This is a genomic window from Methylobacterium sp. E-005 (genome assembly GCF_022829725.1).
GTDB lineage: Bacteria > Pseudomonadota > Alphaproteobacteria > Rhizobiales > Beijerinckiaceae > Methylobacterium.
In genome coordinates, this window is sequence record NZ_JAKSYG010000226.1 from 1 (window position 1) to 57,138 (window position 57,138).

The window sequence follows — 57,138 nt, forward strand, 5'->3', positions numbered from 1 at the left end:
GCAGATCACCAAACTCAAGCTGGTGAAGCGCCAGATGTATGGCCGCGGCAAGATTGACTTGTTGCAAGCTCGCCTGATCGGCTTCACCTCCGGATGATCAGCGAAAGTACGCCAGAGCCAAAGTTGCACGCCGAAACACAGCCCAGTGGGTGACCTCGCCCGGCGGCTCCGCGCAGGTCAACGCAAGGACATCGGGCTCCGTCTTGGTCGAATGGGGCAGCGTGCCGGGCGGACCCGTCTTTTCGCAGACCTTCGACGCCCGCCCGTCGGGCGACGTCCTGGGCACTCACGCGCTCGGCCGAGAGTAGGACGATGCGGGCGCACCGAATGTGCTTGAGAGGGCGATTGCGGTCGTTGGCGATCGCACCCAGCCGTGCCGCGTCGCTCGCAGCTGCAAACACATAGACCGTCGGCGCCATGGCTCAGGCTCGCGCGTTTTGTCGAATGCGCGAATCCGCTATTTGCGCCACTGCCCTACGTAGATACGCTCCTCAAGGTCGCTGGTGGCGCACTTAAGCTCCGAGTTAGCCAATCGTCGCATCGTAAATACAGCTCGGATCAAATTCCGGCGTCATAAGTTCGCCTGCAAAGAATTGCCCGAACGCTTGCGCCTCTTCTGTAGCTACGAGCGGAAACGGGAGCAAAGCAGCGGCGCGCTCCAGACCAAGTATGCCACAGTCGAGCCTTCGCCGCCGCGACCCTAGCGGACATAGATCCGCGCAATGTTTCTCCAAGTCATCTTTTGATACATCCCAGACATGAACGGTATAGCCTCTATTTTTTGATCCATAATCGAATCAAAACAAAGACAGTAGGTGCCTTTCGGGAACGAGTAATCCAAAGCAGCGGCTATGGGTTTTGGCAATGCTTATTGTGACTCTCGGTTATGCCGTGTAGACCATTAATTTCGACAAGGTTTCAAACGTTGAAGTGTCCGATGATAGCTTGTCGGATTTACAAGATTTATAGAGGCCGGCGAACTATAACAATATATTACAAAAATTTTGAATCGACACACCAGCAGCTCGTGATCTCGAAGACGGCAATGGATGAATACGGGATCAACTATTGATCGAGTTGGAATGCATCCGATGCTGAAGGGTTTTGTTCGAGTCCAGTTTAAAACATTAAGGCGCGCTCGGGATCAACTCTTCCTCGCAAGAGATCGGCAAATCCACACATATTGCCGAACAAGCGCCCCCGGCGATCGATGAAGGGTTCCGGCACAACCGAGCGAATGAGGTTTTTTGCAACGTTGCGACAGATCTGAGCAACTGCCTCGCGACTCGTCATAGTTCCCTTTCGAAACATATAAAAAGGATTGACGACCTGCGAATAGCCAAGTCTTCGACCTGCGACCCGACCCTTCTTTACCCCCATATGCACGCCATAGGCGTCCATAGATTTAACCAACCGGCCTCCCTTGGAACCCAGGGCCGCACCAAAATCCCGGTCCTCCAGCCAGCCGTATAGGACTAAGCGCTCATCAAAGCGCAGACTACCAATGGCTGAACGTCTGAAGGCCATATTGCATCCATAGGGACTGAATGGCTCGGCGATCTGACCTGATTTCGGCACTTGGTAAGTCTTTACTAAATGATCAGCTTCCTCGAATTTTAACCCGGGCCCTAATATGCCGTCTGCAAGTACGGCGCCAGTGATACAAACAATGTTCGGTTCTTTTTCAAATAGTTTTGCTACCACATCTAGCCAGTTCGACCCAGGAACAAAATCGTCATCAAAAAACACGACAATGTCGATATCTGTGGGAAGGCAATCAAGAGCAGCGTTACGTTGATTGGGAAGGCCAGTGCCACCTATTATGACGTTGATCTTCGAATTTTCGGCGTATTCCCCGATATCTTCCGCTTTTGTACACGAAACATACACGCAGTCAGGCGCTCTTGTTTGTCCATTTATAATGCGATTCAGGGTGCCGGCGACAATATCCGGTCGTCCTAATGTCGCGATTACCACAGCTACGCGTGCGTTGGCGCCAGAAGCCGAGCGGGATGTTGTGTCCATGACCATAGTGCGGGTGTTGCCTTACTCGTCAGACGTCAAGAAAGGTGGGAATCTCAGCTCGTAGGTTCTTGTAACTGAGCGATCAAACGCGTGAGGCCCTGATTTAGGAAAGTGGCAAAGTGGACTTATCGGCCTTGCCCGTGCACCGATCCGTTCGACAGGTTGATAACCTCATGCAGGTGGACAGGCTCCCCCCTAGGCCTCTGCGACCTCGGTGGTGTTGCGCGCACGACCATACCGGCGTCTGCTACGCGGTACAGGATGGCCCTGAACATCGAGGCCAACACATCCACAAGCTTGGCGCATCGCTTCGGCATGCCGGAGCTCGAGGCCGGCCACCGGTACGTACCCTTCCCGTTGCATTGGATTATCGAAGGGACGGAACTCCGATCCTCAGCCATGCTTTCAACCCCATTATTGAGACGGCCTCGATTCCGATACCGGACATTTGTATCGACGCTTGCCGCGGCATCCGTCGGAACTTTCGGTTCCCACGAGAATCCGGAATGCGTTCCGGGCCGAATTTGAAGTTTCTTCGTCCTGCAACACCGAAGCGATGAGTCTATCGATTGTCGTCTAAGAACCGGCGGATGCCAAATTCCCCCGCGTGGTCCCTTGTCCGATCCGGATACAGCGCCAGTGCACTGACTCGGACGGATCGTTCACGGGCTCGGCTGACGGCGGCGAGGATGTCGGTGGCGGGTTTGGCACAGATGACGAGTCTGGCGCGCCGGCTCTGCTCGGTGGTGGAGCATTTGATGGCGGCCTGCACATCGACGACGCCAGTGAAGGAGCCGCGTTGCACCCGACGACAGTCAGCGCTGAGAAGGAGCCCTCAACGGCGTTGAGCCTCGAGGCCGAGGTCAGGTGGAGTGTGGCGGTCCCGCGCGGGTGGCGAGCCAGCCAGGCGCGCACCTTCGGATGCCTGTGAGTGGCGATGTTGTCGAAGATCTTGGGGATCGCCTAGTCAGGCGGGCCCGCAGCTTCGACAGCGTCGAGGAATCGAACGGACTTGCCGATCCGGTGGCGCCGCACGCGGCGGCCGAGCACGGGACCTGCCAGGACATCAAGGGCGGCAAACGGCGTCGTCGTGCCGTGACGGGTATAGTTGCGGGCCTGGGCGGCGGGATGGCTGGGGGCGAGTGAACGGTCGAAGCGGGTTCACTCCAGGGCCTGGATCTGGCTCTTCTCATCAATGGGCGGCACCACTGTGTGGGCGGCTGGGATCATAGTGAGGCCGACGACATCTTCGACCTTGGCGACGTAGGCGGGGTCACGCGAGCGCTTGAACGGGCCCAGCCGATGCGTTTAGGGGCGGCGCGCCACAGATCCGCGGCAGGGCGCGCAACGAAATTCCGACAACGCAGGCCACGGCTTGGCCGGTCCAGAGGGCGACCTCGCCCGGCGGCTCCGCGGGGGGCAATGCCAGGACCTGGGGCCCCGTCTCGGTCGAATGGGGCGGCGTGCCGGGCGGACCCGTCTTGTCGCAGACCTTCGATGCCCGCATCGGCGACACGCTCGGTCCAGCCGAGGCTCACGTGTTGCGATCCTCGATCTGACCACGACGATCCCTTCGCGGGCGAACCCTCGCCCGACATTGCGCACGCCGTAGACCTGGGTGTTCGTCTCGTACAGGCGCTGGATCGGCCTTGATTGGAAGCACCCTGCCTATCGGCTCGACCTCGCAGAAAGCACGATGGACATCGATGAAGGTGATCGTGCCCGGAACCGCTGGTCCAGCTCCTCAAACGAGCCTCGGCGAGCTCACCCCAATCGTGTTTCCAACTTGGTCCAAACAGGACCAGAACCAGAACGAGCACGGGTTCCAAACGAGGATGTGTAGGGGGCAAGGCCGGACGGGACTGTGGCTTGCTCCAGCAGAGCAAAGGTTTAGCGGCGGCTCCACCCCCGCGGGTTCGTTGCAGCCTGAGGGTGGTTGGGGAATGGGCGACGTGCCGTCGGTACAGCACGCTCGCGCCGGAGCGATCGCCAGACAAGCTGACGTCAGTACGCATCGTCCTCCGCCTGAAGAAAATGGTACAGGACAGCCTGTCGAAAGCCATGGACGTCCTTTTGGCAACGATCCGCGGAGGTGTCGATACCCGCCGCCAGCCTTCCTTCGTCTCGTGTTTAGACGATATATGCTCTTACTATGCTTGAGAACTCAAAGCGTTCCGCTGCGCCGCGCAAAACCCAAGACCAGCAAGTCTAAGCCCGTAAGACCGAAGCATGCCCATCCTGATAAAGTTCGATAATGATTCCGCGGGCGCTCGATTTGCGGTGATTGTCTATCGGAACCTCATTGCCACAACTGCCGGCGAAGTAAAATCTAGTCGGTGATTTGATTTTTTATAAATCACGACGGACGAATAAAATTCATCAACGAATAATAGTCGTTTCGGAACGTGTTCCTCATGAGCAAAAAGAGACTAAACAAGTAAACAAGACCTCCGAGAGAAATCTCTGTCGCGAAAGTTAGCCAACCTTCGCCGCCCAAACTGTCCAACGCATATACGAAAATGCCGGCCAGTGAAGAGGATAGTAAGATCAATGCAAAGGTGTTCAGAAGATCGTTCTTCGCGGCGCCAAGACCGTCGGGGACAGCTACCGTCAACGCTACAGCTTGGATGACATATGATGCTGCCAAAAGCCAAGCTATCGTAAGTGAGTCGAGCAAGATACCACAGAAAATCGAAATAACTCGGAAGATATTGATGAGAACGTTGATCAAGGTGTTTCTGGCAACGATGCCGTTTTTCAATAGAACCTGCCCGCTTAGCCAGGAGGCTCCGGCAATTGCATACGGCACTATCAGGATACGAACAAAAGCTGCCGCGTGATTCCACTGGTCGCCGAGGATAAGAGGTAGAATTTTGGGTGCTAATATTGATAAGATAACCGCGAAGGGTATTAGAATAGTCAAAATGACGCGCGATAAGAAAAGATGCATTCTACCGACATCTGACTGCTGATGGCGGACCGCGTGTGCATAGAAGGCACTCAAGATTGGGTTCGTGACTGACTCACACGAAAATCGAACAAGCTGTAAGGCTAATGTATAAGAGCCAAGTAGTTCGGGACCGAAAAATCGACCAAAGAAGGAATTTTCAACAATTCGACCAACAGTATCGCTGATGCGCATCATGAGCAACCAGCCGCCTATGGAAACATGCTCCGCGAGACTCGAAAATTCAAATTCGAAATAAGGCCGGGATCGCGCTGCCAAATTCAACATGATGGCGCGAATCGCGAGCGACGAGACAAATTGGGCCGCCAAACTCCAGGCGCCCCCGCCGTGAAACGCAACGAATAGGCCAGTTGCGGCTCCCGTGATCAGACCACATAAGTCGGCCGCACAATGGTAAATTAAGTTGCCGCGCCTGATCAATCTAGCATCTGCCACGACTGTAAAAGCAAGTAAGGGAAGTGCGGCCGATAAAAATGCCATCAACCCGATCAGAACGCTTTCGCCAGAAATCCATGCCAACACAAAGCCAGAGGCACAAACAAGCACGCCCATCAGCGAGCAGGTCGCCAACAGCGTCCAAAACGCCGTCGACCACAGTATGCGGTTGTCCTCGCTTTCCCGGGCGAGAGATACGCCCAAGCCACCATCGGCCAACATCATGAAAAGACTCACGGTTGGCAGAGCCAGCGCATAAACTCCGTAGTCCGACGGCGTTAGTATTCTTGCTAGTATAGGTAGCGAGACGAGTTGGAACAGCACCCGGATTATATTGACGACAGTCCCCGCTCCGACATTGGCCGCGAATTGTCTGCTCTGACCCATTTTTGACATTGCACCGGAATTCGATGAAACCTCTGCGGGAGACTCATCAATATCTTCGCCCGCCGCCGACCTTTGAAAATTTATTTCATTGGCTGCGGATGCATTCATTTCCGCGGTCGCGATTATTAAACCGTGTCGGGTGCTGAATGTGTTCTCGATTTCGTGAATAGCAGCATTCAGTTTCGCACTTTCGTCGTCACGCCGATGGCGTTCGTGATCCATATCAGCCCAATCGAGCTGTTCCTGGACGACAGCGCGTGCGGACCTATAAATTTCATCACGATCAGCAGAGGTCGCGATATCGCATTTCGCGATCGTACTGGAAATTATTCTAAAGTATTCATTGACGGTGGCCATTTCGTATTGCGAAGCCGCTTTCAGTCAGTGGGAACGTTGCCTGTAAGCCCGGACATATTGGACCGACATCTCGGCAGGGGAAATCATCTTGTCGATAGGCCAGCCGCCACCAAGCGCAAAATTGACCAAAATATACATCGGCTGACGAAACTCATCAGGCGTGGGGATGTTTAAGTACTCCCGTCGATCGAGATAAAATTTTGTCCGTGTTTCATCTATCAAGACGCCGTAAGTGTGATAGGTGTCAGTCAAAGATTTTGGGGGGACATCTACGACATAGCCCTCGTGTTTCGGCGCCTCTTTTTTCCAGAGATGGATCACAGTATGAAATCCGGCGTTGAACTGGCCGTAATATTCCAGCACATCGATCTCTGTTGATCCATTTGATTTGTCGGAACCGACCAACCAAAATGCTGGCCACGCCCCCTCTCCCTCGGGCAATTTTGCGCGAAGCTCGAAATAACCGTATTTTTGTGTGAAGCCTTGTTGTCCGGGGCCGTCCCGATCGACAGAGCATATCAATCCGGATGTCCATTGTCCGGCCGTCGATTTTCGAGCAATTATCTTAAGGCCCTTTTCGGAGAATTCAAAAGGTCCGTCGGGGCCGGGATCCATGAATCGCGCCTCACCGAAGTCACCATTCCATGGGGTGTGGGCTAACCATTTGGCATTGCTATTATAATTAGAAAATGGAGGCCGTGCTACCACACTCGGTTTCGTAAAATTATCTTCGAATGTGAGTTCCATATTTTTCAGCTCGAGGCTTTCCCCGTCTGCAAGCAGGTGTGCTTGCTCTTCACATACGCCTGGAACAACGGAAGCGCCGACGAAGATGAGAGAGATAAGAAAAATCTTCGATATCGCCTGCGACGCAATCTGAGCTAACATCAAATCCGGCCCTCATTTACTGATCTGCGGTTGATGCTCGAGACGACGCGGGCGGCGTCGTGTTTTTCCGTACGACGACTTGCAAAACATCACCCGGATCCAGTCGCGTCATCAGATTTGCATTGACGCGTTCGCCCGAGTGGGCTCGAACGACAATGTATTCCACGGCGCCTTCGTCATCGGATGTTAGATCTGCCTCGCTGAAAGACTTCGCTTCATCGGTCAGGCTAGTTGCAGTAGCAAGTTTTTGCTGATTTTCATCTAACCGGGATCGGACAGTCGAGATCTCGGATAAGGCATCGGTCTTGAATTTCGTGGTTAATGAAACAATGTCGCGGTCAGCCTGAGAAAGATCTTGTTGGGCTTTCAATGTAGCCAACTGTATATCAAGACGACCCCCTTCCAGAGTAGCGACGCTTTGTTCTGCGGAAATCTGCCGCTGCGCAATGACCATACCTTTTGATGCGAGCTCGTTGACGTTCGCTAAGTCTTTGCGGGTCAGTGACAATTGACGCATAATATTATTGTCTTTAGACTCGAGCGAGGTTAGCTGAGACTGAAGGACCTTCTTGGCTTGATTTATCGTCGCCAGTTGCGCGTCGAGTGCCTCGCGCCGACCGACGAATAGTGACGTCTCTTGCTGCATTGCCAGCTTGACCGCGGGGGAAGTCGCTTGTTGAGTTATCTCTTGCGGATAGGTGATAGAATTTTGTCCGCTGATTTCTGCATTGAGCCGTGCTTGACGTACCAATAGAGCGATTCGCTCTGCTTTGAGAACGCGAGCGTCGCCACTGCCTGAAATTACATCCCTTTCGACCCTGGAGTTGTCTCGGGCACGCCGCATTCCCTCGGCTATACTAATCGCTTGCATCACGGTCAGGGACGGTACGTATTCATATTTTCCAGGGTGCTGGACAGCTCCAGTGACATAGAATGGGCGATACTTGATGATTTGCACTGACGCTGTAGGCGTGGTGGATAAGCCGACCTTATTTTTAAGCTGTGTGCCCACTGCAGTTGCGAGTTCGCCGGTGGTAAGACCCGCAACGGGCACCTCGCCGATGAGTGGCAACGACAGACGCCCATCGGCTCCCACTATAAACTCGCCTGTCAAGGCAACCCATTGATAAGGATCGCCATTTCGTACATCCCAAACTTTGAGAGCAATCCGATCCTCCGGGCCGACTGTGTAGCGTGCTTGTGAATAAGCGTTGGTGGATAGAACGCCCATAACTATCATCTGGAAAAAAAACAATTTGACTGCATGGTATTTCAAAGTGTATTTTCCGTGTTCTGGTAAAGAAGATGCCATAACGCGTCCTTCTATCGTGCTTGTCCCACGGTGAGATATTCGAGTGATATACGCATGTATTAAGCCAACGGTTCTTCCTTCAAATCGCAAGACACTCTGTGGTAAAATAAAAAGCGTGGTCGTGAGAGCAATCGAAAGTTACTCTGTTGCCGTTGAACGGCCGCCTCGTTTCTTGATTGATGGACGATTGATCATAATCCGTGGTTTATTTCAACAAATGATCTTTTCATGGCCGCGCGGCTTGGAGTTTGCACTGTGAAAATCCTGCATGTTTTGAAGCATTGTAACTTAAGCAATGGCCATGTGCATGTGGTTGTAGATTTAGCGTGTGCTCAGTCCTCAAAGGGGCACGACGTGGTTGTCGCTTCAGGAGGCGGCCCATACATTTCTCTTCTGGAAGGACACAAAATCAAACATGTAATGATCCCCCAATCCGTACGTGGTGCGCCCAGGGCAGTGTTCGATTTTCATAGCCTACTCAAAACGGAAAATCCAACCGTGGTTCATGCGCACATGATGGGCTCGGCTGCGATTGCATATATACCGACACGGCTAAGGAAAATCCCACTTGTAACAACCATGCATAATTCCTTTGATAACCATTCTTTCCTTATGCGGTTGGGGGACGTAGTCGTTGCTGTGTCCGAGGCAGAGCGTAAGCTTCTGTTGGCGCGGGGATATAGTGCTGATAAGTTGAGAATGGTCTATAACGGACCGGTTGACTCAGTCAGAAAGTACTTAAACCCGACAAATAGCGTCGTTATACCTGCCAAATCAATTATATCGGTCTGCGGGCTTCATCGGCGCAAAAGGGTGAACCTCATCATTGAGGCGTTTGCTCGTTTGGCTAATAATTATGATGATTGGTATTTGGTGATTGTTGGCGAAGGGCCCGACAAGCAGGAGTTGATAGCTTTGAGCAAGAGCCTTGGCCTTGAGACCCGCGTGATCTTTCAAGGGCATCATCCAAATCCACAGCAGCTTTTACAGCAAGCCGCGATATTCGTGAATTTCCCCGATGCGGAGCCGTTCGGTTTAGCGGTAGCTGAAGCCCGCGCAAGTGGCTGCGCAATAGTGGTGGCTGATATCGGGGGGATGCCTGAAGTCGTGGATTACGGTCGGGCGGGTACTGTTCTATCTGAAGTCGATCCAGAGTCGATCGCTCGTTCCTTGGATGGTTTGATGGCTCATCCGAATAGGCTCACCGAACTTCGTAGATCCGCTCAGACGGACCTCGATCGTTTTACTGCGGTGAGGATGGCGACTAATTACGACGCGGTTTATACGGAGGCTTTATCTCGCGTTGCTAGGCGATAATTACTCAATCTGCGATAAGGGGGTATTGATTTGGATATCACTGTTATCCACTCAATATCGATAATCTGTATCGTTTCTATTGTTGGAAACAGCACTGTAAAGTGAGTCCGTATCCGATCAGTTTTGAGATTATTCAGCTCGACTGCGACGGCACTGCCGGTCCGCTCGGAACCTTGCTCGGTGGTTCCGAGCGGGTCGGTGTCAGATGGTTGGATTTCGTCCCGGTCGATTTGGTGTTGTCCCTGGCGGGCGCGTCTTGCTGCGCAGAAGCCCTTTGATACATGCCTTGGCGTGGCACCGAATTCCGATCGACGGTGACGAGGACTCATAGGGTATTCGCAGTGCGGCACCTGTGATTCGCTTAGGCGAACCGGGCGGATTCGCCATGTCCGCTGCGATATCTCCCTGCGCCGATTTCGATTCCAGCGAACTTTGGTGGCTGACCCGCGTGAGCCGGGACGCCAGCCAGATCCGCGTGCTTCTGGCATTGGCTGCAGTCCCTTGTTGCGGCAGCTGCAGGGAGGCGCCAAGGCTCCCCGCTTAGAGCGTGCAGACGGTGCGCAACCGGATGCTGGCCGTCAACGCAGACGGTCCGACAGGGCTGAACGATCGCATGGCGTTGGCCAATCGGCCCAAGCTGGACGCAGCGCAATGACGGGCGCTGGCACAGCGTGGTGGACGGGCGCCTCAAGGATTTTTCCGCCTGGGTCTACGCCTGCTTTGTTGTCAGCATGGACGAAGGCACGCTCGGCCGCCTGGGGTCAGGCGGAGGGGTTTCTGCAAGCTGATGGTCCGCCCGGGCCACCACGGGCAGGATCCGGCAGCACTCGCCGCGTTCAAACAAACTTCCCTGCTAGAGCTTTGGCGGTTTGGGCTGAATCGGACGGCGGGTTCACGCGGTCCTGGCGCGGTCATTCACTGCCCGTTCCAGGTGAGGAGCGGAGCATGGGCCGACCCAAAAGCCAGGATCTGCGTGAGCCTGTCGTGAGCGCGGCAGGGGCGACCTCGCGTCGGCAAGCGGCCAGGCGCTTCGGGGCCGGGGCCGCGACGGCGGGCCGCTGGATGACGGCACTGGCTACGACCGGGATGGTGGCAGCCCGACCGTAAGGGCGGCGCGCCGCTCCAAGCTCGATCCGCACGAGGCGCTCCCGCGTGACCTGATCGCCGAGCAGGACGACATCACCCTGGAAGAGATGCGGGTCCGCCTGCGGGAGGAATGCGCTCTCCCGGTCGGGCTGGGGACGCTGTAGAGTGTCCTCGACGCGCGCGGCCTGATGTTTGAAAAAAAGCCGGCCCACGCGACCGAGCAGGATCGCCCGGACGTGAAGGCTGCCCGCGAAACGTGGTTTGAGGGCCGCCCGGCCTCGATCCCAGCCGCCTCGTGTTCCTCGAGGAGACTTGGACGGCCACCGACATGGCCCGCACCCGCGGGCGCTCACCGCGCGGGGAGCGGTTGCGCTCTCGCGTGCCGCACGGCCATTGGAAGACCACCCTGGTGGCGGGCCTGCGCCTGTCGGAGATTGCTGCGCCGTTCGTGCTGGACCGGCCGATCAACCACGACGTCTTTCAGACCTCCGTCGAGCCCGTGCTCGTGCCCACCTCACCCCAGGCGCCATCGTCGTGAAGGACAAAGTCGGCGGCCACAAAGGCCCGGGCGTGCGCGCGCTCACCGGAGCCGCCGGCGCGCGCGCCGGACTTCAACCCGATCGATCCTCCGACAGGCTCAGGATGAAGGGGGCTTTCTCCAAGCTCAAGGCGCTGCTGCGCAAGGCCGCCGAGCGCACCGTCGAAGGGCTATGGTCGGCCATCGGACAGCTCATCGACACTGTCACGCCAGCCAAATGCGCCAACGTCTTCGCCGCGGCAGAATACGATCCAGATAAAACAGGAAACGCTCTATCGAAAAAACGATCCGCGCAAGCCTGCCGTCCGGCACAGCGATCGAACTGTGGTCGCAGGACGCGGCTTGCATCGATAATAAGAGCAGTCTGCCGCGGCGCTGGTTACGACGTGGGACACGGCCTCCATGTCCAAGGATCGACGCCCGGCGTATGCTTCCATCTTCGGGCGATCTGTCCGAAAAAGGGAAGGGGCGGGCTTGATCCTACCACGCTGCGATGACGAGGCGATCAGCCTGCACGAGGCGGACATCAACCGCTCCATCGCGCCCCGCGTCCACGCCGTGCTGATATTGGGGCGTGCGGGCCGGCGTGGCGCCCATGACGTCATTGTGACAGACAACCTCACTCTGCCGCCCTGCGTCACCGAACTCAGATCGGTGGCGAACGTCTTGCAATTCAAATGCGACAACTGAATCGGCGATCGGATCTTCGTCTCCTATGACGACATCGTCGACTAGGACTGCTACGCCGAGAATCGTCTCATCAACCAACCTCGAAACTTCATATCCCTCGGCCTGCGCGCGTTGGCCTATCGATTATAACAACAGCCAATTGTTTTAATTGGCTGGTTGCAAAAAGTTATCGAGATCCAGCTTTTGAGCGCCCACAGCCGATCCATGGCGTTTTTTGCAAAGCGCCGATCTGCCAGGAGCGCCGGCTGATGCCTGCCATCCATTCCCCGGCCCACACACCCTCGGCCTCACGCGACGAGATTGCCCGCTCGCCCGAGACTTCCGGCAATTTGGCCGAGTGCTATGGCGTCTGCACCCGAACCATCCGCACGTGGCGCAAGCGCAGCCCCGATGCGTGTCAGGATCGCTGGGCTCGACCCCACAAGCTGCCTTAGGTGACCACCGATCAAGAGCCAGCGCGCAATCGTTGCATGTTCCGCCGTTTCATCGGCTTTCCGCGCGACGATCCCGCCTTTATCGCCAGCCACTTTCTGCTGCGTCCGAATTGCGACGCAGTCTACAGCATCTTTGAAACGGAACATTATAACCGCCTTTCGCTCTCGGGTTGGCGCGCAAACGGCACGGCAGATTCAAGGATGATGAGTTCGTCTTCATCAACGGTGACGTGGAGCATCTGCGCGCGCTGCTGGATCTCGATCGTCTCTCACGCAAGTGCCACTTATACGTCGCCGCCGACCGGGTCTCACGCTCCGTACACCTGCCAGTGAAGGAACGAGGAAACCACCGCTTCAACAGTGAGCTTCCTCACGGATACCCTTGGTGTATTTCCATCTACAATTAGCCACACGCTAGCCGGCCGCGGGACTCGCTTCAGGTCCGATACGATTGAAGCTAGCTTCGACCGGTTACGAATCCGAGCGCTAGATTTTTAAAGCTGGACCTGAGAACTGGGGGAGTGCGCGCGATTACTGCACGTACATCATCGTTATTTGTTATCATCGCGACCTTATCGGTCCGCAGAGCCAACTGCGGGTCCACCACTTTCAGCCACTTGAACCCGGATTGTTCGCAGCTGTGCAAGGCCAAACGTTCGAGGGCATGGAGCAATGTACCATCTTTTGGAACTGGCTCTGTCGGGAAGTGGGTTATCTGTAGATTCAGGTCTCGGATAGATCTTAAAGCTTGTGGTCGAGCCCAGAACATGGAACCGGAAGGAAAATCGAGCCTCGCAAAACGATTGATCTTGAACGACATCTGCGCTGCTAGTTCTTTCATGATACTATAATTTTTCATGTATTTAATCCATGGCCGAGCTGGGATCCAGTGATTTGGAAAGACAAGACCAAGGTCTGAATTGTCTTGAAAAGCTCTGATTACACTGGAACAGATATCAACACTCCCAGATAAATTATGGAAGAGATAGCGCCTCCACGCATTGGCATCGATAAGACCATCGTCTTGTTTTGTATGCACAAACAAAGATAGATCGTAACTATCAAGTACGTCATCGAAGGCAATAAATTTTGAAGTCAAATCGCGCCCAATATTCAGTATTATTTTGATATTTACTGTGCCTTTATCCCAGTCATGAAAATGGCTATTTAGAAGACTTGCCTTTTCTATGGTGTCTGTACTCAAAAAAACGTCAACTCGACCAGGTATATTGTCAAAGATTGAACGGATTTCACTAAAGCTGCTACAGTGGAAGCAGTGTGCAATAGCGCAAAGACGCCATCCATCTCTAATATTTCTTGATTTTATGTCAGCAAACGGCACGCCCATTGTTAGCGTGGAAGCATAATTTGGGTGAAACCCCTTGAACACGTTTCTACGTCGAATCGACATGACTGGTCTTGTCAAGTAATGTTGGATGCTCATGTCGGTGATCCTTGTAAATTCGTACCTCGGATGTGCCTATAAATAAAATCAATAGGATTTTAAGAACAAGATCTATTGGCACATATAAATGAAAGCCCGGTTGTTAACATACAAAATCAACGGTTTCTGACATTACAAAGGAAAGTATTGTTATGGGTATTGTCAGTCGGTGGCTTAAATATCGGTGCGATATTAGCATCCGACCTTCACCTCAGGGTTCATTCACGATGCATTTCTTTCGCGCTCCGCCGCATCGAGCCAAGGGGATTAGACGAAGACGTAGGCCGTCATCGTCATCAGCCCATGTCGGTGGATCCCCCTCCAAGATCGGCTTTCGCAGTGGTGGTGATTGAGCTCCTTCTTCGACTGCCGGTGAGCCTGCGCGGTACAAGTACCTGCGTAAGACGCTCATCTAGGGCGGCCGAACCGCGATGCCGACGCTTCGGCAGAGTGATACGCGGCTCGGGCATTGACCGCGTGGGCTGCTGATGCGGGCGCATGCCAATACGGCGGTAATGGCCTTGGCAGCCAAGATGGCGCGTATCGTCCTGGCTTTGCTGAGCCACGGGCGCGTCTATGAGCCGTTGGCCGCAGCCGCGTGATCCGAGCTCGGCCCGCGCGATACGCGTCAGCCTTTCAATGTCTGCGGGCGATGAGAACGAGACGCTCGACCGTCGACCAGTGTTCTGAAAGCCGACCAGCAAAATCAACGTTCGACGCCAACCCCCTTATGAGTCCCCGGGCGCGCGATTCTCCAGCTTGGCCAACAGCTCGCCGGAAGCCCGGATATCTTTACGCGGACTGCTCAGATTAGCGAATCCCGAGGCACCTGCGGACGGGGCGGACCATACGTTTTGCCGCGATGGGGGTGCTGTCGCGCGAGGCCCATCTATAGTCGATGCCCTTCTGGTGTGAGAGCCGGCCGAGAGCCGCCTGTTGCAGGCGGTTTGACACTCAGATTTATTGCCAGTCGCGCAGGCGCCGCCAGCAGGTTATGCCCGACTCGCAGCCTGTTGCTTGAAGCGGCAAGTCCCAGGGGATGCCAAATCGTGCCCCGAACGGGCTGCCCGTCAGCGCAGCCCGTTCGGGCATGCGAAGGCGGTCGTCCTTCCGCGCGGGTCCAGGCGTATCTTCGGGCATGCACGGCCGATCACCGCCCTCTGTTCATCCGAGAGTCGGGACAGGTCTGCCATCGTTGCCTCCAAGCCGCAAATCGACGCCTGAAATCACAAAACGACAAAGTCTGCAATGGTTTGATTCAGGTCATACACTGAGGCAGACAGGGTTCTTCACATTGCGTTCGAAAGGTTCTGATGGGTGCCTCTATACGATCTCTGTCGCCGGCCGACTTCACCTAGATTGCTCAGCCGTCATTCCTGAAATGTTAAACCTGGATGAATAATGATGGCGCAAATCTCTGTGGTAATGGCGACCTATAATGGTGCCGCTCACGTGCGCCAGCAAGCCCTAAGCCTTTTGGCCCAGGCCCAGCTCCCGGCCGAGCTGGTGGTGGCCGACGACGGATCAACAGATGCCACGCTGGACGTCCTACGGGATACGCTCGCCGGTGCGCCCTTCCCAGTGCATCTGCATCAGAACGCGCTGAACAAGGGATATCGACGCAATTTTATCGAAGCGGCGTCGCTCGCGTCCGCGCCACTCGTGGCATTCTGTGATCAAGACGACGTATGGCGGCCCGACAAACTTGCGCGCATGACCCGGGCTTTCGACGATCCAGCTGTAAAATTAGCGTACCATAACGCAGCCGTTACAGATCGCGAGAGCCGCGCCACGGGGCGGCTTTATGGGTCGGACGGTGGCCGCAAAGTAAGTGAGTCGTCTCTCGCCGACCCGTGGTCTTTCTCGTTGGGCTTCACCCAGGTATTCCGGCGGGAGCTCATCGCCTTCACGCCGCTCCACGCGCTGAGCTGCGATTTCCTGTTTCCGCAGGAAAGGCTGGCCCATGATCAATGGTTTTTCTTCCTCGCTAGCTGCTTCGGTCGCATTGCTTTCATCGATGAGGACCTTGTTGCATACCGCCAGCACGAAGCTAATGTATTTGGCGCGATCGACCGCGGGCGGGCGCGGCGGCTGGCGGTATTCAAGGCAACGCTTGATCATAGCCGCGGCCAAGTGGCAGCGCGGGGAGCATCGCTGTCAGCCAAGGAGGCTATTCTCAAAGCGATAGCGAAGGATGAGACACAGGACGGCAGCTGCCGCGCTACGGCGACCGCCCTGGCTGGTCACTACGAGGAGTTCGCCGCACTGTATGCCGACCGGGTTGGCACCTACAGCCACGGCATTGGGAGTAGAACGGCATTCTGGTTGCATCTCCTGGCATCGCGTCGGCGACTTGGGACGCGCGGCCTCGCCTATCCCGCGCGGCATGCCGTCCGGGATCTCGTGTTCGGAGTGCTTCTTGCGTCACTCGCTTCGCCGACGAACGGGCATTGATGTGGGTCCGTACGCGAATTGTATGGTTGAGGGTGAGGTGTGCCTGATTTGACGGAGCGAGCAAGGCGTTCGGAATTGCAGCTTATCGTTGGAGACATTTCGCCGTGCGCAGCGCCTTGCGATCAGTCGGTCGAAACGGTAGGGATCTGAGCCCCTAGCGGGGGTGTCGGGGTGTGGCGCAGTCTGGTAGCGCACCTGGTTTGGGACCAGGGGGTCGTAGGTTCGAATCCTATCGCCCCGACCATTCGATCAGGAGCCTGTCGCGTCAGATGCCCAGTGCCCGCATCTTCCGTCCGTCCCGGGATGCCACGCAATCCGGCCTCGCCCGGACCAAGCAGTGGGTGCTGGAATTTGACCAGACCAGCCCGCGCGAGATCGATCCGCTCATGGGCTGGAATGGATCGTCTGACATGATGCAGCAGGTCCGGCTGGAATTCGACACGGAGGAGGAGGCGGTGGCCTACGCCAAGCGCGAGGGCATCGCCTACCGCGTCGAGCAGCCGGCGAAGCCTGCCGCCCGCAAGGGCTTGTCGTACTCGGATAACTTCAAGTTCAACCGGACTGCCCCCTGGACGCACTGAGGAGTCAGGCGTCCCGCCGCGCCCGCCATGCGGCGTAGGGCGAGTCCCCTGCGGGCCGGATTTGGTCGAGCCGCATCGGCTGCGCATCGAGGGGCTGGCAGAGTTCGGCGTAGATTGTCGCGCTGCCGGCTCCGTATTGCTCGGCCTCCTCTGCCGAGAACGCGAAATAGCCGCGCTTGAAGCCCGCAAGGCGCATCGCGGCGTGGCACATGGGGCAGGGGCGGCCACTCGCATACATCACACAGTCTGAGAGATCGCGGCTCCCGAGGATGCGGCTCGCTTCGCGCAAAGCCACCATCTCGGCATGAGCGCTCGGATCGTTCGTCGCGTGGACGGTGTTGGCTGCCCGTACGAGGACGGTGCCGTCGCGGACAATCACGGCCCCGTAGGGTGCGCCGCCCGTCGTGACGTTCTCGGCGGCGAGGGCAACGGCCTCGCCGATATAGCTCTCGTGCGTGGTCATGATCCCAATTCCCTGCCAACCGCGCTCCAACGCTGGGCGTGGCCAGGAGTTCAGAACGCATAGCGCACCGTGCAGTAGGGCAACGTCTCGGCAAGCAGGGCCTTGAATCGGGCGAGCCACTGGCCTTTCCAGCCAGACCGATAGCGCAGGTTCCGGCCCCCGCCCTCCGAGACTTTGACCTCCTGAATATCCGGCCGCCACAGGAGATCCTCGGCGCGGGGGTGCCAATCCAGGTTCACCGCGTGCAGATCCGCATTGTGGGTCAGCATGATGATCTCGCACTTGAGCTGCGCCTTGGCGGCGTCGGAGAGCGTTCCGTCGATCTCCCTGAAGAGCGCGCGCCACTCCGCTTCCCATCCCTCATGGAGGATGACCGGAGAGAAGTTCGCGTGAACCTCGTAGCCGGCCGCCACGAAATCGTTGATGGCGGCGATCCGCTCCGGCATCGGAGCGGTGCGCACGTCGACGACCCGGGCGATGGCCGCTGGCATGAGGGAGAAGCGGATCCGTGTCTTACCCTGGGGATCGTAGTTCAGCAGGGTGCTGTTCACGGTCTTGGTGGCGAAGGACGCCTTGGCGTTCGGCAAGGTGCGGAACAACGTGATCAGGCTCTCGACGCCGCTGCTGACGGCGGCATCCACCGAGAGGTCACCATTCTCCCCGATGTCATAGACCCAGAAGGCCGGGTCGATCAGGTCCGGCTCGGGCAGGGGACCCTGGCGTCCGGCATGACGGCTGATCGCCGTGCAGGCCTGCTCGATATTCACGAACAGGGAGATCGGGTTCGCAAAGCCCTTGCGGCGCGGCACGTAGCAATAGGCGCAGGCCATCGCGCAGCCGTTGGAGGTCGAGGGCGCGATGAAGTGGGCGCTCCGGCCATTCGGCCGCATCGACAGGCCTTTCTTCACCCCGAGCACCAGGGTCGAGCGCTTGATCCGCACCCAATCCTCGACGGATCCGGCATTCCCATGCAGATCGGGGATGTTCCAGTGCGAGGGAACGGTGATGCGTTCGGCATCGGGGAAATGCGCGAGGATTTCCCGGCCGAGCGGGTAGTCCGGCACCGTCGGTTCCTGGTAGATTTTCCGGATCTCGAGGAGATCGCGCGTGAGGGCCATGGCAGATCCAGGGCCCGGACGTGGCCCGAACCGGATATGGTGTCCCGACGGCCGGGGCGAAGTGGCTTGCGACCTGCCGCCCGAGCATCACGCCGGTCCGATCACCAGGATAACGATGCGCGATCGCGGGTGTGAGGCACGCTCCGGCGCTGAACTTGCTTCAGCGGTCCGCGCGCTTCAGCAAAGATCGTACAAATTCAGACCGTCGGTGGACGTCGACCATGCCGCAACCTTATCGTGCGAATCATGGTGAGCGACCAAGCGCACTGAATGGACAGGCGATGACCGTTCGGGATCAGGAGATGTCTGTTCCAATTGATCCGGGCCTCAATGAGCTTGCCGGTCCCGCCCGCGCGCTCGTTCGGCGGGACCAACTCGCGGCCATGCGGGGAAGCGTCCTGTCGGCCATGCCGGTCAACATGCTGCTCGGGCTGGCGAGCACGCTGGTGGCGTATCGCAGCGGGCACGGCGAGGTCGGCGCCGCTTGGTTCGCGGTCTCCACGCTTGCCAACTTTCTCCGCATCGGCCTGTGCCGCGCACCCTGTCTCGGTCTGGCCCTGACGCCGGACACGACGCCGGCCATGGCCGCCGCCGCGGCGCAGTCGATCGAGCGGCATCTGCGCGCCTGCATCGCGGCGGCGTTGCTGTCCGGCTTGGTCTGGGCCTGCCAGCCGCTGCTCTGTGAGGGCTACACCTCGGCGCAGGCCCTGTTCTACCTCGTGATCACCTGCGGCATCACCGCTGGCGCGGTGACGCATGGGACCGCCTACGCGCGGATCCCGCTGGCCTTCATCCTGCCGCCACTGCTCTCGGTTGTCGCCTGCCTCGCCGCGGTCGGCGATTTCGACCGGAACTGCCTTGTGGCCTGCGTGCTGCTGTACCTCCTGGCGCTGACGCACACGGCCTTCCGGAGCGAGGCCGGGTTCCGCGAGTCGAGCCGCTTGAAGAACGAGGCGACTGCGCTGGCACGGTCGCGCGCGGAGGCCCATGCGCGTGTCAGCGCCCTGGCCGACGAGATGCGCCGGCGCGCCACGCACGATGACCTGACTGGCATCCTCAATCGGGGCGGCTTCATCCAGCAGGCTGAAGAGCGCCTTCAGGCTGCCCCGATCAGTCTGCTGTTGCTCGATCTCGATGGCTTCAAGCTCGTCAACGACGTCTATGGCCATAAGGCCGGGGACCGGGTTCTGATCGAGGTCGCCCGGCGCATCAGCGCCGAACTGCCCGAGGATAGCTTGGCGGCCCGTCTGGGAGGCGACGAGTTCGCCGTGCTGTACGATCCCATCGCGGCCGGCGTTCCCCCCGAGCGACTCGCGGCGCGTCTCGTGGCAGCGGTCGCGCAGCCCCTCGACGGGTTCGACGCCGGTCGGATCGGAGTGAGCATCGGCGTCCATTCGGGCCGGGAACCGAGCCTGACGGAGATGCTGAGCTGCGCCGATGCGGCCCTGTATGCCGCAAAGGCGGCCGGCCGAAACTATTACCGCATGTTCGATACGGGCCTGCGCGAGCGGCTTCAGATCCGCCGCGACCTGGAGCGCGACCTCTCGACCGCCCTCGCCGAGGCCGCCCTGGAGGTCTGGTTCCAGCCGATCTACGCCATGGACGCGGAGACGCTGGTGGGTCTCGAGGCGCTGGTGCGCTGGCAGCATCCGCGGCTCGGCTGGATCGCGCCGCCCGATCTGGTCGCCACGGCGGCGACGGCAGGGCTGACCGAGTCGCTGCTCCGCTTCATCCTCGAACAGGTCTGCGCGATGATGCAGATCCTGCGCGGCCGGGGGCTCGAGACGGTCCGGGTCGCCATGAACGTCTCCCCCCAGGAAATGGCTCAGGTGCCGGTGGACGAGATCGTCATCGAGCGGCTGAAGAGCCTCGACCTCCCGCCCGCGATGCTGGAAATCGAGATCACCGAGGAGACGGCGCTCGATATCGGCGCTGTTCTGGGCAAGCTGCAGGCTCTCTCGCGCGCGGGCGTACGGGTGGCCCTCGATGATTTCGGTATCGGATACTCGTCGCTCTCGTCTCTGCGCCAACTCCGGGCGGATCGCATCAAGATTGATCGTAGCTTCGTCACGGGTCTCAACGCTTCCGACGACAAGCGCGGCCTCGTGCTCGCGGTCCTCGGACTCGGACGCATACTTGGGCTCGAGGTCGTGGCCGAAGGCGTCGAGTCGGATGAGGATCTGCGCACCCTTCAGGCGATGGGCTGTCCATTCCTCCAGGGCTACCATCTCGGCCGGCCGATGACGGTGCCTGTCCTCGAGACGACCCTCTTGTCCGGCCGTATTGCCGCGGCCTGACCAGCGGTACGGATCCCCGGGCCTCCTGCCCGCGATCCAGGGTCGGTCCGTTGACGCGGATGTGAGCGCCGCGACGCAACCCTTCGCCCGATCATGCATTGCACAGGGCCCGCGCCACCTCGACCGAACGACTTGGGATGATGGGGACCGGCACGCCTGCGACGCCCGGTCTCCGCAACCTGAGATGCGCGCGTGTATCGCATGTCCCGGCGGCCGCAGGTCGTGAAAGCCGAATTCCGGTAATGACCTCTTGAAAACCTCCGTTTTCCACCTGCGGTGTTTCGGCGGGGTTATTGCTTAACCAAACCTGTGCGGCATGGTGGCCGCTCAAATGATCATGGATATTGTCATGCGCGCAGCGCGCAAGCGCCACGCCGTCTGCCGGATCGCTGCCGTTTGGGCAGCCTGGGCGGCGCCCGCATGCGCCGAGATGCGCATCGAGGCGGCCAAGATCACAGGCGGCGACCTCTGGATCATCGGGTATGCCGACGACGCAAATTCCGAAATCACGCTCGATGGCCGGTTTCCGCAACGGACGGATAGCAACGGCTATTTCGAGTTCCGCGTCGTCTATCATCCGGCAACCTGCATCGCGATGCTCCAGACGCCGAAGCAATCCCGCAGCGTCGTCGTCAGCGGCTGCGGGCAGCAGGGGCCGCAGGCGCCCGGACTCGTCGGACCACCCGGGCCGCAGGGCCTCCGGGGCGAGACGGGCCCGAGGGGTGAGGTCGGCCCGGCCGGCGAGCGTGGTGGACCGGGGCCGGCGGGACCACCTGGCCCGGCGGGCGTTGCAGGCCCGCAGGGCCTTCAGGGCGAACCCGGGCGGCCTGGACCGGCCGGCGAACCCGGAACCGCTGGCGAGGCCGGCCGGACCGGGCCGCCCGGTCCCCCAGGACCCCGTGGCGCCCAGGGACCGGCGGGTCCGCTTGGGTCGGCGGGTCCGGCCGGAAAGGTCGCGCCCCCCGGTGCACTGCAGAAGGCGCCGCCCGTCCAGCGACGGGTACCACCCAAGCCGCGCTTGGATCGGGAAGCGCCGCCTCCCGACCGGGCACCCGAAGTCGAGCCGGGCGGAGGCGTGACCTCCGAAGACCGGTACTGAGCCGCGCGCCTCCGCCCTTGTTCGGCTGAGGCTGCGCAGCCCGCACCGTGCCGGGTCAGATCCGGTAGTGGTCCCGGTACCAGCGGACGAACTGCGCGACGCCGACCTCGATCGGCGTGCTCGGCGCGTACCCGACCGCGGCGGCAAGGTCCTCGACATCGGCGTAGGTGGCCGGCACGTCGCCCGGCTGCATCGGCAGGAACTCCTTGCGCGCCTTGCGGCCCAGGCATGTCTCCAGGATCTCGATCAGGCGGAGGAGCTGTACTGGCTGATGAGTGCCGATGTTGTAGACCCGGTAGGGGGCACTGCTGGTGCCGGGATCGGGCGCGTTAGCGTTCCAGTCGGGATTGCTGCGCGCGGGCGCACCCGCAAGGCGAATGACGCCTTCGACGACATCGTCGATATAGGTGAAATCGCGCCGCATCTGCCCATGGCCGAACACCCGGATCGGCTCATCCGCCAGGATCGCCCGGGTGAACAGGAACAATGCCATATCGGGCCGGCCCCACGGTCCGTACACGGTGAAGAAGCGCAGGCCACTGCACGGGATACCGTACAGATGGCTGTAGCTGTGGGCGAAGAGTTCGTTGGCCTTCTTGGTTGCCGCGTAGAGGCTGACCGGATGATCCACGTTCTGGTGGACCGAGAACGGCATCTGCGTCACGGCACCGTAGACCGAGCTTGACGAGGCGTAGAGGAGGTGCCCCACGCCCGCATGCCGGCAGCCCTCCAGCACGTTGAGGAAGCCGTCGATGTTGCTCCGCGCGTAAGCATGCGGATTCTCGATCGAGTGGCGCACGCCCGCCTGCGCGGCGAGGTGGATGACCGTGTCGAAGGTCCGCTCCCGGAAGATCGCCTCCGTGGCGGCACGGTCGGCCAGATCGATCTTGCGGAACGAGAAGCGATCGAAGGGCTCGAGCGCGGCGAGGCGGCCGTCCTTGAGGGCGACATCATAGTAATCGTTGAGGTTGTCGAGCCCGACGACAGTGCACCCGGCCTCCAGGCAGCGTCGGGCTACGTGAAAGCCGATGAACCCGGCTGCACCAGTCACCAGGACATGCTTCATGGCGCGCTCCGCGGCTGCAGCACGACCCGGACGACGGAGTCGCGACGGCGATGGGCTCTAGCGTATCAAGCTCCGCATATACCTGCCTCGATGCCGGATTGTAGCCTCTTCCGGCTGCCGACGGGGCGCGGCACCGGGCTTCAGGCCGTCTCGGGTGGCCCCGCGGAGAAGCCCGGGGCGAGCGCCGCTCAGCCCACCGGCCGCAGCGCGTCCCCGCGCGCGATTGCCCCGCCGGCGATCACCTCCGCGTAGACCCCGAGGTCGCGGTGGCCAAGCCGCGCGTCGAGGGTCCAGGGGATATCGCAATCCCGGATGCCGCTGACCGGGTCGACGTTGGTGGCCGCGCAGCGCACGGTCCGCTTGGTGATCTTGAGCCGCAACCCGCTCGGTGCCTCGATCACCCGGCCGACCATCTCCAATTCGGCGAAGGGCGCCAATCCCTCGACAAGCAGGTTGCCGCGGAAGCGCAGGGGGTCGACCGGCGTGCCGAGATAATCCTCGACCGCCGCCACGCTCGCCCGGTTGATCAGCGAGACGTAGCCGATCGGGGAATCCGTGAACCGGTATTGCGGCGGGGCGGCCAGCACCCTGGGCTCACCGCGTAGGCTCTCGGGGATGAAGCGCCGCATCAGCTCCGCCAGCCCCTCCCGGCCGGCTTCCGTGTCCAGGCGGAAGGACTGCGTCGCGCCGAAGCCCTCCACATTAAGCGTCGCCGTGTCGTCGTCGTAGCGGGTGCGCAGCCGGGCCAGCGCCTCGTCGCGCATCAGCATCAGATACTTGGTCTTCGGCTGGTGCCGGGGCGCGACCTCGGTGAAGCCCGACGGGCCGTTCTCGATGGCGTAGAGCCGGTCGCCGGGAAAAAATCCGCTGGTTTCGAGATCCGCCCGTTCGACGGGTTCAGGGCTCAGGCCCTTCACCGGATAGCGATAGAGGGCGCTGATATGAATCGCATCGGTCATGCGCGCAGCGTGGCCCTGAAATGATCCGGCGCGCAAGGGCTTTGCCGGCCCTTGTGGTGCGCATATGCAACACCACATCCGCAGGACCGGCGGCCACCAATGGCGCCGGGGTCCTCACGCGGCAGAGTGCCGGAGGGCGACGTTTCGGTGGCGCCGCGCCTCACCATGGGCGGCGGATGCCGGTACGGGAGGGTTGTGCATGAATTTCGAGAAATACACCGAGCGCGCCCGCGGCTTCGTGCAGGCGGCTCAAAACCTCGCGATGCGCGAGGGACATCCCCAGCTTCAGCCTGGTCACCTGCTGAAGGTGCTGCTCGACGATCCGGAGGGCCTGTGCGCCGGCCTGATCGACCGCGCGGGCGGACAGTCGCGCGTGGCGCTGGCCCAGACCGAGCAGTGGCTGGCCAAGCAGCCGAAAGTCTCGGGCAATGCCGCGGCACCGCAGGCGACGCGCGAGCTGATGCGCCTGTTCGACACCGCCGAGAAGGCTGCCGAGAAGGCGGGCGATTCCTACGTCACGGTGGAGCGGCTGCTCCTCGCCCTGGCGGTGGAGAAGGATTCCGAGGCCGGCCGCGCGCTGCAGGCGGCGGGCGTCACCCCCGCCTCGCTCAACGCCGCGATCAATGCTTTGCGCAAGGGCCGCACCGCCGACAACGCCTCGGCCGAGAACGCCTACGATGCGCTGAAGAAATACGCCCGCGACCTCACCGAGGCCGCCCGGGACGGCAAGCTCGACCCGGTGATCGGCCGCGACGAGGAGATCCGGCGGACCATCCAGGTCCTGTCCCGGCGCACCAAGAACAACCCGGTGCTGATCGGCGAGCCCGGCGTCGGTAAGACCGCGATCGTCGAAGGCTTGGCCCTGCGCATCGTCAATGGCGACGTGCCCGAGAGCCTGCGGGACAAGAGCCTGCTCGCCCTCGACATGGGCGCGCTGATCGCCGGTGCGAAGTATCGCGGTGAGTTCGAGGAGCGGCTGAAGGGCGTGCTCTCCGAGGTCACGGCGGCCGAGGGCGGCATCATCCTGTTCATCGACGAGATGCACACGCTGGTCGGTGCCGGGAAGGCGGACGGGGCGATGGACGCCTCGAATCTGCTGAAGCCCGCGCTCGCCCGCGGCGAGCTTCACTGCGTCGGCGCGACCACCCTCGACGAGTACCGCAAGCACGTGGAGAAGGACGCGGCGCTCGCCCGGCGCTTCCAGCCGGTCTTCGTGTCGGAGCCGACCGTGGAGGACACAGTCTCGATCCTGCGCGGCCTGAAGGAGAAGTACGAGCAGCACCACGGCGTGCGCATCCAGGATTCCGCCCTGGTGGCGGCCGCGACGCTGTCGAACCGCTACATCACCGACCGGTTCCTGCCCGACAAGGCGATCGATCTCGTCGACGAGGCCGGTTCGCGCCTACGCATGCAGGTCGATTCGAAGCCTGAGGAGCTCGACAACATCGACCGCGAGATCGTCCGGCTGAAAATCGAGGGCGAGGCGCTCAAGAAGGAGACCGATTCCGCCTCCCGCGACCGGCTGGTCCGGCTGGAGAAGGAACTCGGCGACCTGGAGGAGCGCTCGGCGGCGATCACCGCCCGCTGGAAGGCCGAGAAGGACAAGCTCGGCACGGCCGCCGGCCTCAAGAAGAAGCTCGACGAGGCCCGCAACGACCTCGCTGCGGCTCAGCGCCAGGGTCAGTATCAGCGCGCCGGTGAACTCGCCTATGGGGTCATCCCCGGCCTGGAGAAGCAGCTCGCCGAGATCGAGGCCAAGGCGGAGAACGGCCGCGATGCGATGATGGAGGAGGCGGTCACGCCCGCCCACGTCGCGGGCGTCGTCTCCCGCTGGACCGGCGTGCCGGTCGACAAGATGCTGGAGGGCGAGCGCGAGAAGCTGCTGGCCATGGAGGATGCGCTGTCCAAGCGCGTCGTCGGCCAGCGGGAGGCGGTGGAGGCGGTCTCGACCGCGGTCCGCCGGGCCCGCGCCGGGCTGCAGGACCCGAACCGGCCGATCGGCTCGTTCATGTTCCTGGGCCCGACGGGCGTGGGCAAGACCGAGCTGACCAAGGCGCTGGCCGGCTTCCTGTTCGACGACGACACGGCGCTCGTGCGCATCGACATGTCCGAGTACATGGAGAAGCACGCGGTCGCCCGGCTGATCGGTGCGCCTCCGGGCTATGTCGGCTACGAGGAGGGCGGTGCCCTCACCGAAGCTGTGCGGCGGCGGCCCTATCAGGTCGTCCTGTTCGACGAGGTCGAGAAGGCGCATCCGGACGTGTTCAACGTCCTGCTGCAGGTTCTCGACGACGGGCGGCTCACCGACGGGCAGGGGCGGACGGTCGACTTCCGCAACACGCTGCTGATCATGACCTCAAATCTCGGGGCCGAGTATCTGGTGAACCAGCCCGCGGGCCAGGACACCGAGGCGGTCCGCGAGGAGGTGATGGGCGTGGTGCGCGGTCACTTCCGGCCGGAATTCCTGAACCGGGTCGACGAGATCATCCTGTTCCACCGCCTCGCGCGGTCGGAGATGGGGGCGATCGTCGAGATCCAGCTCGGGCGCCTGCAGAAGCTCTTGGACGATCGCAAGATCACCCTCGACGTGGACGAGGACGCCAAGAGCTGGCTCGCCGACAAGGGCTATGACCCGGCCTACGGGGCGCGGCCGCTGAAGCGGGTGATCCAGAAGAACGTCCAGGATCCGCTGGCTGAGCTGGTGCTCTCCGGCAAGGTCCATGATGGCGAGACGGTCCCGGTCCGCCTCGGTCCGATGGGGCTGATGATCGGCGACGTTACGGTCGGCACCGAGCGCCGGCCGGTCCATGCGACCCTGAACTGAGCCCTCGGGACGCACCGAGAAAAAGGAGGGCGGCGGCCACGATGTGGCGCGCCGCCCTTTTTTGTTCGTGACCCGCGGAAGGCGTCAGGCGGTCGCCATCGGTCTTCTGCGGGCCAGGATCGCGAGCTGGAGAACCAGGGCTGCCATCGCGACCCCGGCCGCCGCGACTGGCAGAGCGGCGGTGCCCGCCATTGCCATGACCACGCCCCCGAGGGCCGCGCCCACCGCGCCACCCAGATAATTCGCCGAGCTGTTCAGCGCGACGGCGACGCTGCCGTGATCGGGCTTGAGCCCGAGCAGGGTGTGTTGCTGCGGCGCCTGTGAAGCCCAACCCATCGCACCCCAGATCAGCAAGGGCAGGTAGCCCGGAGATCCGAGTCTGAGCAGGACCGGAAGCGCGGCCAGCGTCAGGGCCAGGATGGTCAGGATCAGGGCCATCAGTCCCCGGGGGGCGCCCATCCAGTCAATCAGCGGGCCGACCGCGAAGCTGCCAATGAGGCCACCGACACCCCAGGCCCAAAAACACCGCGCCGCGGCCTCGCCAAGCCCCGCGCGGTCGAGGAGCGGCGCCACGGAGGTGTAGAGGCCGAGGCTGGCCACCGCGGTCAGAAATGAGACGGCCACGGTGGCGACGATCCAAGGGTCTGCAAGGAGCGCGACCCGCGCTCGCCAGGACGGCGGTTCAGCGGCTGGAATGTCGGGCAGGCGCAGGAGGATCGCAGCGGTCGCCAATGCACCGAGCACCGCGACCAGCGTGAGCGTGCCCTGCCAGCTGAGACGCTCCGCGATCCACAGCCCGGCCGGCACGCCGACCACGGTGCCGGTGCTCATGCCGCCGAGCGTGAAGCCCAGCGCGCGGCCCTTGCGGTGCGGCTCCACCAGCGCGGTCGCTGCGGCGACCGCCACCGGCGCGTAGAGGCCGGCGGCGAGGCCGGCGAATGCCCGGACCAGGAGCAGCTACAACAGGCTGCCTGCCCAGGCGCTCAGCGCGTTGGCGAGGCCGAAGACCGCGAGCGCCAGTGCGAGGATCTTTCGGATCGGTCGCCTGGCCAGCAGCGTGGCGCAGACCGGAGCAGCCAGGGCGTAGGTCAGGGTGAAGACGGTAACGGTTTGCCCGGCCTCGCCGGACGTTATCCCGAAGCTCGACCCGATCCCCGGCAGCAGGCCGGCGACCACGTAGGCATCCAGGCCCAGGGCGAACATTCCGAGGGCGAGCACAGCGATCCGTTCCATGGCACACACCGCTTTACGATGTACGACGAACACCGTACATTATCGCAGCGATGAGCCCACGCAAGTTCCTCCATCCGGATGCCGCGGAGCTGACGCTGCACCGGATCCTGTTCGCACTGAGCGACCCGACCCGGCTCGCCGCGGTCTCGGAGCTGATGGACGGCGCCGAGCATTCGTCCGGCGATCTTCTCGCGCAGAGTGTGCCGCGCTCGACGATGACGCATCACCTCAAGATCCTGCGCGAGGCCGGCGTGACGCGCACCCGGCCCGAGGGGATGCGGTGCCTGATCTCGCTCCGGCGCAACGATGTCGATGCGCGCTTCCCCGGCCTGCTGGACGCAATCATGGCGCACGGTCGTTCGGGCAGAAGCGCCGACTCCCGTGCGGCGGCGTCCTAAGCGCGTCGGATCGCCCGCGCCAGATCGGCCGCCTGATCGCGATCCCGGCAGATCATCCAGAGGTCGTCGTGGCCCGAGAGTTCGGCATCGTACAGGTCGATGAATGCGGCCGGCGGTGCTGCCAGATCGGGCCAATGGAACAGGCGGAAACCCAGCGCTTCGAGCACCGGCAGGATCGGTGCGAGATCCCACGGCATGTTGCTGGTCAGCGTCGCGTCGAGGCGACCGGTCGCCAGGAGGGCGGCGTCAGAGATCGAGCCGCCCTCGCTCCAGGGAAACCAGCCCCGACCGTAATCCAGTGTGTAGCGCTGCGCTGAGACCGCGAGCCAGCCGACATGGCCGGTGCGCGTGGCCGGACGCTCCAACACCCGCAGCGGTTCGGTCGGGCGGCCGCCGAGGGTCGGAGCCCAGAGGGCGCGGCCCTCGCTGGCGGCGAGCAGGATGCCGCGCGCCGTCTCCGGCGGCCCGATAGGGGCGGGACCGGCGCGGTCCTCGTTCCAGACCGGCAGGTTCATCACGCCGATGCGCGGCCAGCCCGAGCGACAGGCCGCCACCATCACGCCCCAGCCCGTGAGGCCGCCCGCGAAGGGGCGGGTCCCGTCGATCGGGTCGGCCACGAAGGTCCAGGCGTCACGGGCGAGCATCGTCGATGCGGCGGCGTGGCCTAGATCGCCAGCCGTCTCCTCCTCGATCAGGTCGGGCCCGAATCGCGCGTGGAGCAGCCGGCTGACGGCGAGGTCGGCCTCGGTGAGGGCTTGGCCCAGATCCGGGCCCTTGTTGGTCATGTCCAGCCCGGCCGCTCGCATCCGCAGGGCGAGGGGAGCGGCCTCCTCGACGAAGGCCAGCATCCGGGCGAGGACATCCTGCGCGGGGGCATCGGACGGAACAATCATGCGGCGAACAACGCGGGATAGCGGAGCATCAGTGCCTGGACGAGCACCAGCGTCTTGAGATCGGGGAGACGTCCCGAGCGGGCGGCCTCGGCCAGCTCAGCGAGGGAGACCTCCATGGGCAGGACCTGCTCACCCTCCGCGTGCAGGCCGCCGCCGGGCGCAACCTTATCGGCTTGGCCGTAGGGGGCGAGGTAGAGCCAGAGGCGCTCCGAGGACACGCTCGGCATGCTGTAGGCATGCGCCACGCGCTCCAAACGCCGGAGGCGGACGCCCGCCTCCTCCATGGCTTCGCGGATCGCGGTCGCCTCGGGCTCACCCCCGTCGAGGCCGCCGGCCGGGGCCTCGTCGAGGTCGGCCGGCTCACCCCAGAAGGCCGGTCCGATCCGGGCCTGCCGCACGAGCAGCGCCACGCGCCGCTCGGGGTCGTAGGGCAGGACGCAGGCCGCCTCGCCGTGATCCTCCAGCGCCCGGGGTACGGTGCTGCCATCGGGCAGGGTCAGTGTGGCGATCCCGAAGGTGTTCCACCCACGGTGGATCACCTTCAGCGGCAGCGCGGCCGGCATCTCGCTCATCGGGACGCGTCAGCTCTTGGTGCTGGAGGCGGTCTGCCCGAACATCACCTTCTTGGCGTCCTCGCTCATGGTCTTCCCGAAATCTGGATTGACCTCCGGCGCCCGGGCATAAGCCGCCTTGGTGGCGGGCCGCTCGGCGATGTCCGAGAACCAGCGCTTCAGGTTCGGGTGATCGTCGAGGTTCTGGCCCTGCTTCTCCCACGGCACGATCCAGGGATAGCAGGCCATGTCGGCGATGGTGTATTCGGACCCAGCGACGAACGCACGGTCGGCCAGGCGCCGGTCGAGGACGCCGTAGAGCCGGTTGGTCTCGTTGACGTAGCGCTTGATCGCATACTCGATCTTCTCGGGTGCGTATTGCGAGAAGTGGTGGTTCTGGCCGAGCATCGGGCCCAGCCCGCCCATCTGCCAGAACAGCCATTGCAGCACCTCGGCCCGACCGCGCAGATCGCCCGGGATGAAGCGGCCGGTCTTCTCGGCGAGGTAGAGCAGGATCGCGCCCGACTCGAACAGCGAGACCGGGGCGCCGCCACCCACCGGCTCGTCGTCGACGATCGCCGGCATGCGGTTGTTGGGGGCGATCTTCAAAAATTCCGGGTTGAATTGCTCGCCTTTGCCAATATTGATCGGACTAATTTTGTAAGGCAGCCCCGCCTCTTCGAGAAACATCGTGATCTTGTGGCCGTTCGGCGTCGGCCAGTAGTAGAGATCTATCATCGGCTTACGTCCCACGATGCCCCCGCCGGGAGGGAAGTGGGCCTGCGGGGTGCATCGGTCAAGCTCTGGCTTGAGACCGCTCGTCCGCCGCGTCGCGCGCGAAAGCATCCCGGATGGGCTGGTCTTCCAACCAAACCACCTTATCCTGAGGCGCCGAAGCGGAGCGCAGGCCTCGAAGGAGACTTCCAGCCAGCCGTGCGAACCCTGGATCCCTCCTTCGACGCCCGCTGACCCGAGCACCTCAGGATGAGGTCGAGGGGGGGACAAGCGGTTTCGGGTGGCCCCTCAGAGCCGCGACACGTAAGCCGCCAGATCCTTGATGTCGGCCTCGCTCAGCTCCTGCGCGACCTCGTTCATCGCCGGGTCGTAGCCCGGCCGGGCGTTCGACTTGTAGCCGGCCAGCGCCTTGGCGAGATACTCCTCCCGCTGATCGCGGATCCGCGGGATCGCGTCCCGGCCGGCGAGGTCGGCGCCGTGGCAGGAGCTGCACTGGTGCTTGGCGACCAGCGCCTGCCCCCGGGCCATCAGGGCCGGATCGGCTGGGTCGCCGGCCCGGGTCGGCGGCGGCAGCGTTCCGACCGCGTCCGCATAGGCGCGCAGATCGTCGTCGGAGAAGCCGGCGGCGATGTCATTCATCGGCGCCGCCTCGCGCTGCTTCTCGCGGAATTGGAACAGCTGCGTGACCACGTAATCCGGCTTCTGGCCGCCGAGCGAGGGCACCCCCTCGGTCTCGGACGTACCGGCACCGTGGCAGGCGATGCAGGGGGCGAGACGCTCCTGCACCGCCGCATCCGGGGCGGCGAACGCTGCACCGGAGAGCAGCGTGCCGAGGGCTGGGATCAGCCCCCGGATCATGCGTGTACGAACGAGGTGCTGCATCACTTGCCGTAGCTGATCCGGTAGATCGCACCGTTATAGTCGTCCGAGACGAGGAGCGCGCCGTCCTTGGCGACGAGAACGTCGACCGGGCGGCCGACATACTTGTTGTCCTGGAGGAAGCCGGTCAGGAATGGTTCGGGCGCGCCGGCCTTGCCGTCCGCGCCAGGCTTGGCCACCACGACGGCGCCGCCGAGCTTGGTGGTGCGGTTCCACGAGCCGTGCTGGGCGATGAAGATCGCGTCGCGGTAGGCCTCCGGGAACTGCGTGCCGGTGTAGAACCGCATGCCCAGCGAGGCGGTGTGCGGTCCGAGCAGGGCCGCCGGTGCGGTGAATTCCGCGCAGGAATGGCCCCAGCCGTATTCCGGATCCGTGAAGGTGCCCTGGTGGCAGTACGGGTATCCGAAATGCTGCTTGCCCGGTTCCGTGAGCACGTTCAGCTCGTCGTTCGGGATATCCTCCGAGACCCAGTCCCGGCCGTTATCAGTGAACCAGAGCTGCTTGGTCTTCGGGTTCCAGTCGAAACCCACGGTGTTGCGCACGCCCCGGGCGATGACCTCGGCGTTCTTGCCGTCGAGGTCGATCCGGCGGATCTGGGCGTGGGTGTCGGGCGGCATCACGATGTTGCCCGGCGCGCCGACCGGAACGTAGAGCTTGTTGTCCGGGCCGATGGCGATGAACTTCCAGCCGTGGGCCTCGTCCTTGGGCAGGTCGTCGTAGACGAGGGTCGGCTTCTCCGAGCCGTCGAGATGCTTCTCGATGTCGTCGTAGCGCCAGATCTTGGAGAGCTCGGCGACGTAGAGGGCGCCGTCGTGGAAGGCGACGCCGTTCGGCCGGTGCAGGCCCGACGCGATGGTCTTGATCTCGCGCTTCCCGTCCGGCCCCGCCTGCGGCATCACCGCGTAGACCTTGCCCACGGTCCGGCTGCCGACGAACAGCGTGCCGTCCGGCGCCTGGGTCATCTCGCGGGCGTTGGCGATGCCGCTGGCATAGACCTCGATCTTGAAGCCGTCCGGCACCTTGAGCTTGTCGAGCGGCAACTTGGCGACCGGCGTCGCCAGCGGCGGGCCGGCCACCGGCGCGAGCTTGGCAGCCGCGCCACCCTCGGGGCGGCCGTAGAGGGCATCGCCCTTCTCGACCGCCTTGACGGGTGCGGGCGGGGCGGCGGAGGCGGGGGTCTCCTGCGCGCGCGCGGTGCCGGGGGCGACGGCACCCAGGCCCAGGCAGGTGAGGGCAGCGGCGAGGCTGCGGGTCAGGAGCGGCTTGCTTGTGATCTTGCAGGTCGGCGTCATGGTCTCTCCCGATGCGGCCGGCTCACGACTGGCGCGCGTGTTCTGCACTCTTTATTCAACGAGAAGCTTCAAGACGCGACCCGCCGGACGGAGCTTGATGCGACAGCGCGTCCCGGCCGTAACCCGATGCCCGATTACGGCCGCGGCGGGTTCATCCGTGCCTGCGCGACGAAGCGGTCGCCGTCCTCCCGGAGCAGTAGACGATCGGCCACCAGCGCATCCACCGCGCGGGCGACGGCATCTCCGTAAGCAGACGTGTCCGGGTAGCGCTCGGCCAGCGACGGGCGCGGGTCGCCCCTGGCGTCGCGCTCGGCCTTCGTGGCCGCGAAGGGCAGAAGGCTGCCCTCCCGGTCGCACAGTTCGCCGGCCGGGAACGGCTCGGCATAGAGGTTCCAGCCGGTATGGGTGCCGCGCGGCACGGCCACGGCGGGGAGGCGGATGCCGGCGATGTCCTGCCCGTCCGCATCGACCCGCGGCACCAGGGGCCGGTATTGCGGGCCCGCCTCGGGATGCGGATCGACGTAGGTCGGGAAGCGGGCGATCGCGTTGGTGACGGTCGCGACCGCGAGGCCGGGCGTGTACGGGAAGCCCGTGGCGGCCGGCTCCACCAGGGTCCCGTCCGACAGGCGCGGCACCCGGCTCGCCGGCGGGGCCTTCCCGTCGCGCACCCATTCGTCGAGATCGACCAGCAGGGCGCGCAGGGCCGGGCCGGGATTGAGCGTGTTGCGCGGGTTGGCGCAGGGCCCCTTGTCGGAGGCGAGGCCGGAACGGCCGTAATGGAAGCCGCCCGCGATCAGGTAGGCCCGGGCCGTGTCGGGCAGATCGACATCGGTCTTGCCGAGGGGGTCGGTGGTCAGCAGCGAGGCGCCCTTCTGCCAGTACTCGGTCTCGGTGTTCACATCCATCCAGAGGGGATCGAAGCCGTCGCCGCGCAGCAGCGCGCCGCGCCGGCCCGTCACCGGATCGTGCTGGAGGGCGGCCGAGAACGGGAAGGCGTTCTCCGGGTAGAGGTGATCCTCGTGCTGCGTGTTGGTGCGCGAGGGCTGGGCGAAGCGCGCGTTGAGGAAGACGCCGCCGACACCCGAGATATGGGCCAGCATCCCGTCGAACACGCGGGCGCCGGCCTCGTCCCGGTTGAAGCCCTGATGGACGAAGTCGCGCAGGAACCGGCCACTCTGCGAGATGCCCAGCGCCAGGGCGCGTTGCACGCCGCCCCCCGCCGGATTGTCGGCCGCCTGCCCGCGCAGATAGGCGACCACGTCGCGCGTGGCGGCGAAGCCGAGGCCCAGGACCTTCGGACCCACGGCCTCGTAGGTGAACTCGTAGAGCGAGCCGGGCTGCGGCTTGGTACCCTCGGGCAGCAGCTTGAGCTGTTTCGGCCCCGCGAAGGTCCAGGCGGCGCGCGGCACCGGCTGGGGCGGATCGGCCTCCCGGCGCCGGACCGTCAGGGTGGCGTTCGGCTGATCCGTCCCGGCCGCCGCGAAGGTCAGGTAGAACGGGGCCTCGGTCGGGCCGCGGGTGCCGCTGACCAGCTCGTCCCGCACGAGGGCGGTGATCGGCTTGCCGTCCCGGGTCGCGACGGGCACGTCGATCGCCATGCCGCCGTTCTGGCGCAGGGCATCGGCTTCCCAGCCCGACCAGACGATCGTGTCGCCGCGATTGAGCACCAGGGCGGTGCCGACGTCCCGCGCCGTGCGGGGGTCGTTGACGGCCTGGGCCGCCTGCGCGGGCGCGTCCAGCACCCAGTTGAACAGGAACTTCCGGCCGCGGTTCAGCACCTCGTAGAGGAGGGTGCCGCTGCCGCGCTTCGGATCCTTGGGCCGCAGGATGAACAGGTCGGTGCGGTATTCCACGAGGCCGCGGGCGTTGCGGGGCGCCAGGGCGATATCGGCGATGCCGGTGTTGGCCGGATCGGCCGGGTCGATCTCGCCGCGGGCGAAGCCGATCACCCGCTCGTAGGGGCCGGCCTGTCCGAATTCCGCCCCTTCGGCGAAGGGCTCGACCGCGGTGACGTCGAGGCCGACGATTCGCGCCGAGGCGGGTGCCGTGAGTGGAAGGACCAGCGCCAGGGCGCCCAGACAGGCCTGCAGGCGCACGGCGCGGATACGCATTCCTCGACCTCCCGAATGTTCTGAGCCGCAGTGGACCGGGCTTTGTCCCCGAGATGACGGAGGTCGGGCGCGCATGTCGACAGAATTCGCTCGACCGGACTTTCACGTCGGCCACGGATGTCAGGCCACGGATCGGCCGCGAAAGGCGCCGCATTCGACCGCGGACGCGCGCGCTTGCCTTGCGTTTTGGCGACCGATCTCCGAAAACGCGCCCCATCCGGGAAGCTGGGCTTGGCCGGGCTGACCGGCCGTCCGCCGGAGCCTGGCCGGTGCGGCGTTCCGATCCGGTGCGAGGACAGGGTTCGATGATCGATTACGCGCAGGCGCGGCGGATGATGGTCGACTGCCAGTTGCGGACCTTCGACGTCAACGACATCGCGGTGCTCGACGCGTTCGACGACGTACCGCGCGAGACCTTCGTGCCCAAGGGGCGCGAGCCCTTCGCGTATATCGACCAGACCCTGCACATCGACGAGGCTGGCGACGAGGCCCGCTGCATGCCGGCGCCGATGGTGCTGGCCCGGATGATCCAGGCCCTGAAGATTCGCCCGGGCGTGGCCGCCCTCGACGTCGCCACCGGCTACGGCTACGCGGCGGCCGTGATGGCGCATCTCGGCGCCCAGGTGACCGCGCTCGAATCGGTGCCCGGCCTCGCCGCCGAGGCGCGCAGCCGGCTCGGCACGACCGCACAGGTGATCGAGGGGCCGATCGAGTCGGGCGCGCCCAAGCAGGCGCCGTTCGACGTGATTCTGATCAACGGCCGCGTCGAAGTCCGGCCGCAGGCGCTGCTGGACCAGCTCAAGGACGGCGGCCGCCTCGTCTGCGTGATGGGACCCCACCGCAACGCCAAGGTGACGCTGTTCGTGCGCGCTGGCGACGCTTTCGGGGCGCGGCCGCTGTTCGACGCGTCGCTGCCCGGGCTCAAGGCCTTCCAGGAGGAAGCCGGGTTCGCGTTCTGAACGCAGGTCGCTTCGCGCCGCCATGGTCCGACGCTGATTGCAACCGAGATGCGACCCTTCACTTCATCCTGAGGTGCCCGCGGCAGCGGGTCTCGAAGGAGGGCTTCAGATCGCGTGGGGGTCCGGAAGCCTCCTCTTCGCTCCGGCACCTCAAGACGAGGGGGATCGGAGAGGCCGAAGCCTGACTGCGCGGTCAGCCCAGCCTGTAATCCGCCATCCGGGCGCGCCGGGCGCTTCTGCGATAGGCCATCACCGAATCCGGCCAGAGGGTCGCGTTGCGCCCCTGCGCGTCGACATACCAGCTCCGGCAGCCACCCGCCTGCCAGATGCTGTCCGAGAGCCGGGCGCGGATCCGGTCGAGGAAGCGCGTCTGCGCCTCCGGGCGGACCTCGATGGCGCGGGTGCCCCGTCGCAGGGCCTTCAGGCAATCCAGCACGTGCTGCACCTGGACCTCGATCATCGAGACGACCGAGTTGTGCCCGAGCCCCGTATTCGGCCCGAGCAGCATGAAGTAGTTCGGGAAGCCCGCGACCGTGATGCCCTGATAGGCGCCCATGCCGTCGGCCCAGGCCTCCTTCAGGCGCAGCCCGCCCCGGCCGACGAGGTCCATCCGCGCGAAGGTCGCGGTGACGTCGAAGCCGGTGGCGTAGACGATGACGTCGAGATCATGCGCCCGGCCGTCCTCGGTGACCGCGCCGGTCTCGGTGATCCGCGCGATCCGGCCGGTTTCGAGGGTTACGTTCGGGCGCTGAAGGGCGGGGTAATAGTCGTCGGAGATCAGCACGCGCTTGCAGCCGAGCCGGTAATCCGGTGTCAGCTTCGCCCGCAGGTCCTTGTCGCGCACCGCCTTGGCGAGGTGGCGTCGCGCCAGGCCTTCTGCCTGACCGGTGAGCTTCGAGACCTTGGTGAAGCCCAGGAGGGCGCGCACCTCGTGCAGCCAGAACAACCGGGCGCGCTCCAGCCGCCGAACCAGGGGCAGGCGCCGGTAGCGCGCCTTGGCGCGCTCTGCGATGGCGTGGTCATGTTTGGGCATGATCCAGGGCGGCGTGCGCTGGAACAGGGTGAGATGGCCGGCGATCTTGGCGAGTTCCGGCACCACTTGGATGGCGCTCGCTCCGGTGCCGATCACCCCGACCCGTTTGCCGGTGAGATTGACGGAGTGGTCCCATTCAGCCGTGTGGAAGGCCGGTCCCACGAAGCTCTCGCGCCCCGGGATGCTGGGATAAGCCGGATGGTGCAGGCCGCCCATGCCGGAAACGATCGCCCGCGCGGCGATCGGCCCGCGGTCGGTCTCCACATGCCAGACGGCGGCCGCCTCGTCCCAGATCGCGCCCTGGAAGGTCGTCCCGAGCTGGGTCAGGGGCATCAGCCCGTGGCGCTCGGCGGTCTCGCGCAGATAGGCCAGGATCTCGGCCTGCGGCGCGTACATCCGGCTCCAGTCGGCCTTGGGGGCGAAGGAGAGGGAATAGAGGTGGGAGGGGATGTCGCAGGCCGCCCCCGGATAGGTGTTGTCGTACCACGTGCCGCCGATGCTATCGGCCTTCTCGATGACCCGCAGGGGCCCGATCCCCGCCTGCTTGCAGCGGATCGCCATGGCGAGTCCAGAGAAGCCGGCGCCGACGATCAGGACCGCCAGAGGCTCCTCGGCGGCAGCACGCAGGGATTCCGTCATCGAGTTGACCTTCCGGAAGCGGCGTCGGGTTTCGGCGCATGGTCCTTCAGGAAAGCGGCGGCCTCATCGAGGGAGGCGCGCGCCTCCGGCAGCATGCTGGCGGCGAACTGCCAGGCATGGGCGACGACGGGAAAGACCTTCAGCTCGACCTCGACCCCGGCCGCCCGGGCCCGCTCAGCCATCTGCACGGAATCGTCGCGCAGCACCTCGCGACCACCGACGTGGAACAGCAGCGGTGGGAAGCCGGTCGGGTCCCCGTTGATCGGTGAGATCCGCGGATCGGCCGGATCGGCGTTGCCGAGATACATGGACCGGATCGTCGCCAGCGCCTTCGGGTCGAACATCGCGTCGCGCCACGCATTCGACACCCGGGAGCCCGTCTCGGAGATGAAATCCGTGGCCGGGGAGAACAGGGCCGCGGCCCAGGGCATCGGCAAAGCCCGCGCCTTGGCCTCGCCCATCAGCACGAGGGCGAGGTTGCCGCCGGCCGATTCGCCCGCCACGCAGGCCGCGCCCTCGGCGCTGAACGCCCGCCAGACCGCCATGACATCCTCGATAGCGGCCGGGAACGGGTGTTCGGGGGCGAGGCGGTAATCGGGGACGAAGAGCGTGAAGCCGCGATTGGCCAGGGCGCCGGTCACGGGCCGGTGCGTGCGCGGCGAGCAGGCGATGAAGCCGCCGCCGTGGATGTAGAGCATCCGCCGTCCGGGCCCCGCCTTCGGCCGGACCCACTCGCCCCGCACGCCGCCGACGGTGCCGGCTTCGTAGGTCACGCCCTTCGGGTCCGGGAAGGCCTGCGCCTCGAAGATGCGGCGGAAGTCGGCCGCGCTCCGCGCCCGGGAGAGGGGGGTGCGGACCCGGCTGCGGATCATGTAGGCGCCGATATAGGCGCGTAGGCTGGCCATCTCAGAGCTTCCCGCCGGACAGTCGAACCATCATCTTCCAGTAGCCCGCCGGCATCACCCGTTGAATCAGCGCCGCGTTGCGCGCGTCCTTTCCGATGACGATGCGGGGCGCCCGGGTCTCAATGCCGCGGATGATCGCGGCGGCGGCCTCCGTGGGGGCGAGCGTCAGGAACTTGCCGAAGGCCTCGCGCGCCTCCGCATCCTCGACCGCCGCGCGCTTGGCCGCCTCCGGGTCGCTCGGCGGGCGCCGGCCGCGGGCGTTGTGGGAGATGGCGGTGGCGACGCCGCCCGGATGGACCACCGTCACGCCGAGCCCGGTGCCGGCATATTCGTGCCGCAGGGCCTCCGAGAAGCCGCGGACCCCGAACTTGCTGGTGCAGTAGGCGACCTGCCCCGGGGGCGCGATCAGCCCGAACAGGCTCGACAGGTTGACGATCTGCGCCGCCGGCCGAGCCCGTAGCATGGGCAGGAAGGCGTGGCACATCCGTACGACCGCGCGCAGGTTGATATCCATCAGCCACTCGAAGTCTTCGAGATGCGTCTCGTCGAACCGGCCGCCCAGGGCCACGCCGGCATTGTTGATCAGGATGTCGACGTGGCCGAAGCACTCAGCCGCCCAGTCCGGCAGCACGCGGATCGCCTCCGCGTCCACGAGATCGACGACTCGGGTCTCCACCGCGGAGCCGTGCTCGCGGATCCGCCGGGCGATCGTGTCGAGCCGTTCCGAATCGCGATCCACCAGCAGCAGGCTGCATCCCTTCGCGCCGAGCCCCGTGGCCAAGGCGGCCCCGATGCCGCTCGCGGCCCCGGTGATGAGTGCAACCGTTCCCGCGAGCTGAAACCTCTGAGCCAAGCTGCGCCTCCCGTCTCGCCGGTTGGTCCGGGCTTGGTTCAGGGATAGCCCCGGCCCGCAGAATTGTCTAGGGTGAACACCCTAGACGGGATGGGAGACGATGGCGCGAAGCCGAGGCCACCAGTCACCGGACGAGGAAGTGGCCGCCCCGGAGGCGCCTAGCACGCGCGAGCGGATCCTCGCGGTCAGCTTAGCCCTGTTCAATACCCGCGGCTTGGGCCGGGTCACCACCGCGGAGATCGCGGCGGCGGCGGGCATCCGTGAAGGCAACCTGCAGTATCACTTCCCGCGCAAGAGCAGCTTGGTCGAGGCGATGTTCGCCGGTTTCGAGGCGGAGGCCGCGGCGGTCGCCGGGCGGATGCCGGCGGATCCTGGCGCCCTGCTGGCCTATCAGCGGGCATGGTTCGACCTGATCTGGCGCTATCGCTGCGTCTACCGGGACGGCATCGCCATGGTCGAGATCGCCCCGGCTGTGCGCCCCCGCGTCCACACGCTGCGGGCGCGAACGCAGGAACTGGCCCGGGCCGTCTTCGACGCGGCCGTGGCCGCCGGGCGGTTGCGGATCGAACCGGAGGCCCTCGGACGGCTGATCGACAACGCCTGGATCGTTTCCAGCCACTGGATGAGCCATCGTCTTCAGGGCGGCACTGAGCTGACCGAGGCGGACCTCGACTGGGGCTTCGCGCAGGTCCGCGATTTATTCGTTCCGTATCTCGTGGCACTTCAGCCGGAGTGATATGGTCTGGCCCGAACCTTCCATGGGCAACGATCGCTCATGATTGAAGGATGCGATGCTCGATCGCCTGATCCATGCCGGCCTCAGCCTGCTGCTGCTGCTCGCCATCGCGGTGCTGTTCTCCACCAACCGGAAGGCCATCCGCCCGCGGGTCGTGCTGATCGGTCTGGCGCTTCAGGTGGGCCTCGGCGCCCTGATCCTGTTTCTCCCCGTCGGACAGGCCGTCCTGAACGGGGCAGCCGACGTCGTGGTGCGTGTGCTGTCCTACGGTGACCGCGGCACCGCCTTCCTGTTCGGCGGTCTCGTCGAGCCGAAGATGTTCGAGCTGTTCGGCGGCTCGGGCTTCATCCTGGCCCTGCGGGTGCTGCCGCAGATCCTCTACGTCTCCGCGCTGATCGGGGTGCTTTATCATCTCGGCGTCATGCAGGCCCTGGCACGGGGTCTCGGCGCAGGGCTCCGGCGGATCCTCGGCACCTCGCCGATCGAGTCCTTCGCGGCGGTGATCACCATCGCGATCGGCCAGAGCGAGATTGCAGTGGCGCTGCGCCCCTTCCTCGCCCGCCTGACCGGGGCCGAGCTGTTCGCCGTGATGTCGAGCGGGGCTGCCTCCACCGCCGGCTCGATCCTCGCCGGCTACGCGGCGCTCGGCGTCCCGATGACCTACCTGCTCGCGGCCTCGGTCATGGCGATCCCCGGGGGGCTGCTCTACGCCAAGATGCTGGTGCCCTCCACGGAGCCGACGTGCATCACCACCACCCGGGTGGAGTTCGGCGAGGCCCGGGCGGCCAACATCATCGAGGCGGCGGCCGACGGTACGCAGAAGGGGCTCATGGTCGCCGTTTCGGTCGGCGCCATGCTGATCGCCTTCGTGGGGCTGATCGCCCTGGCGGATGGCGTGTTCGGCGCGCTCGGCGGCTGGCTGGGCTATCCCGGCGCCTCGTTCGAGGGCGTGCTCGGCTGGGCACTGAGCCCACTCGCCTGGCTCCTCGGCGTGCCCTGGGAGCACGCGACGCTGGTCGGCGGTGCGATCGGCCAAAAACTCGCCTTCAACGAATTCCTGGCCTACGCCAACCTGTCGCCGACCCTGAAGGCCGGGACACTCGACGCCCGCTCGCAGGCGATCGTCTGCTTCGCCCTGTGCGGCTTCGCGAACTTCGCCTCGATCGCGATCCAGCTGGCGAGCTTCGCGAGCCTCGTGCCGGAGCGGCGTTCGGAGGTGGCGCGCTACGGGCTGCGGGCGATCCTGGCGGGGACGCTGTCGAACCTCACGAGCGCCGCGATCGCGGGGCTGTTCGTGGGGTGAGCCGCCTTCGCTCCGAAGCACGATCGATCATCGTGCGCGATGGTCAGGACAATGAGTCTGCGGTGCGCGAGCATTTGGGCTTCGCGCAAAAGAAAAGCGCCGCTTCTCGCGAAGCGGCGCCCAAACCGTCTGGTCGACGTCTTAGTTGAAGGTGTCGATCTCAGCGGACTCGTAGCTGGTGACTTCCATGCCAACGCAGATCTCGGACACGATCGGAGCAGTCCAGGCCATGTGTTCCTCCTAAAGGGGTCGAAAAATTAGATTAGAGACCACGATTGCCAGGGCGTCCTGCGCCCCAGGCCGTGTTGACTCAGTTGAAGGTGTCGATCTCGGCCGACTCGTAGCTCGTGACTTCCATGCCGACGCAGATCTCGGACACGATCGGGGCAGACCAAGCCATGGCGTTTCTCCTCGCTGTTGGTGAGACGCATATAGGCAATATCTTGGACGCAATACAAGTGAGCACAACACTTATATTTCTCATAGGGATCCCTGGTGCAGGGACGCGACACCAGCGGACGTTCTGCGCGGCCACCGGCTGAAAGCCGTCCAGTCTGGAACGGTTACGGCTTGACGGACTTTCCACGCGGGCGCACGACGCAGCCGCGCGACATCGTCCCGGCGGCGCCGCGCTCCCCTTCAGCAGCGACCCGCGAAGCGACGTGCCCGACCGATCGTGCCTGCCGTGCCCGGCCCCGTGCCGTCGTCCCGCCTGAGCCGCTGAGAGGCCTGGCCGCGGGGCGACCGGCGCAATGCCCGGTCACGGCCCTGACCCAGGATGACCGGTGCCGCGTCGCCTCGTAACCACGAGGCGAGGCCATGAACGAGATCGCCCCCTTCGACACCCGCGTCGACCCCTCCGTGCTGGCCGCGCGGCTCTCGGACGAACGCGCACCCGACATCGTGGAGAAGCTGAACGACGAGGCCCCCGAGGTCGCCGCCGCGATCCTGCTCGGCCTGCCGATGGAGCGGGCGGTCGAGGTGCTGGATCAGCCGGAGCTCGATTGCGCCGCCGACATCATCGAGATGCTGCCCCGTGACCGGGTCGCCGCCTACCTCTCGGGCATGTCGGCCGACCGGGTCACCGACGTTTTTCGCGAGATCGAGGAGCCCGGGCGGTCCGACCTGCGCGCCCGGCTCGACGCCGAGACCCGCGGCGCCGTTGATCGCCTCTCGGCCTATGGCGAGGAGACGGTCGGTTCGCTGATGACCACCGAGTTCGTCACCGTGCCGGGGACCTGGACGGTGGGCCAGACGCTGGAGCACATCCGCCACGTCGAGAAGACCCGCGAGACGATCTACGCGATCTTCGTGCTCGATCCGCGCACCCGCGCCCTCACCAAGGCCGTGCCCCTCCGCCGGCTGATCTCTGGCGATCCGAACGACAACGTGCTGAGCGTCGCCCCGGGGCGGCGCCCGCTCGCCGTCTCGCCGACCGCGAGCCGCGAGGAGGCGGCCCGGCTCATCTCGAAATACGACCTGCTGGCCCTGCCGGTGGTCGACGCGGTCGGCCACGTGATCGGCATCGTCACCGTCGACGACATGATCGACGCGATGATCGAGAAGCAGACGCAGGACGTGCAGCGCTTCGGCGGCATGGAGGCGCTGCCCGAGCCCTACATGGATATTGGCTTCTTCACGATGATCCGGAAGCGGGCCGGCTGGCTCTGCGCGCTGTTCCTGTCGGAGATGCTCACCGCCTCGGCCATGCAGGGCTTCGAGGGCGAGCTGGAGAAGGCGATCGTCCTGACGCTGTTCATTCCGCTGATCATGAGTTCGGGCGGCAATTCCGGCTCGCAGGCAACCTCGCTGCTGATCCGGGCGCTCGCCCTGCACCAGATCCGCCTGCGTGACTGGTGGCGGGTGGCCCTGCGGGAACTGCCGACCGGCATCGTGCTCGGCGCGATTCTCGGGGTGATTGCGGTGATCCGCATCGTCGTCTGGCAGAAGCTCGGCTTCTACGATTACGGCGAGCACTGGCCGCTGGTCGCCGCCACCGTGGGTGCGGCGCTGGTCGGTATCGTGACGTTCGGCTCGCTGTCGGGCTCGATGCTGCCGTTCCTGCTCCAGCGGATCGGCTTCGACCCGGCCACCGCCTCGGCGCCGTTCGTGGCGACGCTGGTCGATGTCACCGGGCTCGTCATCTACTTCTCGGTGGCGCTGCTGATCCTGCGCGGGACGCTGCTGTAGGGGGCATCCGGGAGAACGCTTTCTTCCGGAGAGGTGCCGCCGACGGATGCGCCGCGTTGTCTGCCCTGGCAGGGGAGGGGGACGCGTCGTCCAACCGGCCGGGATGGACCTGGACCGGCTGACGGCTTCGGTCAGCCGGCCACCGCTTCGGCCAGCCGCTTCCGCTGCACCTTGCCGTTCGCCGTGCGCGGCAGGGCGTCGAGGAAGCGGATCTCCCGCGGGCGCTTGTAGGCGGCGAGCCGCTCGGCGCACCACGCAAGCAGCGCCTCGGTGTCGGGCTCGGCATCCGGCTGGAGCACCACGAAGCCGCAGATGACCGAGACGTCCGCGCGCACGGGCAACTCCGCGACACCGACCTCCGCCACGGAGGGGTGGGCGGCCAGCACCACCTCGACCTCGTTGGGCGAGACCCGATAGCCCATCGCCTTCATCAGATCGTTGTTGCGGCCCTCGAACCAGAGATAGCCATCCGCATCGAGCCGGGCGAGGTCGCCGCCGACGAACCAGTCGCCGCGCATCACCTCGGCCTCTTCCTCCGGGCGGTTCCAGTAGCCGAGCATCAGGGCCGGCTCGGAGCGATGCACGGCCAGCAGGCCGGTCTCGCCCACCGGCAGCGGCACTGGCTCGCCCTCGACCGGCAGGATCGCCACACGCCGCCCGGGCTGCGGCTTGCCGGGCGAGCCGGGACGCACCGGGATCGTGGGACCGCTGGAGATGTAGGTCGAGATCTCGCTCATCCCGAGCGCCTCGTAGAGCGGCTTGCCGGTGGCCTTGGTCCAGGCCGCCAGCAACTCTACCGGGAGCGGCTCGCCCGCCGTACAGCCATGGCGCAGGCGCGACAGGTCGTGGGCCTCAGGGGCACCGTATTTCAGGATCTGCCGGTAGAGGGTCGGCACGGCGGCGAAGATCGTAGCGCCATACTCGGCGATCAGCCGCGGCCAGACGGCGGGATCGCGTGGGCCGTTGTAGAGTACCGCCGTGGCACCCACCGACCACGGGTCACTGAGGCCGACGCCCAGCGTGTAGGTCCAGTTCATGGTGCCGGCATGCAGCATCACGTCGGCCTCGGTGAGCCCGAGCCAGTGGCCGAGCATCGGCCGGCGGCCATAGGCGGCCCGGTGGGCGTGCAGCACGCCCTTCGGCCGGCTGGTCGTGCCCGAGGTGTAGATCAGCATCGCCGGATCGTCGGCGGCGGTGTCGGCGTAGGCGGGGATCGGCGGACCGGCCTTCAGGGCGGCGATCACCGCGGAGTCGAGCAGCAGCCGGTTGCCGAGCGCCTCGGGCGCGACGGTGCAACCGCTGCCCACCACCACCGCGGCGGCGCCCGAATTCTCCATCAGGAACGCAGCCTCGCCCTCCGTGAGCTGCGGCGAGGAGGGCAGCGACACGAGCCCTGCCGCGAGCGCGCCGAAATGCACGAGGACGTAATCGGCCTCGTTGCCCATCCGGAGCATCACCCGGTCTCCGGGCTTGAGGCCGCGTTCGAGAAGCCCGGCCGCGATACCGCGCACCGCGCGCTCGACCGCCCCGAAGGAGAGCCTTTCGACCGCGCCGTCGCCGACCATCACCAGGGCGGTCTTATCCGGGCGCAGGCGCGCGTTCTCGGTGAGGCAATAGCCGGCCGCGTTGAATCGCGCGGGCGGATGGCGATCGTCGGGCAGCGTATCGAACACCGGGCATTTCCCCCAGAGGTAAGCTTTTGACCGGGTGTCCTGCCTGCGCGTGCCGTCGTCAACAGAAGGGGGACGGCGGCACCGCGTAGCGCCGGACCGTCCCCCCTTGAATGTGCTCGATCCGGGCGGGGCCGGATCGAGCGGTCGTGCGAAGCGGATCAGCCGCGGTCGTCGGCACCCTCGCCGGCATCGGCCAGCGCTTGGCCGACTTCCAGGCCGAGATCGTCGAGGTTGAACGCCTCGCGCTCGGTGACCGACTCGCCGCGGGCCTGACGCTCGGCCTCCTCGGGGCTGCGGGCGACGTTGACGGTGACCTCGACCTCGACCTCGGGGTGCAGCACCACCGGAACCTTGTGCAGGCCGAGCGTCTTGATCGGCTGGTTCAGAACGAACTGGCCACGATCCACCGTGAAGCCGTCCTTTGCGACGACCTCCGCGAGGTCGCGGGTCGAGACAGAGCCGTAGAGCACGCCGGTCTCGCCGGACTGGCGGATCAGGACGAAGCTCTGACCGTTCAACTTCTCAGCGACCGCCTCGGCGTCCTTCTTGCGGTCGAGGTTGCGGGCCTCGAGCTGGGCGCGCTGGGTCTCGAAGTGCTTCTTGTTGGCTTCCGTCGCGCGCAGGGCCTTGCCGCGGGCGAGCAGGAAGTTGCGGGCGAAGCCCGGGCGGACATTCACGGTCTCGCCCATCTGGCCCAGCTTGGCCACGCGCTCGAGCAGGATCACTTCCATGGTGTTTCTCCTTCAGGGTTTCGGCCACGCGGGCCGGGGTCTCACGGCGCCGGGCTGCTCTTCGGGCGGTCCTGGGAACGCCGGCGGTCGAGGGCTGTGTCGGCGAGGCCGAACAGGGTGAGGGCGACCAGGGCGATGCCCTGGGTCACGAACAGGATCAGGTACAGCCCGAACAGCATCAGGGTGCGTCCGGGCCGGCCGCGGGAACGGTCGTGGAAGGCGGCGAGGCCCTGGAGCGCGAAGGCCGCGCTGAACCCCCCCACCAGGGCGACGCCGAGCACGCCGATATAGCCGGGCCCGAGACACATCAGCAGCGCGGCGCCGAGGGCGGCCAGCGTGATCCGCGGCATGGCGGTCGACGCAAGGTCCGGCCAGGGCCGCGGCAGGCGGCCGGAGATCTTCACGATCCGGGCCGAGGCCCAGAGGTAGAAGGCTAGCAGCAGCGCCAGACCGTTGGCCGCGAAGGCCGGCACCACGCGCGCCAGGGCATCGGCCACCTCCGTCCGGGTGACATCAGCCTGATCGGCCTCAGCCTGCGGAGCCGTGTCGGTGTCTGGGGTTGTGTCCTGGCCGGAGCGCTCCGATGCGACCGGTGAGGCATCGGTGCGGCCCGCTTCGCTGGTCGACCGGGCGGCCGCGGGCATGCGGGCCTGCACCAGGGTCTGGGCGAGGGCACGCAGCTGCCGATCGAAGGCGGCGTGGTTCGGCGAGGACAGGACAGCGATGGCGATGAAGGCCAGAGCCGCCGTGGCGGCGATCCAGCCGAGCAGGCGGCCGGTCGGATACCATTCGAGGCCGCGCGGGGTCTCGCGCCCGAGGAGCGTCAGATAGGCGAGCCACCAGGCCGGCACGGCGATGTAGGCGCCGAAGGCGAGGCCCATGAAGGGTGTGATCACCAGGCCCAGCACGAGGCTGCCGGCCGCGGCCGCCCACAAAGCGGCCTTGTGGCTCCAGCCGAGTCCGACGATCAGGATCGGCAGCGGTGCTACGAGGTAGAGCAGGATCGCGAGCGGCGACGCCTTCAGGAGCACGCCGAACAGGAGTGCCGAGACGAGGCCCGCGCCGATACCGATGCCGATATGCTGTGCCATGACATCCGCTGTCCCGCTGCCGCTGCGGCAGGGTTAGGGGCGGCGATGCGCCCCAACGATCGGGCGACCTCGGGCCGCCCTCTGCGAGGACCGGCCCGGGCTGATGCCGGGCCGGCGGGTTCGTCGTGTCTTACTTGATCACGTAGGGCAGCAGGCCGAGGAAGCGGGCGCGCTTGATCGCCTGGGCGAGCTCACGCTGCTTCTTGGCCGAGACTGCGGTGATCCGCGACGGCACGATCTTGCCGCGCTCGGACACGTAGCGGGACAGGAGCTTGACGTCCTTGTAGTCGATCTTCGGCGCGTTCGCGCCGGAGAACGGGCAGGTCTTGCGACGACGGAAGAAGGGACGGCGTCCGCCGCCCGCACCCGCACCAGCACCGAATGCCATGGGTTAGCCCTCCCCGCCGAAGCTGCGCTCGCCGCGATCACCCCGATCGCCGCGGTCACCCCGGTCGCCGCCGAAGCCGCCGCCGCCACCGAAGCCTTCGTCATCACGACGACGGCCGCGCTCGCGATCCTTGCGGTCGTCGCGGTCGCGCTTCTGCATCATGGCGGACGGCTCCTGGTCGAGCTCCTCGACCCGGACGGTCATGAAGCGCAGGACGTCCTCGGAGATCTGCATCTGGCGCTCCATCTCGGCGATGGCGGCCGGCGGGGCGTCGATGTTGAGCAGCGCGAAATGCGCCTTGCGGTTCTTCTTGATCCGGTAGGCGAGGGACTTCACGCCCCACATCTCGATCTTCTCGAGACGGCCACCGTTCTGCTCGATCACACCCTTGTAGGTGTCGATCATCGTCTCGACCTGCTGGGACGTCACGTCCTGGCGGGCCAAGAGCACATGCTCGTAGAGAGGCATTGTCGGGCCTTTCATCGTCAAAAGGAGCCCGGCCGCCGGGAGGCGGATGGTTCGGGCCGGTTCATCTCGCGGATCACTCGGCGCCAAGCCCTTCGAGCCGATTTTCAGGCCCGAGCGGTTGATCGAAGGCGGAGACACCGGACGACGGGATCTTGAGGAGCCCTGTGCCGCAAGCGGCACCGTCCGTTCAGCCCCCGGCCGGAGCGAACGCGAGGGGCGGCGCATAGTCGGTTTTCAAAGGGATGGCAAGTCGGAGAGCTTCGGGAATGGAGCTTCTGTGCGGTGCTTTCTGTGCTGGATCCCGGACAGGTTCCGCTTCGCCGCACCTGTCCGGAAATGGGTCCGTGCAGGATGAGACGCCATCCTTTTCCGGGCGCATGCAGCGCCAGCGAGAGCGACCCGGGACCCAGCGCGGAACGCGCGGCGGAGCGGCGCCATGCTTCAACCCGCCTTGCCGCCATGCCCACGCACCAGCATATCGCTGCCAGGAGCCCGGCACATCGCGCCGACCTTGGGACGAACCAGCGGATGACCTCCGAAAAGCTGCGCCTCGGCGTCAACATCGACCACGTCGCCACCGTCCGCAACGCCCGCGGCGGCGACTATCCGAGTCCGGTGCGGGCCGCGCTGCTGGCGGTCGAAGCGGGGGCGGACGGCATCACCGCGCATCTGCGCGAGGATCGGCGCCACATCCGCGACGCCGACATCGCGGCGCTCAAGCGCAGTCTCTCCGTGCCGCTCAACTTCGAGATGGCCGCCACCGACGAGATGGTGGGAATCGCGCTGGACACGCGGCCCCACGCCGCCTGCCTCGTCCCGGAGAAGCGCGAGGAGCGCACCACCGAGGGGGGCCTCGACATCATCGGGGGCCGCGATCACCTCGCCCCACGCATCCGGGCGCTGTCGGAGGCGGGCATCCGGGTCTCGCTGTTCGTCGAGCCGGAACCGGCGGTGATGGAGGCCGCCCGCGCCCTCGGGGCGCCGGTGGTCGAGCTGCACACCGGCAGCTACTGCGAGGCGGCGCTGGAGGACGATGCGGCGCGGACCGCGCAGGAACTCGCCCGCATCCGGCGCGCCGCCGCGCACGGCGCGGGTCTCGGCCTGGAGATCCATGCCGGCCACGGCCTCACCCTTGGCAGCGTCGGACCCGTGGCGGCCCTGCCGCAGATCCGTGAGCTGAACATCGGCCATTCCCTGATCGCCGACGCGATCTTCGTGGGACTCACCCAGGCCGTGCGGGACATGCGGGCGGCCATGGACCGCGCCCGGTCCCCATGATCATCGGGATCGGATCGGATCTCTGCGACATCCGCCGGATCGCCCGGACGCTGGAGCGCCACGGCGAGCGCTTCACGCATCGGGTCTTCACCGATGGGGAACGGGCCCGCTGCGATGCGCGCGCGTCCCGCGCGGAGGGCTATGCACGGCGCTTCGCCGCCAAGGAGGCCTGCGCCAAGGCGCTCGGCACCGGCCTTAGCGCCGGAGTGTTCTGGCGCGATATGGAGGTGGTGAACCTCCCCTCCGGCCAGCCGACCCTGCGCCTCACCGCCGGAGCCGCGGCGCGACTCGCACAGCTGCTGCCGCCGGGCCACGCGGCGCACCTCCACGTCAGTCTGACGGACGATCCGCCCCTGGCACAAGCCTTCGTGATCATCGAGGCGCTGCCGGTCTCGGGCGCCGGCTGAGCGGGGGGCGGATTAGCCGGCCCCCCTCGCGCGTTGCGGGGGGCTCGCGCTTGGTCTAGACCCGCCGCTCACAGCGGACACGATTGCGGCGTATTCCTCGGACAACCGCTTTCCCTGCCGCCTCCGGGGCGGCAGACGACGCAATTTCAACCGAAGACGGAACGTGCGCGTGGATTACGACGGCAAGCCGCTCAGGAAGCCCGCCGAAACCGGCACCTGGGCCAGCATCCGCGAGACCCTGAAGGTCGGCATCCAGGCGCTGCTTATCGCCCTCGTGGTGCGCACGCTCCTGTTTCAACCGTTCAACATCCCCTCGGGCTCGCTGGTACCGACCCTGCTGATCGGCGACTACCTGTTCGTCTCGAAATACTCCTACGGCTACTCGAAGTATTCCCTACCACTCTCGGAATACATCCCGATCCAGGCCGACGGGCGGATCTGGGCCGCCGAGCCCAAGCGTGGCGACATCGCGGTGTTCAAGCTGCCGAAGGACAATGCGACCGACTACATCAAGCGTGTGATCGGCCTGCCGGGCGACAAGATCCAGATGATCGACGGCGTGCTCAACATCAACGGCAAGGCGGTCAAGCGCGAGCGGATCGCCGATTACGAGACGACCGACCCCTACGGGCAGGCCACCAAGGTGCCGCAATACCTCGAGACGCTGCCGAACGGCGTGGTCCATAAGGTGATCGAGCGCGACGGCGACAACGGCTTCTGGGACAAGACCGAGCTCTATACGGTCCCGGCCGGCCACTTCTTCATGATGGGCGACAACCGCGACAACTCCACCGATTCGCGCGATCTCGCCAATGTCGGCTACGTGCCCTTCGCCAACTACGTGGGCCGGGCTGAGATGATCTTCTTCTCGATCGACGAGGGCACGCCGGCGTGGCAGGTCTGGAACTGGCCGGCCCATGTCCGCTGGACCCGCCTGTTCTCGACGATCCATTGATCGGTCCGGACTTGGACGAGGCCGCCCAGCCCCGGACCTCGGCGCGGACCCGGCGCGCCCACAAGCCGCGCCCGCCGCTCGGCCTGCTGGAGGCGCGGATCGGGCACAGCTTCGCCGACGAGAGCCTGCTCACCCGCGCGCTGACCCACACCAGCAAGGCCGCCGGCCGGGGTGGCAGCTATCAGCGCCTCGAATTCCTCGGCGATCGCGTGCTCGGCCTCGCGGTGGCGGACCGGCTCTACGCCGCGTTTCCGGATGCCGACGAGGGTGACCTCTCGCGCCGGCTCGCCGCCCTCGTGCGGCGGGAGACCTGCGCCGTGGTGGCCGCGTCCTGGGATGTCGGCCCCCACCTGATCCTCGGACAGGGCGAGGTCATGGGCGGCGGGCGCCGCAACCAGACCATCCTGGCCGATGTCTGCGAGGCGATCCTCGGCGCCATCTATCTCGATGCCGGGTTCGACGTGGCCCGGGCCGTGGTCGAGGCGCATTTTAACCCGAGCGCGCCCCCGGCAGCCTCCCGGGGCCGCGACGCCAAATCGGCCCTGCAGGAATGGGCCATGGGCCGGAGCCTGCCGATCCCCACCTATGAGGTGGTCGAACGCACCGGCCCGGACCACGCGCCGAAGTTCCGCATCGCGGTTCAGGTCGAGGGTCTTGCGCCCGGGCTCGGCGAGGGCACATCGAAGCGGATCGCCGAGCAGGCAGCCGCGCAGGCGCTGTTGGAGCGGGAGGGAATCGGGGCCCTGCCGGCGGCGGGGCCGACGGAGACAGCATGACCGAACACGATCAGGACGATTCACAGCCCGAGGGCGGAACCAACATCGTCTCCGCACTGCCGGGCACGCTCACCGACGCCCGGGCGGGCTTCGTCGCGCTGATCGGCGTGCCGAATGCGGGCAAGTCGACGCTCCTGAACAACCTCGTCGGCACGAAGGTCTCGATTGTCTCCCGCAAGGTGCAGACGACCCGGGCGCTTGTGCGCGGCATCTTCATCGAGGGCAACGCCCAGGTCGTGCTGGTCGATACGCCCGGCATCTTCGCGCCCAAGCGCCGGCTCGACCGGGCGATGGTGCATTCGGCCTGGAGCGGCGCCGCCGACGCGGACGCGGTCTGCCTGCTGGTGGATGCCCGCAAGGGCGTCGACGAGGAGGTCGAGGCGGTGCTGTCGCGCCTTGACGGAGTGAGGCGGGACAAGCTGCTGATCCTCAACAAGATCGACCTGATCGCCCGCGAGCGGCTGCTCGATCTTGCGGCCAAGCTCAATGCCGCCGCGCCCTTCGCCGAGACCTTCATGATCTCGGCGCTGAATGGCAGCGGCGTGCAGGATCTCCGGCGGGCACTCGCCGCCCGGATGCCGGCCGGTCCCTGGCTCTACCCGGAGGATCAGGTCTCGGACGCACCGTTGCGCATGCTCGCGGCCGAGATCACCCGCGAGAAGATCTACGACCGGCTGCACGAGGAACTGCCTTACCGCTCCACGGTCGAGACCGACCAGTGGCAGGTCCGGGCGGACGGCTCGGTGCGGATCGAGCAGACGATCTTCGTGGAGCGCGAGAGCCAGCGCTCGATCGTGCTCGGCAAGGGCGGCCAGACCATCCGGTCGATCGGTCAGGCGGCCCGGATCGAGATCGCCGAGGCGGCTGACGCGAAGGTGCACCTGTTCCTGCACGTGAAGGTGCGGGAGAACTGGGCCGACGACCCAGCCCGCTACCGCGAGATGGGCCTCGAATTCCCGCGGGGATGATCGCCGATCCAGGGCGCTTCGATTGGGAAGGCTGGGCTTTCGGCGCCATTCGGGTATAAACCAGGCCGTTCCCCCGGATGATCCGAGTCGGGCGCGGGTCTCCCCGCACCGCCGCGGAATCGCGTTCCGAAGCCGACTCTCCAACTCCCGAATCATTCATGCGACATGCCGTCTACGGCCTGCCGCCGATGGATCTCGCCGAGATCCCCGGCGATGCCGTGCAGGTTTCCCCTTTGATTCCCGGTGCCGCGCGGCTCGAGGATCTGACCGAGAACAGCCTCGACGTCGCCACCGTGCTCGCGCCGCCCGGAACGGTCGAGCGCCGCTACGTGCTGGCTCAGGTCCTGCGCGCCCTGGGGCCCGGCGGCCGGATGATCGCCCTGGCGCCGAAGGACCGGGGCGGGACGCGGCTGGCCAAGGAACTCAGCACCTTCGGCTGTGCGGCCGCCGACCAGCCGCGCCGCCATCACCGGATCTGCCGGGCCGACCGGCCGCCGGAGCCCGCCGGCATCGCCGAGGCGATCGACGCGGGAGGCCCTCGCCACGTCGACAATCTCGCCCTGTGCACCCAGCCCGGCATCTTCTCCTGGGATCGGCTCGATCCCGGCACGGCCTTGCTCCTGCGCGCGCTGCCGGTGCTGAAGGGCCGCGGGGCCGATCTCGGCTGCGGCCTCGGGATCCTGGCCCGCGCGGTTCTGGCGTCGGAGGCCGTCACCGCCATGACCCTGGTCGAGATCGACCGCCGCGCCGTCGAGATGGCCCGCCGTAACGTCTCCGACCCCCGGGCCACGATCCTCTGGGCCGATATCCGGACGCCCGGGCAGGTGCCGGGCGACCTCGATTTCATCGTCACGAACCCCCCCTTTCACGAGGGCGGAGCGGAGGATCAGGCGCTCGGCCGGGCCTTCATCGCCCGGGCTGCCGAATCGCTGAGGCCCGGCGGCACGCTCTGGCTCGTGGCCAACGCGCACCTGCCCTACGACGTGCCGCTGCGGGCGGCGTTCCGCTCCGTGTCGGTAGCGGTTCAGGACGGCGGCTACCGGGTCTACGAGGCGCGCCGGTGAGCGCGAAGGCCGTGCGGCTCGACAAGCTGCTCGCCAATCTGGGTTACGGCTCGCGCCGGGAGATCCAGGGGCTCGCCCGGGCCGGGGCGATCCGCCTCGACGGCGCGGATCTCGACGATGCCGGCGTGCGGATCGCCCTCGATCCGGATCTCCCCGCGCGCCTGACGATCGACGGCGAGGCCCTCGATCCGCTGCCGGGCCTCTGCCTGATGCTGCACAAGCCCCTCGGGGTGACCTGCTCGCACAAGGAGGCCGGTCCGCTGATCTACGGGCTGCTGCCGGAGCGCTGGCGCCGGCGCGACCCGCCGCTCTCCACCGTCGGCCGCCTCGACAAGGAGACTTCGGGCCTGCTCCTGCTGACCGACGACGGGGCGCTGCTGCACCGGATCATCAGCCCGAAGGCCCAGGTGGCGAAGCGCTACCGCGTCACCCTCGACCGGCCGCTGACGGGCCGCGAGGCGGCGGTGTTCGCGTCGGGAACGCTGATGCTGGAGGGCGAGGAGCGGCCGCTGCTGCCGGTGGACCTCGTGGCCGAGGATGCCACCCGTTGCGCGGTGACGCTGACCGAGGGTCGCTACCATCAGGTCCGCCGGATGTTCGCCGCCGTGGGCAACCACGTCACGGCGCTCCACCGGGATCGGGTCGGAGGGCTGGATCTGCCGGCGGATCTCGCCGCGGGGGCCTACCACGTGATGACGGCCGGCGATGTGGCCGTCGTGTTCGCGGGCGGATGATTCCGGCTGTCTCCGACGTGCCGCGCGGGCCATGTGGCCTCGCCAATCTGATCGCGGCGCTCCTTGCCTCGAACCGCACACTCTGCTAAGCGCCCGCCCATCCCACACGCGGAGCCGGCCTCATGCCTGAATGAGGCGTTTCCGGTGGTCGCCCGAATGCGTCGGGCGGCTGCATCCCTCCGCGGCGGATCCAACCGGAGAGCACACAGATATGGCCGTCGATTTCTCTATGCGTCAGCTCCTCGAAGCGGGCGCCCATTTCGGTCACCAGTCGCACCGCTGGAACCCGAAGATGCAGCCGTACATCTTCGGTACCCGCAACAACATCCACATCATCGACCTCGCCCAGACGGTGCCGGCGCTCCACCAGGCGCTGCAGGCGGTGAGCGACACCGTCGCCAAGGGCGGTCGCGTGCTGTTCGTCGGCACCAAGCGCCAGGCGGCCGACACGATCGCCGAGGCGGCCAAGCGTTCGGCCCAGTACTACGTCAATTCCCGCTGGCTGGGCGGCATGCTCACTAACTGGAAGACGATCTCGGGCTCGATCTCGCGCCTGCGCAAGGTCACCGAGACGCTGGAGACCGGCGGCCCGGGCCTGACCAAGAAGGAGCGCCTGATGCTCTCCCGTGAGAAGGAGAAGCTCGAGAAGGCGCTCGGCGGCATCAAGGACATGGGCGGCGTCCCCGACCTGCTGTTCGTGATCGACACCAACAAGGAGCAGCTGGCGATCAAGGAGGCGAACCGCCTCGGGATCCCGGTCGCCGCCATCGTCGACACCAACTGCAACCCGGACGGCATCAGCTACATCGTCCCGGCCAACGACGACGCGGGCCGCGCCATCGCGCTCTACTGCGACCTGATCGCCAAGGCCGCCATCGACGGCATCTCGCGCGCCCAGGGCTCGTCGGGCATGGACCTCGGCGCCTCCGAGGAGCCGATGGCCGAGGAGCTGCCGGCGAACGACGATCAGGCCGTCTCGGTCGAGTCCGACGCCCTCGACCCGGCCGACGTGGCGATGCTCGCCGAGTCGACCGAGCATTTCGAGCTGCTCGCCGCCCCGCGCGGCGCGCCGGACGACCTGACCAAGCTGAACGGTGCCGGCCCGCAGATCGTGCAGAAGCTCAACGACGCCGGCATCTACCACTACTGGCAGATCGCCGCGATGACCCCCGAGGACGTCGCCAAAGTCGATGCCGACCTGAAGCTCAACGGCCGCATCGACCGCGATTCGTGGGTCTCGCAGGCCCGCGGCTTCGTCGAGGCCGCCGCCGCGGCCTGATCCATCCGGACGTCGCGGCGGCACCGTCATCGGGCCGTCGCGGTTCCAGGCATACCGGGCCCGGCCGCTCACCCGCGCGCCGGGCCTCTCTCATCCAGACCACACGAAAGGGACCGCCATGGCCAACATCACCGCCGCGATGGTGAAGGAGCTCCGGGAGACGACCGGCGCCGGCATGATGGATTGCAAGGGTGCGCTCAACGAGACGGGTGGCGACATCGAGGCCGCGGTCGACTGGCTGCGCAAGAAGGGCCTCGCGAAGGCTGCCAAGAAGGCCGGCCGCGTCGCCGCCGAGGGCTTGGTCGCCGTCGAGTCCGCCGGCCACCATGCCGCGGTGGTCGAGGTGAATTCCGAGACCGACTTCGTCGCCCGCAACGACGCCTTCCAGGCCTTCGCCCGCGAGGCCGCCAAGATCGCCCTGAACACCGACGGCACGCTGGAGGGTCTCCAGGCCGCCAAGTTCCCGGGCGCCACCGAGACCGTGTCCGAGAAGCTGCAGGCCCTGATCGCCACGATCGGCGAGAACATGAACCTGCGCCGCGTCGCCAAGCTCGAGGTCAAGAAGGGCGTCATCGCCTCCTACGTGCACAACCAGATCTCCGAGGGTCTCGGCAAGATCGGCGTGCTGGTGGCGCTGGAGTCCGAGGGCGATGTCGAGGCGCTGTCGGCGCTCGGCCGGCAGATCGCCATGCACGTCGCGGCGACCAATCCGGTGGCGCTCGACGCCTCGGGCGTCGATACCGCCACGGTGGAGCGTGAGTCGAACATCCTGCGCGAGAAGAACGCCGGCAAGCCGGACCACGTGATGGCCAAGATCATCGAGAGCGGCCTGAAGAGCTACTACAAGGAGGTCACCCTCCTGGAGCAGCCCTTCGTGCATGACGGCTCGAAGACCGTGAGCCAGGTCCTGAAGGAAGCCGGCTCCAAGGTCGGCGGTCCGGTGACCCTGACGGCCTTCGTGCGCTACGCGCTGGGCGAGGGCATCGAGAAGGAAGACGGGCCGGACTTCGCCACCGAGGTCGCCCAGCAGGCCGGTCGCGCCTGATCTCCACGGGCTGGGGGGCAGATTCTTCTGACCGCTCCGTCATCGAGCCCTGTCCGGCGACAGCCGGGCGGGGCTTTTTGTTTTGGGCGGCGGAACGGGACCATTTTGGTTGCGTGTTGCGGCGCACACCGCATTTCGCGGATGCGCACTACCTTCGCGTCATGACCTTGAAGCCTCTCTCCTACCTGATGATCGGCGCCTTCGCGTCCGGCCTTGTGATGACCGTCGTCGGCGCCGTCGGCGTCCTCACGGGCAGCTGAGAATCGGCATCGGCGTGGCGGGCTCCCGTCATGCCGGCGCCGCATCGACCCAGGCTCCGCCATCCCAGACCCGCACCGTGACGCTGGCGCAGCCATCCGTGACGGCGATGCGATTGTAGGCGTTGGGCTCGTTCCCGCGCAGGCGCGTCGAGGTTGCGGACCCAGCCTGAACGGCCAGCAGCCGGCCTCGGCAACCGCGCATCGTGGCCCGATCAACCGTCTCGGCTCCGGAATCGTCGTCCACGGCAAAGCGCACGTAGTGTCGGTGCAGATGGCCGGCGAGCGTCAGGCCGACGCCGCAGCGGCGGAATGCCGTCAACGCCAAGTCGGCACGACCGACCAGCCGTGCCTCCTCGTCCCAGGGCGGCGGCATGAACGGATGGTGGCCCACCACGATCTTGAACAGATGCTCGGGCATCGCCCCAAGCCGTGCCTCGGTCCGGGCGATCTGGCGGCGCCGGATCACCCCGTGCGACCAGTCCGGCTCCGGCGCCCAAAGCCGCACCGTGTTCAAGCAGATGACGCCGATCTCGCCATCCACGAAGCACGGTTCCGTCTCGGGCGCGATG

General features: G+C 65.2%; 48 protein-coding genes, 1 tRNA gene and 4 pseudogenes (1 of these 53 only partly in view). 24 read left to right on the plus strand and 29 right to left on the minus strand.

The annotated features are described in order from the left end of the window. Nucleotides 1–142 precede the first annotated feature (142 nt). The 5 genes and pseudogenes from MKK88_RS26925 to MKK88_RS26950 form a co-directional block, all read right to left on the minus strand. Nucleotides 143–419: pseudogene (locus tag MKK88_RS26925) on the minus strand (IS630 family transposase); the annotation flags it as partial. 700 nt (nt 420–1,119) lie between these two features. Then, nucleotides 1,120–2,025: a glycosyltransferase family 2 protein gene (locus MKK88_RS26930; RefSeq protein ID WP_244005306.1), complete on the minus strand. Its 906-nt coding sequence runs from the start codon at nt 2,023–2,025 to the stop codon at nt 1,120–1,122. 2,356 nt (nt 2,026–4,381) lie between these two features. Further along, nucleotides 4,382–6,172 carry an oligosaccharide flippase family protein gene (locus MKK88_RS26940; protein ID WP_244005308.1) on the minus strand — a complete coding sequence of 597 codons (1,791 nt, stop codon included), beginning with the start codon at nt 6,170–6,172 and terminating at the stop codon, nt 4,382–4,384. A gap of 24 nt (nt 6,173–6,196) precedes the next feature. Then, nucleotides 6,197–7,060 carry a glycoside hydrolase family 16 protein gene (locus tag MKK88_RS26945; protein ID WP_244005310.1) on the minus strand — a complete coding sequence of 288 codons (864 nt, stop codon included), beginning with the start codon at nt 7,058–7,060 and terminating at the stop codon, nt 6,197–6,199. 16 nt (nt 7,061–7,076) lie between these two features. Further along, complete coding sequence (locus MKK88_RS26950) at nt 7,077–8,372, minus strand: polysaccharide biosynthesis/export family protein (RefSeq protein WP_244005312.1); 1,296 nt, start codon at nt 8,370–8,372, stop codon at nt 7,077–7,079. 228 nt (nt 8,373–8,600) lie between these two features. Here MKK88_RS26950 and MKK88_RS26955 point away from each other — a divergent pair, with 228 nt between their 5' ends. The 4 genes and pseudogenes from MKK88_RS26955 (at nt 8,601) to MKK88_RS26970 (ending at nt 12,770) form a co-directional block, all read left to right on the plus strand. Further along, the gene (locus MKK88_RS26955) at nt 8,601–9,689 is read left to right on the plus strand and encodes a glycosyltransferase family 4 protein (protein ID WP_244005314.1); all 1,089 of its coding nucleotides are present in this window, start codon (nt 8,601–8,603) and stop codon (nt 9,687–9,689) included. Nucleotides 9,690–10,634: 945 nt separating this feature from the next. Further along, nucleotides 10,635–11,570, plus strand: a pseudogene (locus tag MKK88_RS26960) (IS630 family transposase); the annotation flags it as partial. A gap of 217 nt (nt 11,571–11,787) precedes the next feature. Further along, nucleotides 11,788–12,003: a hypothetical protein gene (locus MKK88_RS26965; RefSeq protein WP_244005316.1), complete on the plus strand. Its 216-nt coding sequence runs from the start codon at nt 11,788–11,790 to the stop codon at nt 12,001–12,003. 434 nt (nt 12,004–12,437) lie between these two features. Beyond that, on the plus strand, nt 12,438–12,770 hold the full coding sequence (locus tag MKK88_RS26970; RefSeq protein WP_244005318.1) for a hypothetical protein: 333 nt from the start codon (nt 12,438–12,440) through the stop codon (nt 12,768–12,770). Between the two features lie 124 nt (nt 12,771–12,894). On the opposite strand, the gene MKK88_RS26975 is transcribed toward MKK88_RS26970, so the two are convergent. Beyond that, nucleotides 12,895–13,881: a rhamnan synthesis F family protein gene (locus MKK88_RS26975; protein WP_244005320.1), complete on the minus strand. Its 987-nt coding sequence runs from the start codon at nt 13,879–13,881 to the stop codon at nt 12,895–12,897. A 389-nt stretch (nt 13,882–14,270) separates the two neighbouring features. Between MKK88_RS26975 and MKK88_RS26980 the strand changes: the two are divergent. From MKK88_RS26980 to MKK88_RS27000, 4 genes and pseudogenes are all read left to right on the plus strand, one after another. After that, nucleotides 14,271–14,483: pseudogene (locus MKK88_RS26980) on the plus strand (IS110 family transposase); the annotation flags it as partial. A gap of 799 nt (nt 14,484–15,282) precedes the next feature. Next, nucleotides 15,283–16,335, plus strand: a complete 1,053-nt coding sequence (locus tag MKK88_RS26990; RefSeq protein WP_244005322.1) for a glycosyltransferase — start codon at nt 15,283–15,285, stop codon at nt 16,333–16,335. 167 nt (nt 16,336–16,502) lie between these two features. Continuing rightward, nucleotides 16,503–16,579: transfer RNA gene (locus tag MKK88_RS26995), tRNA-Pro, on the plus strand. A 25-nt stretch (nt 16,580–16,604) separates the two neighbouring features. Then, on the plus strand, nt 16,605–16,916 hold the full coding sequence (locus tag MKK88_RS27000) for an ETC complex I subunit (RefSeq protein WP_244005324.1): 312 nt from the start codon (nt 16,605–16,607) through the stop codon (nt 16,914–16,916). Between the two features lie 4 nt (nt 16,917–16,920). On the opposite strand, the gene MKK88_RS27005 is transcribed toward MKK88_RS27000, so the two are convergent. Both MKK88_RS27005 and MKK88_RS27010 read right to left on the minus strand, forming a co-directional pair. After that, complete coding sequence (locus MKK88_RS27005) at nt 16,921–17,379, minus strand: nucleoside deaminase (protein WP_244005326.1); 459 nt, start codon at nt 17,377–17,379, stop codon at nt 16,921–16,923. A 50-nt stretch (nt 17,380–17,429) separates the two neighbouring features. Next, nucleotides 17,430–18,497 (minus strand): spore photoproduct lyase family protein, encoded by a 1,068-nt coding sequence (locus MKK88_RS27010; protein ID WP_244005328.1) that lies wholly within the window; start codon nt 18,495–18,497, stop codon nt 17,430–17,432. Between the two features lie 302 nt (nt 18,498–18,799). On the opposite strand from MKK88_RS27010, the gene MKK88_RS27015 reads away from it, so the two are divergent. Next, nucleotides 18,800–20,794 (plus strand): putative bifunctional diguanylate cyclase/phosphodiesterase, encoded by a 1,995-nt coding sequence (locus MKK88_RS27015; protein WP_244005330.1) that lies wholly within the window; start codon nt 18,800–18,802, stop codon nt 20,792–20,794. Between the two features lie 91 nt (nt 20,795–20,885). On the opposite strand, the gene MKK88_RS27020 is transcribed toward MKK88_RS27015, so the two are convergent. The 3 genes from MKK88_RS27020 to MKK88_RS27035 all read right to left on the minus strand — a co-directional run bounded on the left by MKK88_RS27020 (nt 20,886) and on the right by MKK88_RS27035 (nt 23,918). Next, nucleotides 20,886–21,371 (minus strand): hypothetical protein, encoded by a 486-nt coding sequence (locus tag MKK88_RS27020; RefSeq protein WP_244005558.1) that lies wholly within the window; start codon nt 21,369–21,371, stop codon nt 20,886–20,888. Between the two features lie 577 nt (nt 21,372–21,948). Beyond that, a complete protein-coding gene (locus MKK88_RS27030; RefSeq protein ID WP_244005332.1) occupies nt 21,949–22,959 on the minus strand; it encodes an NAD-dependent epimerase in 1,011 nt (336 codons plus the stop codon). A gap of 188 nt (nt 22,960–23,147) precedes the next feature. Then, on the minus strand, nt 23,148–23,918 hold the full coding sequence (locus MKK88_RS27035) for an MOSC domain-containing protein (protein WP_244005334.1): 771 nt from the start codon (nt 23,916–23,918) through the stop codon (nt 23,148–23,150). Nucleotides 23,919–24,117: 199 nt separating this feature from the next. Here MKK88_RS27035 and clpB point away from each other — a divergent pair, with 199 nt between their 5' ends. Then, nucleotides 24,118–26,742, plus strand: a complete 2,625-nt coding sequence (gene clpB, locus MKK88_RS27040; RefSeq protein ID WP_244005336.1) for an ATP-dependent chaperone ClpB — start codon at nt 24,118–24,120, stop codon at nt 26,740–26,742. An 84-nt stretch (nt 26,743–26,826) separates the two neighbouring features. Here clpB and MKK88_RS27045 read toward each other — a convergent pair. Next, nucleotides 26,827–27,975, minus strand: a pseudogene (locus MKK88_RS27045) (MFS transporter). Nucleotides 27,976–28,025: 50 nt separating this feature from the next. Here MKK88_RS27045 and MKK88_RS27055 point away from each other — a divergent pair. Beyond that, nucleotides 28,026–28,373 carry an ArsR/SmtB family transcription factor gene (locus MKK88_RS27055; RefSeq protein ID WP_244005342.1) on the plus strand — a complete coding sequence of 116 codons (348 nt, stop codon included), beginning with the start codon at nt 28,026–28,028 and terminating at the stop codon, nt 28,371–28,373. On the opposite strand, the gene MKK88_RS27060 is transcribed toward MKK88_RS27055, so the two are convergent. The 6 genes from MKK88_RS27060 to MKK88_RS27085 all read right to left on the minus strand — a co-directional run bounded on the left by MKK88_RS27060 (nt 28,370) and on the right by MKK88_RS27085 (nt 34,834). Further along, a complete protein-coding gene (locus MKK88_RS27060) occupies nt 28,370–29,266 on the minus strand; it encodes an inositol monophosphatase family protein (RefSeq protein WP_244005344.1) in 897 nt (298 codons plus the stop codon). The two genes, MKK88_RS27055 and MKK88_RS27060, sit on opposite strands and share 4 nt — an antisense overlap. Next, entirely contained in the window at nt 29,263–29,838 is a 576-nt protein-coding gene (locus MKK88_RS27065) for an NUDIX domain-containing protein (protein ID WP_244005346.1), read from the minus strand. Before MKK88_RS27065 ends, MKK88_RS27060 begins: the two co-directional genes overlap by 4 nt. 9 nt (nt 29,839–29,847) lie before the next feature. Continuing rightward, entirely contained in the window at nt 29,848–30,555 is a 708-nt protein-coding gene (locus tag MKK88_RS27070; RefSeq protein ID WP_244005348.1) for a glutathione binding-like protein, read from the minus strand. A gap of 285 nt (nt 30,556–30,840) precedes the next feature. Further along, the gene (locus MKK88_RS27075) at nt 30,841–31,434 is read right to left on the minus strand and encodes a c-type cytochrome (protein WP_279602559.1); all 594 of its coding nucleotides are present in this window, start codon (nt 31,432–31,434) and stop codon (nt 30,841–30,843) included. Beyond that, entirely contained in the window at nt 31,434–32,723 is a 1,290-nt protein-coding gene (locus MKK88_RS27080; RefSeq protein ID WP_244005352.1) for a PQQ-dependent sugar dehydrogenase, read from the minus strand. The genes MKK88_RS27075 and MKK88_RS27080 overlap by 1 nt, the downstream gene beginning before the upstream one ends. Before the next feature lie 134 nt (nt 32,724–32,857). Next, nucleotides 32,858–34,834 (minus strand): alpha/beta hydrolase domain-containing protein, encoded by a 1,977-nt coding sequence (locus MKK88_RS27085; protein ID WP_244005354.1) that lies wholly within the window; start codon nt 34,832–34,834, stop codon nt 32,858–32,860. A 305-nt stretch (nt 34,835–35,139) separates the two neighbouring features. Here MKK88_RS27085 and MKK88_RS27090 point away from each other — a divergent pair, with 305 nt between their 5' ends. After that, nucleotides 35,140–35,793: a protein-L-isoaspartate O-methyltransferase family protein gene (locus MKK88_RS27090; protein ID WP_244005356.1), complete on the plus strand. Its 654-nt coding sequence runs from the start codon at nt 35,140–35,142 to the stop codon at nt 35,791–35,793. Nucleotides 35,794–35,986: 193 nt separating this feature from the next. Here the strand turns inward: MKK88_RS27090 and MKK88_RS27095 are convergent, their stop codons facing one another. The 3 genes from MKK88_RS27095 to MKK88_RS27105 are packed head-to-tail and all read right to left on the minus strand — an operon-like array spanning nt 35,987 to nt 39,223. Further along, nucleotides 35,987–37,465 carry a flavin-containing monooxygenase gene (locus MKK88_RS27095; RefSeq protein WP_244005358.1) on the minus strand — a complete coding sequence of 493 codons (1,479 nt, stop codon included), beginning with the start codon at nt 37,463–37,465 and terminating at the stop codon, nt 35,987–35,989. After that, nucleotides 37,462–38,370, minus strand: a complete 909-nt coding sequence (locus MKK88_RS27100) for an alpha/beta hydrolase (RefSeq protein ID WP_244005359.1) — start codon at nt 38,368–38,370, stop codon at nt 37,462–37,464. Before MKK88_RS27100 ends, MKK88_RS27095 begins: the two co-directional genes overlap by 4 nt. A gap of 1 nt (nt 38,371) precedes the next feature. After that, nucleotides 38,372–39,223: an SDR family NAD(P)-dependent oxidoreductase gene (locus tag MKK88_RS27105; RefSeq protein WP_244005361.1), complete on the minus strand. Its 852-nt coding sequence runs from the start codon at nt 39,221–39,223 to the stop codon at nt 38,372–38,374. Between the two features lie 100 nt (nt 39,224–39,323). Here MKK88_RS27105 and MKK88_RS27110 point away from each other — a divergent pair, with 100 nt between their 5' ends. Beyond that, nucleotides 39,324–39,959, plus strand: a complete 636-nt coding sequence (locus MKK88_RS27110) for a TetR/AcrR family transcriptional regulator (RefSeq protein WP_244005363.1) — start codon at nt 39,324–39,326, stop codon at nt 39,957–39,959. 55 nt (nt 39,960–40,014) lie between these two features. After that, entirely contained in the window at nt 40,015–41,262 is a 1,248-nt protein-coding gene (locus tag MKK88_RS27115; protein WP_244005365.1) for a NupC/NupG family nucleoside CNT transporter, read from the plus strand. A gap of 141 nt (nt 41,263–41,403) precedes the next feature. Here MKK88_RS27115 and pqqA (MKK88_RS27120) read toward each other — a convergent pair whose 3' ends face one another. Then, nucleotides 41,404–41,493: a pyrroloquinoline quinone precursor peptide PqqA gene (gene pqqA / locus MKK88_RS27120; protein ID WP_091712468.1), complete on the minus strand. Its 90-nt coding sequence runs from the start codon at nt 41,491–41,493 to the stop codon at nt 41,404–41,406. Nucleotides 41,494–41,572: 79 nt separating this feature from the next. Next, nucleotides 41,573–41,662, minus strand: coding sequence for a pyrroloquinoline quinone precursor peptide PqqA (pqqA, locus tag MKK88_RS27125; RefSeq protein WP_007559223.1), 90 nt, complete (start codon nt 41,660–41,662; stop codon nt 41,573–41,575). A gap of 419 nt (nt 41,663–42,081) precedes the next feature. Here pqqA (MKK88_RS27125) and mgtE point away from each other — a divergent pair, with 419 nt between their 5' ends. Continuing rightward, nucleotides 42,082–43,452, plus strand: a complete 1,371-nt coding sequence (mgtE, locus tag MKK88_RS27130; protein ID WP_244005367.1) for a magnesium transporter — start codon at nt 42,082–42,084, stop codon at nt 43,450–43,452. A 131-nt stretch (nt 43,453–43,583) separates the two neighbouring features. On the opposite strand, the gene MKK88_RS27135 is transcribed toward mgtE, so the two are convergent. The 5 genes from MKK88_RS27135 to rpsF all read right to left on the minus strand — a co-directional run bounded on the left by MKK88_RS27135 (nt 43,584) and on the right by rpsF (nt 47,803). After that, nucleotides 43,584–45,125: an acyl-CoA synthetase gene (locus MKK88_RS27135; RefSeq protein ID WP_244005369.1), complete on the minus strand. Its 1,542-nt coding sequence runs from the start codon at nt 45,123–45,125 to the stop codon at nt 43,584–43,586. A 158-nt stretch (nt 45,126–45,283) separates the two neighbouring features. Then, the gene (rplI, locus tag MKK88_RS27140) at nt 45,284–45,856 is read right to left on the minus strand and encodes a 50S ribosomal protein L9 (protein WP_244005372.1); all 573 of its coding nucleotides are present in this window, start codon (nt 45,854–45,856) and stop codon (nt 45,284–45,286) included. A 41-nt stretch (nt 45,857–45,897) separates the two neighbouring features. Continuing rightward, entirely contained in the window at nt 45,898–46,947 is a 1,050-nt protein-coding gene (locus MKK88_RS27145; RefSeq protein ID WP_244005374.1) for a DUF2232 domain-containing protein, read from the minus strand. A 130-nt stretch (nt 46,948–47,077) separates the two neighbouring features. After that, nucleotides 47,078–47,335 (minus strand): 30S ribosomal protein S18, encoded by a 258-nt coding sequence (gene rpsR / locus MKK88_RS27150; RefSeq protein ID WP_091712669.1) that lies wholly within the window; start codon nt 47,333–47,335, stop codon nt 47,078–47,080. Between the two features lie 3 nt (nt 47,336–47,338). Beyond that, complete coding sequence (rpsF, locus tag MKK88_RS27155; protein WP_210032655.1) at nt 47,339–47,803, minus strand: 30S ribosomal protein S6; 465 nt, start codon at nt 47,801–47,803, stop codon at nt 47,339–47,341. A 528-nt stretch (nt 47,804–48,331) separates the two neighbouring features. Here rpsF and MKK88_RS27160 point away from each other — a divergent pair. The 9 genes from MKK88_RS27160 (at nt 48,332) to tsf (ending at nt 56,309) form a co-directional block, all read left to right on the plus strand. Then, the gene (locus MKK88_RS27160) at nt 48,332–49,081 is read left to right on the plus strand and encodes a pyridoxine 5'-phosphate synthase (RefSeq protein WP_244005376.1); all 750 of its coding nucleotides are present in this window, start codon (nt 48,332–48,334) and stop codon (nt 49,079–49,081) included. Next, nucleotides 49,078–49,488 (plus strand): holo-ACP synthase, encoded by a 411-nt coding sequence (acpS, locus tag MKK88_RS27165; protein WP_244005378.1) that lies wholly within the window; start codon nt 49,078–49,080, stop codon nt 49,486–49,488. Before MKK88_RS27160 ends, acpS begins: the two co-directional genes overlap by 4 nt. Before the next feature lie 169 nt (nt 49,489–49,657). Continuing rightward, a complete protein-coding gene (gene lepB, locus MKK88_RS27170) occupies nt 49,658–50,443 on the plus strand; it encodes a signal peptidase I (protein WP_244005380.1) in 786 nt (261 codons plus the stop codon). After that, nucleotides 50,443–51,219 (plus strand): ribonuclease III, encoded by a 777-nt coding sequence (rnc, locus tag MKK88_RS27175; protein ID WP_244005550.1) that lies wholly within the window; start codon nt 50,443–50,445, stop codon nt 51,217–51,219. The genes lepB and rnc overlap by 1 nt, the downstream gene beginning before the upstream one ends. Beyond that, nucleotides 51,216–52,187, plus strand: coding sequence for a GTPase Era (era, locus tag MKK88_RS27180; RefSeq protein WP_244005382.1), 972 nt, complete (start codon nt 51,216–51,218; stop codon nt 52,185–52,187). Before rnc ends, era begins: the two co-directional genes overlap by 4 nt. A gap of 158 nt (nt 52,188–52,345) precedes the next feature. Continuing rightward, nucleotides 52,346–53,251 carry a class I SAM-dependent methyltransferase gene (locus MKK88_RS27185; protein WP_244005384.1) on the plus strand — a complete coding sequence of 302 codons (906 nt, stop codon included), beginning with the start codon at nt 52,346–52,348 and terminating at the stop codon, nt 53,249–53,251. Next, on the plus strand, nt 53,248–53,985 hold the full coding sequence (locus MKK88_RS27190) for a pseudouridine synthase (protein WP_244005386.1): 738 nt from the start codon (nt 53,248–53,250) through the stop codon (nt 53,983–53,985). Before MKK88_RS27185 ends, MKK88_RS27190 begins: the two co-directional genes overlap by 4 nt. A 211-nt stretch (nt 53,986–54,196) precedes the next feature. Further along, on the plus strand, nt 54,197–55,264 hold the full coding sequence (locus tag MKK88_RS27195; protein WP_244005388.1) for a 30S ribosomal protein S2: 1,068 nt from the start codon (nt 54,197–54,199) through the stop codon (nt 55,262–55,264). Between the two features lie 118 nt (nt 55,265–55,382). Beyond that, the gene (gene tsf, locus MKK88_RS27200; RefSeq protein WP_244005390.1) at nt 55,383–56,309 is read left to right on the plus strand and encodes a translation elongation factor Ts; all 927 of its coding nucleotides are present in this window, start codon (nt 55,383–55,385) and stop codon (nt 56,307–56,309) included. Between the two features lie 288 nt (nt 56,310–56,597). Here tsf and MKK88_RS27205 read toward each other — a convergent pair whose 3' ends face one another. After that, nucleotides 56,598–57,138, minus strand: partial view of a metallophosphoesterase family protein gene (locus tag MKK88_RS27205; protein WP_244005392.1) — the 3' portion only. 275 nt of this gene lie beyond the right edge of the window; the window shows 541 of its 816 coding nt (coding positions 276–816); its start codon lies off the right edge, out of view — the gene reads right to left on this strand; its stop codon occupies nt 56,598–56,600.

Excerpts from the sequence above, each read along its gene's own strand:
- MKK88_RS26945 (WP_244005310.1), bottom strand. The coding sequence starts at position 7,060 with ATGTTAGCTCAGATTGCGTCGCAGGCGATATCGAAGATTTTTCTTATC.
- MKK88_RS27100 (WP_244005359.1), bottom strand. The coding sequence starts at position 38,370 with ATGGCCAGCCTACGCGCCTATATCGGCGCCTACATGATCCGCAGCCGG.
- pqqA (WP_091712468.1), bottom strand. The coding sequence starts at position 41,493 with ATGGCCTGGACTGCTCCGATCGTGTCCGAGATCTGCGTTGGCATGGAA.
- acpS (WP_244005378.1), top strand. The coding sequence starts at position 49,078 with ATGATCATCGGGATCGGATCGGATCTCTGCGACATCCGCCGGATCGCC.
- MKK88_RS26950 (WP_244005312.1), bottom strand. The coding sequence starts at position 8,372 with ATGGCATCTTCTTTACCAGAACACGGAAAATACACTTTGAAATACCAT.
- MKK88_RS27065 (WP_244005346.1), bottom strand. The coding sequence starts at position 29,838 with ATGAGCGAGATGCCGGCCGCGCTGCCGCTGAAGGTGATCCACCGTGGG.
- rpsR (WP_091712669.1), bottom strand. The coding sequence starts at position 47,335 with ATGGCATTCGGTGCTGGTGCGGGTGCGGGCGGCGGACGCCGTCCCTTC.
- MKK88_RS27015 (WP_244005330.1), top strand. The coding sequence starts at position 18,800 with ATGTCTGTTCCAATTGATCCGGGCCTCAATGAGCTTGCCGGTCCCGCC.
- MKK88_RS27080 (WP_244005352.1), bottom strand. The coding sequence starts at position 32,723 with ATGACGCCGACCTGCAAGATCACAAGCAAGCCGCTCCTGACCCGCAGC.
- MKK88_RS26990 (WP_244005322.1), top strand. The coding sequence starts at position 15,283 with ATGATGGCGCAAATCTCTGTGGTAATGGCGACCTATAATGGTGCCGCT.
- pqqA (WP_007559223.1), bottom strand. The coding sequence starts at position 41,662 with ATGGCTTGGTCTGCCCCGATCGTGTCCGAGATCTGCGTCGGCATGGAA.
- MKK88_RS26940 (WP_244005308.1), bottom strand. The coding sequence starts at position 6,172 with ATGGCCACCGTCAATGAATACTTTAGAATAATTTCCAGTACGATCGCG.
- MKK88_RS27115 (WP_244005365.1), top strand. The coding sequence starts at position 40,015 with ATGCTCGATCGCCTGATCCATGCCGGCCTCAGCCTGCTGCTGCTGCTC.
- rplI (WP_244005372.1), bottom strand. The coding sequence starts at position 45,856 with ATGGAAGTGATCCTGCTCGAGCGCGTGGCCAAGCTGGGCCAGATGGGC.
- MKK88_RS26955 (WP_244005314.1), top strand. The coding sequence starts at position 8,601 with ATGGCCGCGCGGCTTGGAGTTTGCACTGTGAAAATCCTGCATGTTTTG.
- rpsF (WP_210032655.1), bottom strand. The coding sequence starts at position 47,803 with ATGCCTCTCTACGAGCATGTGCTCTTGGCCCGCCAGGACGTGACGTCC.
- MKK88_RS27010 (WP_244005328.1), bottom strand. The coding sequence starts at position 18,497 with ATGGCCCTCACGCGCGATCTCCTCGAGATCCGGAAAATCTACCAGGAA.
- MKK88_RS27020 (WP_244005558.1), bottom strand. The coding sequence starts at position 21,371 with ATGATAGACGACGCGGAACTCGAAATAGCCGTTGCTATCCGTCCGTTG.
- MKK88_RS27160 (WP_244005376.1), top strand. The coding sequence starts at position 48,332 with ATGACCTCCGAAAAGCTGCGCCTCGGCGTCAACATCGACCACGTCGCC.
- mgtE (WP_244005367.1), top strand. The coding sequence starts at position 42,082 with ATGAACGAGATCGCCCCCTTCGACACCCGCGTCGACCCCTCCGTGCTG.
- MKK88_RS27005 (WP_244005326.1), bottom strand. The coding sequence starts at position 17,379 with ATGACCACGCACGAGAGCTATATCGGCGAGGCCGTTGCCCTCGCCGCC.
- MKK88_RS27110 (WP_244005363.1), top strand. The coding sequence starts at position 39,324 with ATGGCGCGAAGCCGAGGCCACCAGTCACCGGACGAGGAAGTGGCCGCC.
- MKK88_RS27055 (WP_244005342.1), top strand. The coding sequence starts at position 28,026 with ATGAGCCCACGCAAGTTCCTCCATCCGGATGCCGCGGAGCTGACGCTG.
- MKK88_RS26930 (WP_244005306.1), bottom strand. The coding sequence starts at position 2,025 with ATGGACACAACATCCCGCTCGGCTTCTGGCGCCAACGCACGCGTAGCT.
- MKK88_RS27070 (WP_244005348.1), bottom strand. The coding sequence starts at position 30,555 with ATGATAGATCTCTACTACTGGCCGACGCCGAACGGCCACAAGATCACG.
- MKK88_RS27145 (WP_244005374.1), bottom strand. The coding sequence starts at position 46,947 with ATGGCACAGCATATCGGCATCGGTATCGGCGCGGGCCTCGTCTCGGCA.
- MKK88_RS26975 (WP_244005320.1), bottom strand. The coding sequence starts at position 13,881 with ATGAGCATCCAACATTACTTGACAAGACCAGTCATGTCGATTCGACGT.
- era (WP_244005382.1), top strand. The coding sequence starts at position 51,216 with ATGACCGAACACGATCAGGACGATTCACAGCCCGAGGGCGGAACCAAC.
- MKK88_RS27060 (WP_244005344.1), bottom strand. The coding sequence starts at position 29,266 with ATGATTGTTCCGTCCGATGCCCCCGCGCAGGATGTCCTCGCCCGGATG.
- MKK88_RS27185 (WP_244005384.1), top strand. The coding sequence starts at position 52,346 with ATGCGACATGCCGTCTACGGCCTGCCGCCGATGGATCTCGCCGAGATC.
- MKK88_RS27085 (WP_244005354.1), bottom strand. The coding sequence starts at position 34,834 with ATGCGTATCCGCGCCGTGCGCCTGCAGGCCTGTCTGGGCGCCCTGGCG.
- tsf (WP_244005390.1), top strand. The coding sequence starts at position 55,383 with ATGGCCAACATCACCGCCGCGATGGTGAAGGAGCTCCGGGAGACGACC.
- MKK88_RS27095 (WP_244005358.1), bottom strand. The coding sequence starts at position 37,465 with ATGACGGAATCCCTGCGTGCTGCCGCCGAGGAGCCTCTGGCGGTCCTG.
- MKK88_RS27075 (WP_279602559.1), bottom strand. The coding sequence starts at position 31,434 with ATGCAGCACCTCGTTCGTACACGCATGATCCGGGGGCTGATCCCAGCC.
- MKK88_RS27090 (WP_244005356.1), top strand. The coding sequence starts at position 35,140 with ATGATCGATTACGCGCAGGCGCGGCGGATGATGGTCGACTGCCAGTTG.
- clpB (WP_244005336.1), top strand. The coding sequence starts at position 24,118 with ATGAATTTCGAGAAATACACCGAGCGCGCCCGCGGCTTCGTGCAGGCG.
- MKK88_RS27030 (WP_244005332.1), bottom strand. The coding sequence starts at position 22,959 with ATGAAGCATGTCCTGGTGACTGGTGCAGCCGGGTTCATCGGCTTTCAC.
- MKK88_RS27035 (WP_244005334.1), bottom strand. The coding sequence starts at position 23,918 with ATGACCGATGCGATTCATATCAGCGCCCTCTATCGCTATCCGGTGAAG.
- MKK88_RS27195 (WP_244005388.1), top strand. The coding sequence starts at position 54,197 with ATGGCCGTCGATTTCTCTATGCGTCAGCTCCTCGAAGCGGGCGCCCAT.
- MKK88_RS27000 (WP_244005324.1), top strand. The coding sequence starts at position 16,605 with ATGCCCAGTGCCCGCATCTTCCGTCCGTCCCGGGATGCCACGCAATCC.